Genomic DNA, 55239 nt, shown 5'->3' with positions numbered 1-55239 from the left:
TCGTGGAGGCCCGCCGCATCCGCCTGGTCGAGGTCGACGCCCCCGCGCTGCCGCCGGGCCTGCGGTCGGCCATGGACCGGGCCTGGGACGCGGCCGTCGCGGCGGCACCGGCGCTCTTCGACGGGCCGGTGGCGGGATGCGTCGGGCTGGACCGCGACGGCCCGGACTCCCTCGTCCTGTCCTGGGCGAGGACGACGTACCGGCGGCACGTCCTGCGCCGGTTCCCGGGGGCGACCGGATGGCTTCCCTCGCTGTTCGTCGCCGTGATGCAGCCCGACGAGGACGGCCGCCTGCTGATCGGCCGGATGGCGCCGTGGACCGCCACCCTCAGCCGCCGGCAGCTGCCCGGCGGATCCGCCGAACCCCCCGAGGACCACGAGACGCTGGACCTGGCCGCGCTGCGCCGGCACGCCGCCCGCGAACTGGCCGAGGAGACCGGCACCGTCGTCCCGCCCGGCGACCTGACGCTCTGGGTCGTCACCCGCGCCGCCAACGGCACGGTGGGCGTGCTGTTCCTCGCCCCGCCGCGGCCCGAGGCCCTGCTGCGCGAACGCTTCGCGGCCCTGGTGGCGTCCGAGACCGCGCGCGGCCTGGAGCCGGAGTTCGACCGGATCGGGTTCGTCGGGTCCCCGGCCGACGTGGCCGCCCTCGGCGACCGCGCGGTGGACTACCTGGCGCCGCTCGTACGCCGCTGGGCCGACCGCGCCGAGGAGCCGGTCGACCGTCTCAGGAGTCAGGACCCTCCGGCCTGACGGGCGGGGTGAAGCAGGCGGTGATGGTCTTGCCGTCCGGCCGCGAGTGGGTGTGCCAGTGGTCGGCCACCGCGTCCACCAGGGCCAGCCCGCGGCCGCCGGTCGCTGTCGCGTCGGCCTGGCGCGGGGTGGGCATCTCGCCGCCCGAGTCGTGGACGCTGACGTGCAGGCACCGGCTGTCCCAGGTGAGCACGAGCTCGGCGTCGCTGCGGGCGTGCACATGGGCGTTGGTGATCAGCTCCGACACCGTGAGCAGGATGTCGTCGACCGTGCCCGGGGCGTCCTCGGTCCACTCCAGGGTGTCCAGGTGCTCGCGGGTCCAGCGCCGGCCCGCCCGTACCCCGCCGGACACGGGGAAGGACCGCGCCCAGCCCACGGCTTTCATCGATGTGTCGGCCACCGCGCATCTCCCTTCGACGGTCCGTTCCTCCCGTCTACCCCGCTTTCGCCGCCGCACAAGGCCCGCGGCGGGCCCGTGATGCGCGGCGCGACCCGCAGGCGGATCGTGGGTGGGGACCGACCGACGACGCCCAGGCGGGCCGCACGGCGCGGGCGAGGTGATCCGGCCGGGCGGCACGCCGGGGCGAGGACGGGGGAGTACCGGTGAAGCAGTCCGTCCTGCACGACCGAGTCGCCGTCGTGACCGGCGCCGCCCGCGGCCTCGGGGCCGGCATGGCGAGGGAACTGTCCCGGCGCGGCGCCCGGGTCGCCCTGCTGGGCCGCGAGCAGCACGCCCTCGCCGCCGTCGCCACGTCGCTGCCCACCCAGGCGCTGTGCTGGGAGGCCGACGTCACCGACGACGCCACCATGAGCCGCGTCGCCGCCGAAGTGGCCGAGCGGATGGGGGACCCGGCGATCGTGATCGCCAACGCGGGCATCGCCGAGGGCGGTCCCTTCGTGGAGTCCGACCCCGCCGTCTGGCGCCGCGTCATCGAGGTCAACCTCATCGGCAGCGCGACCACGGCCCGCGTCTTCCTGCCCTCGCTGCTGCGCACCCGGGGCTACTTCCTCCAGGTCGCCTCCCTCGCCGCCATCGGCGCCGCGCCCATGATGAGCGCGTACTGCGCCTCCAAGGCGGGCGTGGAGTCCTTCGCCCAGTCACTGCGTTCCGAAGTCGCCCACGAGGGAGTGGCCGTCGGCATCGCCTACCTGAACTGGACGGACACGGACATGATCCGCGACGCCGACGAGCACCCGGTGCTGCGCGAACTGCGGGCCCACATGCCGCCACCGGCGCGGAAGGTGTACTCGGTCGAGTCGGTGGCCGCGCGTCTGACCGACGCCGTCGAGCGCCGCGGCCCCGCGGTCTACGCGCCGCCGTGGCTGCGGGCCGCCCAGCCGGTGCGCGCGCTGCTGCCGTCCGTCGTCCTGCGGTTCTCCCGCCGGGAACTGCCCCGGCTGGCCGAGCGGACGCCGTTCCGGGCGACCGGTCTGCTGGGGCCCGGCGGCCGGGCCGACATGCCGGACGGCGGCACCACGTCCGACGCGGGCCGCCGTCCGGCGTGAGTCCGGCCGCTCACCCGCTCACCCCGGTCATTCCCAGGGGTCGTCGTCCGGGACGATGTGCACGGCCGCCTCCTCGGCGCCCGCCGCACCCCCGTCGATGCCGACGTCCTCGGCGAAGAGGTCGGAATCCGGGTCCTCGTCCGTGCCCGTGTCCGGCGCGACGAGGCGCCCCGCCCGCCCGGCCCCGGCCTGCGGGTCGATCGGTTCGCCGTCACCCCCGGCCAGGTCGCCGATATCGTCCCCGGGGAAGGCCGTGTCGTCGGGGACCTCCTCGGCGAGACGCTCGTCGAGGCTCTCCCCCGCGCGCTGCTCGGCGGCGGTGACCCCCACCTTGTCCAGGCCCAGCGGCCGCTCGGGCGGGGAGTAGCCCTCGTCCAGGATGTCGTCGTATTCGCGTTCGTCGAGCGCGTCCTCGAGGTCGAGGGGCGCCGCGTCCTGCTGCTCCTCGTTGCCGCCGGTGGGCTGGTAGACGTCGTCCGCCATCGGGTCGTCGGTCATGACCGCCTCCTCCGCATCCGCCGATCTCCTCCGTTCCGGGGGAGTGGGGCGCCTACCCCTCGTTCCGGGCGGCACACGCCGTTCCTCCCCACGATCCCCTCCGTTCCTCCATCGCGGTGGACGGGCAGCGGGGGCAGACGCACTCCATCGTCGTGGTGGACGTCGGCCGGTGCCGGCACGGGAGACGGGGCATCCCATGGAAGCAACGGAATCGATCGTCGAACGGCTGCCCATGCGCCTGAGGGCGGGCCCCGGGCCGACGCTGCAGCTGTCCGTCGAGTGCCGGTACGGCGCCGCCGAGCCCTACGCGGTGCACATGCGCTTCGGCAGGGTGTCCGGCACGGGGGACGCGGTGTGGGTGGTCTCCCGCGAACTGCTGCTGGCGGGCCTGCGCGTGCCCTCGGGGTGCGGCGACGTCCACGTACGCCCCGGGTCCGACGGGTACACCCTGATCGGACTGGGCGGGGAGTCGGGCACGGCCGTGCTGCGGGTGGGGACGGGAGCGCTGGCCGCGTTCCTGGCGGCCGCCATCGCTCTCGTCCCCCTCGGCGCCGAGTCGGGCTGCATCGACTGGGACGCCTGCATCAGCGGACTGCTGTCGGCCTAGGCCCGTCGTCTAGCGTTCGACGCCGACCCCGACCGGGTCGCCGGACGCCTTCTTACGGGCCCGGTAGGCGGCGGCCTTCACCCTGTTGCCGCAGGTCTCCATGGCGCACCACTCGCGCCGCGACCCGCGGGAACGGTCGATGTAGACCTGGGTGCACTCGGGCCGGCCGCACTCCTTGAGCAGGGACCCCTCCGGACCGCTGAGGATGTCGATCACCTGGCGGGCCAGCGAGGAGAGGGCCTGGCGCGGGGTCGCCTCCACCCGCCGTCCCTCGCCCGTGAGCTGGGGGACCGCGGAGGGCGTACGCGCGGTGTCGTTGACGAGGGCGACCGCGGCGGCGTCGCGGTCCTGGCCCAGCAGGCCCGCGCGGACGAGGGTGTACACCGCCTCGCGCAGGTCCGTCGCGGCGTCCAGGTCGGCCTGGTCGCACCGCGTCTCGGCGTGCACCATCCCGGACTCGCTGAACCAGGCGTCGAGACTCTCGGGCGTCGTCAGCATCTCGCGGGGTTCGGGGTTGCGGCGGGCCCGCAGTGTGCCGACGAAGTCGAGTACCGGAGTCCCACACGGGAAGCGGTGTAGCATGTCACCATTCTGACAGGTGATGCTTCTCCGGGCAAGCACTGCGCGCCGACCGGCATTCTCCCGCATCGACCGCTTGACAGGGAAGCCGGGTGTGACGCAGCATCGTCACCAGTCCAACTGGTTACGTGCGGCTTGTGAGCCACCCCGGAACCGAGATCCACCGTGAAGCGGCGGAGCCCGGGGAGACGACATGGCGCCCTCGTCCGAGGATGCCGCGCCGGCCCGGAGCCCCCGCCATCGAAGGAGTCCCCATGACCATGCCCCGTACCTTCGCCGCCGTGCTCGTGGGCCTCGTCGCCGTGGCGACGATGATCGGCTGTTTCGCCCAGGTCTGGTGACCCGTCACGCCCCCGGTGCCCGGGGGCGGCGGCGTCCGTGCCGGTCCTGATCCCTACGATGGCCGAGTGACGACGCACACAGCGACACAGACCCGTGCCGGACAGGGTCCCCCCGGAAGCGGGTGGGGGGCTGCCTGGCTGCGGGGACTGAGGCCGTTCGGCTACGAGGCACGCCCCTGGACGGATCTCCGGGAGCGGCTGGTGCCGCCGTTCGGCACGGCCCGGGCCGGCTGGCTCGGGCCGCTGCTCGTCGCCGTGTTCGCCGGGCTGCTCCGCTTCTGGAAGCTCGGGCAACCGCACGACGTGGTCTTCGACGAGACGTTCTACGCCAAGGACTCCTGGTCGATGCTCCGGCTGGGGTACGAGGGCACCTGGCCCGACCGCAAGATCGCCGACCCCGACATCCTCGGCCACTCCGCGAACCTCCCGCTCACGGACCCCGGGACGTTCGTCGCGCACCCGCCGATGGGCAAGTGGATGATCGCGCTCGGCGAATGGGGCTTCGGCCTCGACCCGTTCGGCTGGCGCTTCATGTCGGCCCTGGTCGGCACGGTGTCGGTGCTGATGCTGTGCCGAATAGGCCGGCGCCTGTTCCGCTCAACGGCCCTCGGCTGCCTCGCGGGCGGGCTCATGGCGGTGGACGGCCTGCACTTCGTGATGAGCCGCGTCGCCCTGCTCGACGTGTTCGTCATGTTCTTCGTCCTGGCGGCCTTCGGGTCCCTGCTGATCGACCGCGACCGCGCGCGGGCCCGGCTGGCCGCCGCCCTCCCGGTGGGCGCGGACGGCTCCGCAGGCCCTGACGCCGCGACAGGGGACCGTACCGGCCTGGGCGTACGGCCCTGGCGGCTCGCGGCAGGCGTCTTCCTCGGCCTCGCCTCCGCCGTCAAGTGGAACGGCCTGTACTTCCTGGCCTTCTTCATGATCATGACGTTGCTCTGGGACCTCGGAGCCCGCCGCCTGGCCGGGTCCCGGCGCCCCTACGTCGCCGTGCTGCGCAAGGACTTCGTCCCCTCCGTCCTGTCCCTGCTGCCGGTCGCCGTGGTCACGTACCTGGTGACCTGGACCGGCTGGTTCATGACCGACGACGGCTACGGACGCCACTGGGCGGACGGCCGCGGCGGCACCTGGTCATGGATCCCGGCCCCGCTGCGCAGCCTGTGGCACTACGAGCACGCGGTCTACCAGTTCAACGTGGGCCTGCACACCCCGCACCCGTACCAGTCCAACCCCTGGAGCTGGCTCGTCCTCGGCCGCCCCACCTCGTTCTACTACCAGTCACCGAAACTCGGCGAGGACGGCTGCAGCGCCGCCGAGGGCTGCTCCCGGGCCATCCTCTCCCTCGGCACCCCCGCACTGTGGTGGGCGGCCTGCTTCGCCCTGGCCTACCTCCTCTTCCGCTGGGCCCTGCGCCGCGACTGGCGCGCCGGCGCCGTACTGTGCGCGGTGGCGGCCGGCTACCTGCCCTGGTTCAACTACCAGGACCGCACCATCTTCAGCTTCTACGCCGTTGCCTTCGTCCCCTACGTGTGCCTGGCCCTCGCCATGGCCCTGGGCGCCCTCATCGGCCCCCCGGGCGGGGACGAACGCCGCCGAGTCTGGGGCACGGTCGCCGCGGGCACGCTGGGCCTGCTCGTCGTGGGGAACTTCATCTACTTCTTCCCGATCTACACGGGGCAGACGATCCCGTACTCGGCCTGGCACGCCCGGATGTGGCTCGACTCCTGGATCTGATGAGACAGGGAATGCCTTGCGACTCAGAGCGGACACCGGGGAGTACCCGAACGAACTCGCCCAGGACCTGCGCCCGGTGGACGAGGGGGTCGCTTGGTTCGCGTCCCTTCCCGAGGACGAGCAGACGGGGACGCTGTGCCTGCTGGGAGGGTACTGCTTCCAGGCCCATCCCACCGCCGAGGAGGCCTTGGAGAGCATCCGGCGTTCCGGTCTCCGGCTGGCTCACACTCCTGCGGTCATGCCCGTTCGAGGACGGATCGAGGACCAGGTGGGGGGAGGATCGCCGGGGCTGACCTCGCAGCACGAGTGAATGAAGGCCTTCCGTCTGCTGATTGCCCTGCTGGCCGTCGCGGACGTCAGACGCAGGGCACGATGCCGGGTCCACGGTTGCAGCCACCCCTGGCACAACATGACCGTCTCCCGGGAGACGACCCCGTGCGGGCGCTCGATCATCGGTGCGGCGTGCGATGTCGACCCGCGGAGGACCGTGGATGACCGACCGTGCCGGCATGGATACGGCACGGTGTTCTCTTACGGCCGGGTGAAGCGCTGTACCTCTCCTGTCAGACAGATCAGCCGGTCCAGAGCCACCTCGAAGGACTCCGCAATCAGCCAGTGCTCCCACTGGGTCTGGCAGACCGTGGTGCCGGATGCTGACACGTAGATCCCGTCGACGTACATCAGCGCGACGGGGAAGAAGTCCAAGGGGCCGAAGCGGTCACCCAACTCCGTGAGCACCTCCCGATAGGCCGCCCGGACGGGGTTGAAGTCGAGCAGGTCGACGTAGAAATTGGCCCCGTCGTGGCCCACCGGTTCCACGGTGAACCCGTGGAGCGCCTCCAGGATCGAGCAGGCCAACGGATGCATCGACAGACCCCAGGCGGCGAACTCCCGCGCTTCCCCGGCCACGTCGACACGACGCTCGGGCCACCAGCCGGCATGCTCCAGCATGGCCCGGGTCGCCGTGTCCAATCGTTCCGGTTCGAAGGCTCCGCCCATAACTCTCTCCCGAGGGGCCGTCACTCTGTACCGCGGCTACCGAGTGCCCCCGCTCGCGGGATGACCGCGAGCGTATCCGGGCAGTGCCTTGAGCCCATGGGCTGCCGCAGAGGCCGTCGGCGGCACTGTTCCTCGTAGCTCAGCCGCCCGGTCCGCTCACCATGAGCGGGCGTACCGCCGGTTCGAGCAGCGACAAACTCCGCTGCTGCGCATCGAGGGCGACGCGGATGCCGACCGGCATCGGCAGATTCGGGCCGGCATGTCCGAACTCGACGTTGCCCAGGACCGGGATGTCACGGTCGCCGAGGACGTCGAGGACTATGTCGGCCAGGGTCGGGGACGCGTCGAGCGAGCCGAGCCCGTCGATTGCGTACGGGACGCCCACGACCATGCCGGAGATCCGATCGAGGATGCCGCAGTGCCGTAGTACCTGCAGATAGCTCCACACATGCGATGCCTGGCCGCCCATCTCCTCCCAGAACAGCACCGCGCCGTCGAACCATCCGAGCGGCACCGCGAAACGCGTCGCCTGCGCCAGCACGATGCGATTGATCACCCCGCCGATCAGCCGGCCTTGGGCGCGACCGGCACGCCAGCACTCCCACGACGGGGTGGCCGGCAGCGCACCGATCGGCTCCGTACAGGTCAGCAGCGTCGAGTAGAGCTTTTCCAGTTCCGCTCTGAGTGCTGCGGGCGCGCCCTGCCAGTGGCCGCCGAGTCCAGGGGTGGCCAAGTCGGCGTGGAATCCGACCAGACCCGTGCGCGCGTAGAGCACCAGATGCAGCAGCGAGATGTCGCTGTAGCCGAGGATCGGCTTGGGGTCGGCAGTGATCGCCTCGACGTCGATCAGGTCGAGGTAGCCGAGTGCCGTCTGGCCGCCGTCATGCGCGATGATGGCCCGCACCTCGGGATCACGCAGAAGAGCATTGAATTCACGGGCGATCTCCGCCGGCGCGGCCGCGCTCCACCAACGCTGCCGCCCCGCTTCGAGAAGCGGCGCCCGGCGCACGCGGAATCCCATCCGCTCGAGCACGGCCACCGCCTGTTCGAGGTCGGGCTCGTGATCTGCATGGAGCGGCCCGGACAGGGATGCGATCACGACGAGATCCCCGGGCCTCAGAGCACGAGGTCGTAGCAGGTGAGGCAGCGCATGTCCGGTCACCGACGCAGTATCCCGACACGCCTGACAACGCGCTACGCATATTCCTGTGCAGCCGGCCTGCCCGCTCAGCCCTCGGCTGGTGCCAAGGCGTGGCCCCTCAAGGCGGCCGGGGCGAAAGCCCGAGCGCGTCGAGCGATCACACGCGTGACCTGCGGATGCCCTACCAGGCGCAGAGGCCCGCCGAACTCACCGCTGCAGCGCTTGGTTTCCCATGAGTACCGGAACGTTCCAGCGCGAAAGTGGCACGGGCCGGGGACGTCCCGGCCCCCCCCACTGCCCTATGCTCCCGCGTGCTCGTATGCGAAGCAGGCCGAGGGGGCGTCATGAGTGATTTCTGGAATGCCGGTTCGGAGCCCGGGCGCGGGGACCGGGTGGGCGAGGAGTCAGCAGGGACGCCGTCGTCGGGGAACGTGAGCGGTGTGCCGGACGGACGGGGCGGGCGGTCGCGCGTGCTGGCATGCCTGGGGGTGGTGGTCGTCGTCCTGGCGGTGTCGGCCGGGGGGATCGTGTGGCTGCTTCAGGACGAACTCTTCCACCCCTTCGGGGATGTTCGGGCATGCCAGGGGAGCGATGTGCGGTTGCCCGGCGTGATCCAAGCCGGAGGTGCGTCCATACCCGTCGGCGCGTCCGACGTTCACTACCTCACCCGGAACGGCAGTGCTGAGGTCACCTTCGTGAGCAGCCAGATACCGGACTACCTCTCCCGTGCGGGCATCCTCCCGGAGGGCAAGCCCCTGTTCGACGAGCGGTACGGCACCAAAGCCGTGGCCGACGACGAGATCCCGCTCCCGGACGGACTGTGCGGCTCTGCCCTGCGGGGTCCCGTGTGGATCTACGCCTCCCCGAGCGACACCGGAACCCGCGTGACCGTCATGGTCGAGCGTTCTCCCACGGTCAACGACGACCTCCGCATCCCCGCCCGCGCCGTGGTCACCTACAGCCTCCCCTGACTCGCGCGGTGGGAAGCCCCCCCGACGCGCGGCAAACGCGCCCACGACGCCCGTTGACATGGCCGTCCTCTGTTCCGCGGAAATTCCCTCTCGGTCCCTGGCGGCGACAAAGCCCCAAAGTCATTGCTGGGTCAAGGAACGACATAAGTGAACGTGTTACGGTTATGTCCCCGGGCCCGTTGGGACCGCGCGCAGGAGCGGGTTCCTCCTGGAACGGTTGGAAGATGACCGACAACACGACACCGATGTATAGGGGCAGCGGAAACCCTGCCCTGCTTATGCGCGCACTCTGTACGCGTACCAGGACTTCATCCACCTCGGCGAATACGAAGAGAACGGCTTCGTCGAGGACTGCACGTCGACAGTGTGCGGTGAGCCGATCGCGAATATCGCTGTTGTCCACAAGAACCCGGCGGGGCGGACGCAGCATCTCGTGATGAACCACCGTCCACTGCCGTCGGTCCTGCTTTTCTCGCCTGCTGGGCGAGCACTTCGCCGCTCCGCCGGACGATACCAACCTCGACTGAAAGGGAGATCTCCATGCCCACGCCAGAATCCATGCGCGCGCTCGTCGCCGGGAAGGTCGGCGAGCCGAACGATGTCCTGCGGCTGGAATCCCGGCCCGTTCCCGTGCCCGAAGCCGGTCAGGCCTTGATCCGTGTGACGGCGACCCCGATTCACGCCAGCGATCTGCATGTGCTGCGCGGCCGCTACGGTTTCACCCCCGAATTTCCCGCCGTCGGGGGGAACATGGAATGCGTGGGCCGCGTCGAGGCCCTGGGCCCGGAAACCGAGGGGCTGAAGATCGGTGAGCGCGTGGTGACCATGGCGATCCCGCCGGTACCCGGTCCCCCCGTGGCCGGCACGTGGCAGGAATACCTGGTCGCCGATACGCGGAGGCTGTTGCCGGTTCCCGACGATCTCAGCGATTCCGAGGCCTGCCAACTCGCCGTCAACCCGCTGACCGCGCTGCTCCTGGTGACGCGTGTACTCGACGTACAGCCGGGCGAGTGGCTGTTGCAGACGGCCGCGGGCTCCACCGTCGGCAGGCTCGTCATCCAGTTGGCCAAGCATCTGGGGATCCGCACGATCAACGTCGTGCGGCGGCGTGATGCCGTTGACGAGATCAAGGCGCTGGGCGGCGACGAGGTCATCTGCACGGAGGACGAGGACCTGTTGCGGCGTGTGGCCGAGATCGCGGGACGGGACGGTGTGCGCAAGGCCGTCGACTGCGTCGCGGGCCACGTGGGCGCCCAGGTGTCCCAGTCGCTGGCTCCCGGAGGAGAGCTCGTGGTCTACGGCGCGCTCTCCACCCATCGGCAGACCGACCCCGCAGCGCTGACGATCCCGCTCTCGGCCCGCTCGGTCATCTACGAGACCAAGGTGGTCCGCGGCTTCTGGCTGAACCGCTGGTTCGGCAGTGCCTCACCGCAGGACGCGCTGCGCGCGCTGTCCGAGGTCCGCGATCTCGTCGCCGCCAGCGTGCTGAGCATCCCGGAAGGCCGGCCGTTCCCCCTCGACGACTTCTCCGAGGCCATCACGCTCGCCGAAACGCCCGCGCGTGGCGCGAAGCCGCTCTTCGTCTTCGCGGACAGCCACGACGAGCACGACGGGTAGGACGCGTACGGCGCATGCCGTCGGTGTGGACGCCCACGCACGTGGGCGTCCACACCGGCGGCTGGAGCGAAGGGCGCGGGTACGCACGGACAGGGCGTGCCCGGTTCCTCGTCGCCCACCTGGGCGCACGTCATCTGCCCCTGCCACGCCGGGTGATGCCGCAGTACGTCCGTGCCGTGACGTGTCGGTTCCGTCCGAGCCCGGCGACGATTCGCGACCTCGGGACCTGGCGACCCCACGACGCAGCCGGGGCCTGCCCGATGAATCGGGCAGGCCCCGGAAAGGCGCTGGTTTCTCAGGAGGCCGCAGACGGGTACACCCGCAGGCCGTCGATCGAGTCGCGCCCCTTGGCGGTGTCGGCGTACAGCCGCGCCTCGGTGATCAGGCCGTCCTGCACGGTGAACAGCAGACAGTGCTCGTTCTCCATGGTGCGGCCGGTCTTCGCCTTCGCTCGCGCCCTGACGGGAACGATCACGTGCGACCCGGCGTCGAGCACCGTGTGCGCGTCGTAGCTGAAGGTTTCGTAGTAGTGGTCGTAGATGTCCCGGTAAAAGGCGCGAAAGCCTTCGGGCCCACGGAATGTCCCGCCGTACGGCAGTGAGGTGGGGAAGTGGAAAAGCACCTCGGGCGACATCAGGGCCACCAGGTCCGAGGAATCGTTCTCCTCGAATCCGGAATATGCCCGCCAGCAAGCATCCACGATGACAGGATTGCCTGACATGGTTCCTCCGCCGTTCAGTCGCGGCCGGCGTCCGACGGGTCGGCGTCCACCGACGGGTCGGCACAGTACTTCGCGTATTCCGTCCCGGCGAAGTGCTCGCCCAGCTTCCGGGAGAAGTACTGGAGCATGTGCAGCGGACGGTGGTTCATCACCAGGTGCTGCGTCTTCCCCTCGTCGTTCTTGTAGACGACGGCGATATTGGCGATCGGCCTTCCGTCCACCGTGGCCGCGTAGTCCTCGACGAAGCCGTTCTCTCCGTACGGGCCGATATAGATGAAGTCCTGGAATTCGTACAGGGTGCGCGCGTAGGAAAGGATCGCGCGAACGTCCTCGGCCCCGTGGACGGTCCCCGTGAAGACTCCGGCCTCCAGCGTCACATCATCGGCGAGATTGTCCAGCCAAGGAGGGTAGTAGTCCTTGCGCTGCCGAACCGGGTCGCCGCTTCCGAGATATGTCGGTGGCGTCTTGTAAGTCATCTCCAAGCCTCCTGTGATGAACCGGATCCTGCTTCGAGCATTCCTTCTCCGAATAGAGTCCCCGGACGCGACGGCCGCCGTCCAACGAAAGTCTGAGACCGTAGCCATCTCGCGGAGAGATAGTCGGGGCTCTGTATGGGATATTGGGACCGTGGAACTGCGCCAACTCGAGCACTTCGTCACCGTCGCCGAGGAAGCGAACTTCACCCGTGCCGCCGCGCGGCTGCACGTCGTCCAGTCCGCGGTCTCCAGCACGATCAAGAACCTCGAGCGCGAACTCGGCACGCCGCTGCTGGAACGCACCTCCAAGCGCGTGCTGCTCACGGATGCCGGTGCCGCCCTGCTCCCGCGCGCCCATGCCGCGCTCAACGCCGCCCGGGAAGCCGTGGACGCGGTGGCCGAGGTGCGGGGCGGACTGCGCGGCACCCTGCGGCTGGGCACGATGACCACGGTGGGGCTCGTCGACTTCCCCGCGCTGCTCGGTGAATTCCACCGGCGTCACCCCGGTGTGCTCCTGCAGACCAGCGCCGCCGCCTCCGGCTCCCAGGGCCTGATCGACGCCCTCCTCGAACGGCGGCTGGACCTCGCCTTCGTCTCCCTGCCAGGACCGCACCCGCCGGGCATCAGGCTGACCGACCTCCTCACCTCGGTGCTCGACCTCGTCGTGCCGGCCGGCCATCCGCTCGCGCAACGCCGCACCGTGTCGATCACCGAACTGGACGGCCTGGACTTCGTCGACTTCCCCGCGAGCTACGGCATCCGGACCGTCGCCGATCTGGCCTTCGCCGCCGCCTCCGTGACCCGTCGCGTCGCCCTCGAGATCACCGACGCCCCCACCGGCGTGGCCTACGTCCGCAACGGCCTGGGCGTGGCGCTACTGCCACGGCCCGCCCTCGCCAAGGCGGAGGACGTCGCCACGCTCACCATCGACGACGCCGACCTGGACTGGCCGTTCTCCCTGGCCGCTCCGTCCGAGCGCACGCCCAGTGCTGCCGCACGCGCCCTGGTCGCGATCACGCACGAGTTCCTCATCTGGCGCGGGTGAGTACCGCCTCGGCGCTCGGACGTGCTGCCTTCCGCGGGCGCTTGGTGCCGTGCACGTCCTCACGGCGGGCCCACGCCCGCAGCTTGCTCAGGGCACGATCCTTGCGGAGACGGGTCGTCGCCATCTCGCCCGGGCTCGTCATCAACGCCGTGAGCGGGGTCCATCGCCGGCGTCCGTTGTCGGCGGTCCATCGCACGGCGGGGAAGTCCGTGATCTGCGTGATGTGCGCGCGGTCGATCACGCGTGTACGCAGGTAGCCGCGGATCACCAGCCGCGAGTGCTCATGCGTCACGCCGAGCCGATACCCCCGCACCGCGAGGACAGCGAAGCCGATCATGGCCGGACCGGTCGCGAGCCACGCCACACGGGTGTTCGCCTGCGTCGAGAACGCAAGGCACACCACCACGGGAAGCGCCCCCAGGGCGCCGTTGGCCAGCCGGTTCGGCATCGGGAGTGATGGCTTCATGGTGTTCCTCGCATGGTCGGATCTGCGGCTGGGTCGACGCCGACCTGGACCGACGCCGGATTATGCCGCAATTCCCCGTGCTTCCGCCGCACGGCCCCCGACCCGCGGCGCCTGGACCGGTTCCCACCACCGGGCTCTCATCGGGAGCGGCTCCGGACGTACAGCGGAAGCCGGCCGTCCACGATGGCGTGCCGAGACAGGCGCAAGCCGAAGTGTTCCGCGATCACCGACATGCTCAATCGTTCACTGCGAGGGTTGAGTTGAGGCCCTTCAGGGAGCAGACCCACGGCCTCGAGATACGGGACCAGGAGGTCAGGCGCCGTTCCCCACCTTCGGCCCTCCTCGCCGATGCCGAAGGAACACACGTGGACCCCGTCGCTGTAGTAGGCGAACATCGACGGCGGATGCCAAGGGGTGAGCAGGAAGTTCACGGCCTCGGCGCCGTCGCTGGAGGCGGCTCGCAGGCCCGGCTCCGTAAAACCGGCGGCGTCCCCGTACTCCACGGCGAACGACCAGTCGCCGAGCCGGCCCACCCTCGCGACCGCCAGGACGGCCGGATCGGCGAGCAGGTCCGCCGCTTCGTGGGCGGAGCCGCACGACACGTCCGGTCGCGGCCCGGCTCCGAGGCGCGACGCAAGGACGGCCGGATCGACGTGGCGGGCCAACGTCACGGAGTCGACCACGTAAGGCTCCAGCAGCCATCCGATGCTCATGGCGCGCCCTCTGCTGCCCGTCCCCCGCAGGTGTCGGCTCCGCTACCGGGGGACCTCCGTGGACAGCCGCAGGGCTCGCGCGTCGGCGGCCAGGGAGTCGAGGTCGATCTCGCCGTTGCGTCCCGTCGAGGTGACGGTGCCGATGGTGCTCCGGTCGGCCCACACGCAGTAACCGATCTTGGCGATGCCCTTGCCGGTCATGGTGACGACCACGCAGTGCATGCGGCCGTCGAAGACGTCGCTGTCGACCTTCCGCCGCGAGCTGTACGCGACCTTCACCTTGGTCTCGCCGCCGACCATCTTGCTGAGGTCGCTCTCGGACTGCCTGCGTTCCTCCTCGCCGAACGCGGTGTCGAGAACCTCGTCGGGGTCGAGGTCGATGTGGTCGCGCGCCTGGAAGCCGTAGAAGGACACGTCGCGTTGCTGCCCGGGATCGCGGTAGCTGGCCACCACCATGGTGGTCTCCGGGATCGACTCGATGAGATCCTTGAACGCGCCCGTATCGTCGTTCCAGTTGTCCTGGACCTGCACGATCTCCGGGTCGTCCTCGTCCAGTTGCTCCATGCCACGGAACTCTTCACTCGGCACCAACCGGTACGTGGGCGCGCCCGGCAAGTGGGCGGAGACGGTGCCGTGGGCCCAGGGGCCGGCGTCGGTGAAGGCGCCGACGCCGAAGCCTGCCAGCAGGCCGAGCGCGAGGAAGAGCACACGGCGGGACTTGGGCCGCTCGGGCGACATCGCGTCGGTCGGCAGCGAAGCCCAGGAAACCTGGGGGTGGGGCCCGGCGATGCCCGGCGGGGTGCCTCCCGCCGCGGGCGCAGTCTCCTGCGCCGACTCGACGGACGGCCGGGCAGCCGGTGCCGTCCCGGGATCCGTGGTCCCCGCTTGTTCGCCGCTCATGGCAGTCCCCTCCCCAGTGACCCAATCGCGTCCGAACATCAGAGCGGTCGCGGCATCGCCGCGTCAACGATCTTTTATCCGGGCCTCGGTCTTTGCTCGCACTACGCCCCGAAAGATCCCCGCGTTCCGTAGCCTCTCCCCGCGAGATCCGCTCCACGGACGAGCGACGGCCGGCCGGGCCGGGGTAAGGGAGACGGGTGGACGACCTGATCGCACTGGACGGGCACGGCCGCATGGTGCCCACCGACCGGGAGGCCCTGACCCTGGCGGTCGCTGATCTGCTGGACGGCCCCTTTGATCAACCCGCGCCGCTGCCTCGCGCAGGTGTGGGGCTCCTGGTGCTGGGCCGCCGGGCGGAAGCCCAGGCGAGCGCGGCGGCGGTCACAGCCGGACGGTGACCAGGGCGATGTCGTCGGCGCCGCCGTGGTCGAGGCCGAGGCGGTGGAGGACGGCGTCGGCGAGCGGTTCGGCGCCGAGCCGGGCTTTCGCGGTGAGGGCGTCGGTGAGGCGGGCCAGGCCGACGTCGATGTCCTCGCCGCGGCGTTCGATGAGCCCGTCGGTGTAGAGCACGAGCGCATCGCCCGGCGCGTAGGCCACGCTCGCCTGGGGCCGTGTCACGTGGGCGGGCCGTGCGCCGAGGGGTGGGTCGGTGGCCCGGTCCAGCAGCACGAAGCTCCCGTCGGCCCGCAGCAGGACCGGCGGCGGATGGCCGGCGCTGCTGTACGTGATCTCCCGGTTCTTCCGCGTGATCAGCACGTTCACGGCGGTGGTGGCCAGGGCACCCTCGACGCTGCGGGCGTACTGCCCGAGGATCTCCAGGGCCCGCGCCGGTTCGGGGACGGTGCGCATCGCCGCGCTGAGGGCGCTGCGCAGCATGCCCATGACGCTCGCCGCCTGCAGCCCGTGGCCGACGACGTCGCCGACGGCGACGGCGAAGCGGTCGTCGGGCAGGTCGACCACGTCGTACCAGTCCCCGCACACGTTCAGCGAGCCCGCCGCCGGCAGGTAGCGCACGGCGACGTCGCGGTGCTGGGCGAGGTCGGGGGAGTGGAGCATGGCGTCCTGCAGCGTCAGCGCGACCTGGCGCTCCCGGGCGTGCGCCCGCCGCAGCTCCTCGTTGAGCACCTGCAACTCGCGGGCACGCACGTACAGTTCGGCCTCCATGACCTGTTCCCGGGCGCTCAGCTGACCGCCCTCCGGCATGTGGCGGTGGCGGCGGGCCTGCACGAACGCGGTCACGTCCTCCACGCGGTGGATGATCCACGACACGGTGCCGTCGGGCGCGAGCACCGGGGTGTTGATCGGGCTCCACCAGCGTTCCTCGAACGCGCCGGGCCGGGACACCACCGGGATGTCGTACCTCTGCGGGGCCATGGTGTCGGACGTGCGGAAGGCCAGGACGCGTTCCAGTGAGGCGCTGAGGTTCCGGACCCCGTCCGCGTGGGGATCGGCGGGGTTGTCGGGGAACGCCTCGAAGATGTACCTGCCGTGCAGGTCGTCCGAGGTCCGGCCGGTCGCCTCCAGGTATGCCTGATTGACCCCGACGATCACGAGGCCGGGATCGAGGACCAGGCACGGGCTCGGTGTGGCCGCGAACAGCGCCGCGTAGTCGATGTCCGCCGCCGGCGCCGTTCCCCGGCCGTTCTCGGTGCCTGACGGGCCCACCCATCCAATTTATAAGGTGCGCCGTGCCGGCACCTGTCGCGTGGGCATCCGCCTCAGTCGCGCGGCCACACCCCCCGCTGCAACCGGCGCAGCAGAAGGCCCCCGCCGCGCGGGGCCGGCCGCGGTCCGCCCGGGCCGCCGCGTACGGCGTCGCGGATGCGGGTGAGCGCGGCGAACCGTTCCCGGCGGGCGTGCGCCGCCCGGTCCAGCTCCTCCATCAGGTGCTGTGAGCGGTGTTCGGGGGTCAGCTCGTCGAGGATCCGGTCCACCTCGGCCAAGATGGCGCCGTGCAACTGCCAGGCGTGCGGATGCTCGCGCACCCGGTCCAGCAGCAGCTGCGCGACATTGTCACGGCTCGCGCGGGCGGCGCTGAGTTCGGCCGCCAGCCGCTCCTCGGCCTCCTCGGCGTTCCGGCTCACCGGCGTGGTCACCAGGACGGCGAAGCTCACCAGGGCGCCGCCGAGGTGGGCGAAGAGCTGCTCCATGACCACCGCCACGTCGCGGGCGAACAGCGGCTCGTTCTCGCCCCGCCGTCTGGCCAGGTCCGTCAGCGAGCGGGTCAGGACACGGAGGACGACCACGCAGATCTCCAGGGTGTCCAGGCCGGTGCGCAGCACGACGCGGGACAGCAGTCCCTCCTTGACCCGCGGGTTGAGGCGCAGGCTGTCCTCGGCCCGGCGCAGCGCGACGTCGACCTCGGAGACGTCCTGGTCCAGCCGGCGTGCCTCGTGCAGCCGGGCCTCGGCGTGCTCCACGGCCGTGGGCACGTCCAGTTCCTCCGAGACGCGCAGCAGCAGGTGCCGCATGCGGCGGGCCAGGTCCTCGATGGACTCGCCCGCGGTGCCGACCCACACGGGCGGGGCGAACAGGAAGTTGAGCAGCAGGCCCACGCCCGCCCCGATCAGCGTCTCCAGCACCCGGTCCCAGGCCTGGTGCGCCAGCTGGCTCACGCCGAGGACCAGCATCGCGCTGATCGCGACCTCGTTGACGAACTCGTCGACCCGCACGAACTGGCCCACCACCAGCGCCGCGAGGACGACGAGGCCGAGGCTCCACCAGGTCAGTCCCACCAGTGCGCTGAAACCGACGGCGAGCAGCACCCCGACCACGACGGAGTTCACCCGGCGGATGCCGGTGGTGAGCGTCGAGTAGAGAGTGACCTGGACGACGAGCAGCGCGGTGAGGGGTGCGGTGAGCGGCGCCGCCTCCGTGCTGATCCGGAGCGCGATGACATAGGAGATGGTCGCCGCCACGGTGGCGCGCAGGGTCAGGGTGACGACAGGATCCCTGCCGCGCTTGAGCAGCGCGGCGACGGCTTCACGTGCAGGCATCCCCTGTCCTTGCCCGCACCGGCCCTTCGTACACCTGACAGCGGCACATGCCTGAGGAATGTGCGGGCGGTGATGCGTGGGCGACACGCACAGCGCCGGGGCGGAGGGCACCTGGCCCCCGCCCCGGCGCGGCCGGGCGGTGTCGCTCGAAGCGGCGTCAGTTCTGCGACGCAGGTCCGGACGGCATGTACTCCTGCCCGTCGTACACCGGGGGCACGGTGGGCAGACCGAGGGCGATCGGCGCGTCGGGCATTCCGGCGCCCTGCCGCATGTGGTCCGCGCCCGGCACGGGCCGGCTGGCCGTACGGAGCAGCGCCATGAGGTGGTCGGCGCGTTCGGCGGTCCGGGGGTGCGGGGAGCTGCGCAGCTGGTCGTGGTGGGCGAGCAGCAGCGCCGCCAGACCGGTGAGGTGTGCGGCGGCCAGCGCGGTCCCGTCCGCGACGGAGTAGCCGTTGCCCGGCACCGTGGTCACGATCGCCGCGCCGGGGGCGACCAGGTCGACCCCCGGCCCGATCGGCGTGAAGGGGGCGGGGAACGGGCCCGGCCACGGTGGCTGGACCGCGGCAACCGGGCTGCCGGGCGGGTAGGTGCCGGTGTGCGCGAGCGCACCGACCGCGAGCACGGTGGGCAGGGCCGCGAGCGGCGTGATCGCCGCGTTGGTGTCCCCGGCGGGCGCGATGACGGCGATGCCGGCCGCGTGGGCGTCCAGCAGCTTCCAGGCCACGAGCTGCGAGGGCTGACCGAACGACAGGTTGATCTGGGCCAGGTCGATGTCGTGCGTGACGCAGCGGTCGATCGCGTCGAGCAGGTCGCTGACCCGGCCGCCCGGGAACAGCTTGAGGGCGTGCAGCTCGGCGTCGGCCGCGATGCCCGTCATGCCGTTGCGGTTGTCGGCGGCGGCCACGACCCCGGCGCAGCGGGTGCCGTGCCCGGTCGCGTCGGACTGCCACCCGCCGTCCTCGGCGCCCGGGGTGAAGTCGGCGCCGTGCCAGACGGTGTCTTTCAGGTCGGGGTGGTGGGCGTCGACCCCGGAGTCCAGCAGGGCGATGCGGATGCCGTGCCCGCGGTACGTCGGCGGGATCTGGTGCAGGCGCATCGCCTGCGTGCCCCAGCCCACCAGCGGCTGGTCGGGGAAGCCCTCGAAGGTGTCCGCCAGTGCCACGACCTCGATCGCCAGCTCCGTGGACTGCGCGGCGTCCTCCAGCAGCTGCGGGCGTCCCGTGCGCGTCGGCCAGTAGCCGCCGGCCGGGCGGACGAACAGGGAGCGCAGCGTGGCGGGGGTGTCGGCTGGCAGCGTCAGACGCGCGCGGCCGTCGGCCCCGGTGACCGCGTACGAGGTCATGCTGATGCCCGTGGCCCACACCTCGGCGCCGCCGACGGACTGACCGTCGCTGCCGGTGACGCGCACGATCAGCTGCTGGGGCTCGTCCAGGGTGACGCCGATCGCCGGGTCGGCGGCCGGTGCCTCCAGGGCCGCGGGGGCCGGGGCGGACGGGTACGACAGGGGCTGGTCGGCCTCCACCACGATCTGCGGGTTGGCGGCCAGCGCCTGGGCCCGCTCGTGGGGCATGGCGACGACCGCGACCGCCGGGCACATCGGCAGCGGGCCGGCGATGGCGCCGAGCCCGCGGGCCCGGGACGGCCGCACCTGGCGCAGCGGCTCGACGTCCGGGTCCTCCTCCAGCAGCTCGAACAGCGCGGACGCCTCGATCGGCGGCACACCGCCGGGCAGCCAGGAGACGGGCTTCGGCGCGACGAGGTAGCGCCCCCAGCCGCTGCGGGTCTGCCGGGTGCTGTCGCGCCCGGGGGTCTGCCGGAACGGCTGTCCGGTGCCCCGGTTCTGGTCCTGGTCGTGCTCCTGCCGGGCGCTCGCCGCCCCGCTGGTCTGCGACTCCCGCGGGCCACCGGTCTCGGGCGCGGGGCCCGTTTTGCGGCCACCGTTCCTCGAGCCGCCGGACCCCTTCGCCGCGGCGCCGTTGCCGTGCTGCTCGCTCATCACTCCGCCTTCACCCTTGTCGCTCCTGCATGTCCACCCTCAACAACCGGCCGTGCGGTCCGGTGCCGGACGCGCCCGGCCGTGGTGACGGCCCCGGCCGGGCGGGACACCGAGGTGTCCCGCCCGGCCGGGAAGCCGATCAGATGCCCATGGGGGACATCTGCGCGTAGCCGTACTGCGGCTGGCCGAAGTGGTGCTGGCCGTAGCCGGCCTGGTTGCCCTGGCCGAACTGACCGAACTGGCCCCACTGCTGGCCCTGCTGGCCCTGGCAGTTCTGCGCGAGAACGGCGTGCACGACGGGGGCGACCCGACGGGCGCACTCGGTCACGACGGCGCTCCAGGCGTGCGGGGGGATCTGGCCCTGGGCCTGGATACCCATCGCGATCTGCGGGTCGATACGCATCTGCTCGACGACCGCGGACACGGCGGTGGCGGCGGAACGCAGCGCCACCTCCGTCACCAGGAGCGGCAGCTGCTGCTGACCCTGCCCGTTGCCGTACTGGCCGTACTGCTGGAACGCCCCGTGCTGCTGGCCCCAGGCCTGCTGGCCCAGACCCTGCTGGGACGCCCACGGCTGCTGCTGGCCCCAGGCCTGCTGGCCGAACTGCTGGGCGTACGGCTGCTGCTGCCCGAACTGCTGGGGGGTGTAGACCGACATCAAACTCCTCCTTGGGAGATGTGTGCGAGAGGGAAAACGCGACGGCGAAGCGGACGTGGGTCAGGGCCGATCCGCCGCCATGGGCAGCAAACCATTACGGGATGAAAACCGCTTCTTGTGACATACCGTCATATGCCTCGGGGTCCCCCGGGTGGTCCACTCCCGCCCGCCGCGTGTCATCCGTCCGGCCTACCTCGCGCGGCCGGGATCGCATCCCGGGCCAGTGGGTGACGGACGGTCACGGGTCACCCGAGGCGGGGCCCCGGGCCTGCAACGGGCCCGGGAGCCGGTCGAGTTCGGGGGTGGGCATCACCGATCCGGCGCGGCCCGGGCGGGGGGCGGGCGCCGGCGGGGACGGCCTGGTGGGGCGGCCGCGCCAGGGGCGGGGGAACGCACCGCGTTCGACTTGCGGGTCGCGTGCCGCTTGCCGCGTAGGCCGAACGGGCGACGCCGGGCGTGGCCCCCGCACGGGGGGAGGCCCCGGTGCCCTCGACTGACGTCGTGGGACCGGAGCCTCGCGGGCCGCGGCTACTGCTCCCGCGTCAGATGCTCAGTCCGCCGTCGACGGTCAGCAGCGCGCCCGTGATGAACGCGGCGTCCTCGCTCGCGAGGAAGACGACCGCCTTCGCGACGTCGTCCGTGGTGCCGAAGCGGCCGAGGGGCGTCATCGCCACCTGGTTGGCCGCGAACGGGCCGTCCGCGGGATTCATGTCCGTATCGGTCGCGCCGGGCTGCACGACATTGACGGTGATGCCGCGCGGGCCGAGGTCGCGCGCCCACCCGCGGGCGAGCTGGTCGATCGCCGCCTTGCTCGCCGCGTACTCGGCGACGCCGGGGGCGGGAATGCGGTGGGCGACGATGCTGCCCACCAGGACGACTCGCCCACCGGCGGGCAGATAACGTGCGGCGGAATGCGTCGTGGCAATGGTGCCCATGACATTGGTGGCCATCATGTGCTGGATTTCCGCGAGTTCGTCGGGCCGGCCGACTTCGCCCATGACGGCGACGCCGGCGGAGTTCACCAGTACGTCGATCCTGCCGCCCCATTGCTCGGCGGCCTGTTCGACGGCCGCCGCCGCTTCGCGGGGGACCGACTGGTCCGCCTGCAATGCGAACGCCTTCGCGCCCAGAGCGGCCATTTCGGCCACGACCTCTTCCGCCTGTTCGCGCGAGTTTCGGTAGGTGATGGCGACACTTGCCCCCTCGCGCGCCAGTCCACGGGCGATCTCGGCGCCGATGCCGCGCGATCCTCCCGTCACGAGCGCGGTGCGTCCTGTCAGAGTCTCGGGCATGGTGATGTCTCCTTGTGCTGGTCAGCCGGGTTGCACGTACGCGGCCGACGCTAAGGATTGACGCTAGTGTCAAGGTCAAGCACACGGTTGGTGTGACGCTCGGCACCGTGCGGGTTCGCGCCCATGAGGCGCAGGTAGTCGCCGATGGCCCGGCGGTTGCGGGACAGCACCTCGATGCGGCGGTCGAGGTTGTGGAGGTGCTGCCGCAGTGCGTCGATCTCTTCCTGGTCAAGAGGCTCGCAGGCGGGCGGGGAATCGCATTCCTGGCGTCCGAGCCAGGGAAGCACGGTACGGACGAGACGCGTGGGAAGTCCCGACGCGATCAGTTCCCGCACCTGTACGACCAGCCCGACCGTCGCTTTCCCGTAGATCCGGTACCCGTTCGTTCCACGGCCGGAAGTGAGCAGCCCTTGCTGCTCGTAATAGCGCAGCATGCGGGGAGTGACCCCGGCCTTTTCGGCGAGCTCGCCGATCGTCAACACGGTGGCGCCTTTCTCCATGAGCCCGGGTGTGTTCCCTCCGGCCCGTCCGGGGCCGTGGAAAAAGCTAAACCTTTCCATTAATGTGAAGGTCAAGCCGGCGGCGGCGAGGCCGTCCCACGGACCCCCAACCGCAGGAGGGCGATGTGAAGATCGGAGACCTGGCCGCGAGGACGGGTGTCGCGCCGCGACTGCTTCGCTACTACGAAGAGGTCGGCATCCTGCACCCGTTCCGGAGCAGCAACGGATACCGCACCTACGGCGAGCCGGCCGTCGACCGGGTGCTGCAGATCCGCGAGCTTCTCGAAGCCGGCCTGACGACGGAGATGATCCGCGAGGTCCTGCCGTGCCTCGACGCCACGAAGGAGGGCACGCAGGCGCCGGACTGCCTGGCGGAGAGGGACCTGGACGGGCTGCGACGCCAGCTCAGCAGCATCGAACGACGCATCGACGTGCTGCAACGCAACCGGCGGGCGATCCGGATGTACCTGCGCGCCTGGGAGGGCGCCGCCGCCGACCGGTAATCCGATTGGCCCGCACGAGGGGCCTGCGACGAGAATGCCGTGGCCGGTCATCGTCGCAAGGAGCGTACGTAATGAGCACTACCCAGCATGCCCACGCGTCCCTGGACGGCCTCGTGCTGGGCGACGCCTTCGGCGACAGCTGGTTCACGCTCTCCCACGAGCCCGTCGAGGAGCAGTGGGCCGCGCGGGAGCTCCGGCCCACGCCGTGGTTGTGGACGGACGACTCCGCGATGGCCTTCGTCCTCTTCGCGCACCTGATGACCCACGGGGAGGTCCGCCCGGACGACCTGGCCCGGGAGTTCGCCGCAGAGTACGACCGGGATCCGGCGCGCAAGTACGGTGCGTCCATGCACGGCGTGCTGCGGCGCATCGGCGAGGGCGAGGACTGGCGGGCGGTCACCACGGCGCAGTTCGGCGGCCAGGGTTCCCACGGCAACGGTGCCGCGATGCGGGTCGCACCGCTGGGCGCGTGGTTCCGGGACGACCTGGCAGCCGCCGCCCGGCAGGCCGGGCTCTCCGCGGCGACCACGCACGCCCACCCGGAGGCGGCAGCGGGCGCCGCGGCCGTGGCGGTCGCCGCCGCGCTGGCAGCCGTCGGCGCGGACCAGGACGCCCCGCCGCGGTCCGCCTTCCTGCGCGAGGTCGCCTCCCACGTGCCGGACAGCGACGTGCGCTCCGGGCTGCTGGTCGCCGCCCACTTCCCCGAGCACACCTCGGTCCGCCACGCGGCGTCCGTGCTGGGCTCCGGGACGCGGATGTCGGCCGGGGACACGGTGCCGTTCGCCCTGTGGGCCGCGGCGGGACACCTGGACGACCTGCCCGAGGCGCTGTGGCAGACCGTCGCCGGATGGGGCGACCGCGACACCACGTGCGCCATCGCCGGCGGCGTCGTCGCCTCCCGTACGGGCACGTCCGGCGTCCCGGCCGCCTGGCTCCGGGCCCGCGAACCCATCCCGGCATGGAGCCGCTGGGCCGCCCCGGCGGCGGCCGGGCACGGCGCCGAGTAGTCCGGGCGCCCACGCGGCTCACGCGGGGGCGCGGGGGCGGGCGCACAACGAGGCGGGCCGGCAGATACGGACGGGGGAGCGCGTATCTGCCGGCCCGCGGTCACGGTACCGCTCGGGGGTGGTCGCCGTACGGGCGTCGGTCAAGTGCGTCTGAATACAGGCGACTTGTCGTGCCGACGCCCGTACGGGCGAGTCCGTCAGCGCAGACCGAAGGCGCGGATCACCGACTGGGTGACGGTGTTCCCGGCCGAGTCGCGGGCGGTGGCCCGCAGGGAGACGAAGCGGGCCTGCTTCGGCGCGGACGGCGCGAAACGGCCGTCGTGGCCGCAGGTCGCCTTCTGCCATGTGTGCCCGTCGTCGTACGAGAACTCCACCGTGACGGGGGCGATCCTGCCCGCGCCCGCGGCACCCGGCAGGTGCGCGGCGGAGACGGTGACGCCGGCGTGGCGGTCGGCGCGGCCGTCCGCGTCGGTGGCGATGCCGTAGTCGAGCTGGATCAGCGGCAGGACCGCGGACTCGTCACCGGTGGGCGCGGCCGAGTTGAACCCCCACTCGGTGTGCGTCGTGCCGGAGTACGGGCTCACCGTGGCGTCCCGGCTGCCGTCCAGCACCAGGCGGTAGGGCAGCCGGCCCGCGCCCGGGGCGTCGGCCGCGACCGTGGTGTAGGAGCCGACGGCCAGGCGGGTGCTGCCCTGGTAGAGGGTGAGGGACTGCCGCATGCGGTCGTAGTCCATGGACATGCCGACGTGGTCCGCACTGCCCCACGCGGGCACGTCGAGGTTGAGCCGGCTCCCGCTGCGCGTGGGCAGCTTGTAGTTGTTGTCGAGGTACGGCCGCGCGACCGGCTTGAACCACTCCTGCGTGTGCGAGCTGCCGGGCCGGTAGGTGGTGCGCGGCTCGATCTCGTAGATCAGGCCGTCGACGTACGCCTCCTGGCCCCAGGAGTTGTCGCCGCCGGTGGAGACCCAGTCGACGCGGCGGCTGTCCATGGGTTCCCTGATCGTCAGGCCGATGCCCCAGTTCGAGTACACGGGCCAGTCGAAGCGCCACTCGCCGCCGCCCAGCGACGGGTCGGGGCTGTCGAAGGTGACGTCGACGCGGGCCAGGTTCTTCGAGCTGCCCTTGACGACCATGTCGGACGGGACACGGTTGTGCCACGTCCACATCAGGTCGTACACGTAGGGGCTGTTGGGCTGGGAGTCCACGGTGAGCACGGTCCCGCGCCCGGTGGCCTGCCGCAGCAGCCGCTCGCCCTCGTCCGTGCTGAGCAGCGCGACGTCGAGGCCGGCGGCCGTGTTCCAGTCGGGGCTGTAGCTGCGGAGCTGGCGGCCGAGCTGGTTGTTGACGACGAGCAGCAGCTTGGCGCCGGCCTTCGCGGCGGCAGCCGCCTGCTCGGCGTCGCCGACCGCGTCGTTGCGGCGCACGACCACCGCCTTGCCGCGCGCGTCGATCTTCGCCCAGTCGGCGGCCGCGCCGTCCCCCGCCGCGACGAGCGGGAGCCGGTAGTGGCCCTTGGGCAGCGGGGTGACGCCGTCCTGCCGCAGGACGTCGGTGAAGGTGCCGCTGGGGGTGGAGACGGCGAGCACCGGCTGCTCCTTGCGCCAGCGGGCGCCGAGGTAGAAGTCGCCGTGCTCGACGTCATGGGTGGTCGGCTGGGCCCAGAGGCTGTCGTAGCTGGTCTGGGTCTCCATGTAGTCGCGCCAAGTGCCGCCACCCATCGCGCGGTTGTACTCCAGGCGCTGGTAGGTCGTCTCGGTCGTCCGCGGGGTCGTCATGTCGACCCGGCGGAGCTTGCGCGCGTCCAGCGTCACGGTCGTGTCGTGGTCCATGACGACCTCGGGGTCGCCCAGCAGCGCCATGCCCAGCGAGTGCGGGCCGTGCACGCCCTCCACGTCCTTGAAGGACAGCACCGAGTACACGTCGTCGGGCAGGAACGTCTCCAGCACGCCGGACTCGTCGACGACCCAGAAGTCGGGACCGAACTCCCCGGACCTGAGCAGTTCGACCACGCCCGACATGGGGTTGCCGTGGGCGTCCTTGAGCAGCACGGTCAGCTTGTGCGCCACGTCGCCGAGGGACACCGCGGTGTGCGCGGCGACGGCCCCGGACGCGTCGGTCGCGAGGACCTGGCCCGACCAGCGGTTGCTGCCCGTGGCCTTGGACGCGTCGATGGTGAGCGTGACCTCGGTGGTGCCGTGCGCCGGGACGACGACCTGGGAGGCCGAGAGCCGGAACAGGCCCGCGGGGGCGTTCGGCGCCTGCACCGACAGGCCGAGGGTGACGGCGGAGTCACCGGTGTTGGTGTACGTCACCGGGCGCTGCACGGCGCCGGTTCCGCCCTGCGCCACCTGCCCGGCGAACGCGGTCGCCGAGGCGAAGACGCCCGCGCGCAGCGCCGCGGGCACGTCCACCCGGCCGCTGCCGGCCTGGAAGGCGTCGTACTGCGGGGTCTGCCGGGAGCTGCTGACCAGGAGGTCCTTGAGCTGGGTGCCGGTGAGGCCGGGCCGCGCGGCGGCGAGCAGGGCCGCGGCCCCGGCGACGTGCGGCGTCGCCATCGAGGTACCGCTCAGCGTCTGGTAGCTGCCCTCGCCCTCGGGGGCGTACTGCGAGCGCGCGGCGAGCACGTCCACGCCGGGGGCGGTGATCTCCGGCTTGAGGCCGCCGTCACCGACCCGCGGGCCCTGGCTGGAGAAGAACGCGACGTTGTCGGCCGAGTCGACGGCGCCCACGGTCAGCGCGGAGTCCGCGGCGCCGGGCGAGCTGATCGTGTTGGGCGCACCGGCGTTGCCGGCGGCGATGACGAAGAGCGCGCCGGTCTGGGCGCTGAGGCGGTTCACCGCCTCGCTCATGGGGTCCGTGCCGTCCGAGGGGGTGTTGCCGCCCAGGCTCATGCTGATGACGTCGGCGTGCTGGTCGACCGCGGCCCACTCCATGCCGGCCAGCACCCAGGAGTCCTGGCCTCCGCCCGCGTTGGACAGCACCTTGCCGATGTGGAGTTCGGCCCCGGGAGCGACGCCTCGCTCCTTGCCGTCGGAGGCCGCTCCGGTGCCGGCGATGGTGGACGCGACGTGGGTGCCGTGACCGTTGCGGTCGGTGACGTCCTCGTCGGGGACGAAGCTCGCGGTGGCGGCTATGCGTCCGCCGAAGTCGGGGTGCTCGGCGTCGATGCCGGTGTCCAGGACGGCGACGTCCACGCCCTGCCCGGTGTTCCCGTCCGCCCAGGCGGTGGGCGCGCCGATCTGGGCGGTGGTGTCGGCGAGGTCCGGCTTCACCACGCCGTCGAGCCAGATGCGGGCGATGCCGGCGCCGAAGGCCGGGACACCACTCTTGGCCGCCGCCCGCGCACCGTTGGCCGGCGCCGCGGTGACGGCCTGCCAGAAGTCGGCCGAGCGGTCGCGGTCCTCGGTGAGTGCGGCGCCCTGCACACTGCTCAGGTCCCTGACCCGGGCCGCGCCGGCCGGCGCGGTGGCCCGCAGTCCCGCGGCGGACGTGGTGTACGAGACGATCAGCGGCAGCCGGTCGCGGTGGGCGTCGTCGTAGCCGTCGGCGACCAGGTCGCTGACGTTGAACAGGCGCCGGTCGAGCGTGCCCGCCGCCACGTAGGGCAGCGCGGCGGAGGGGAAGACGTACAGGTCCCCGCCGGACTCCATGACGCGCGCCTCGGCAGGGCCGCCCGTCGCGGAGCGCACGTCGACGGTGCCGCCCTTGCCGCTGCCGGTGGACTGACGGGTCGTGACCACGTCACCCGTGACGAGCGTGACGGTGTGGGTGCCGGGCGGCACGTTGTTCTGTGCCGGGGTGGTGGCGGAGGAGGGGGTTTCGGGGGAGTCAGAGGACGCGGTGGCGGGATGTGCCAGCGAGAGAACGGCGGCGCCGGCGACGGCGAGCACGCTCCAGCGTCTCGGTGATGATCTCAAGGGACGTTCCTTGCGGTTCTTCCAGGGGGCCGGTAGCCCCGCCGGCTTGTCGAGACCACCCGGGTGGGGAGGCACCGCATCCTGCCGCGGAATCCCCGCTGGGGGAGCGGTCCTTGCGGGGTGATCTTTCCCACGCGCACAACGGCGTCGAACGGGTTTACGGCCGACGAACCCCCGTGGAAATGGGGGGACGTGGGCCGGGAGTGCCGCGTGGGGCGCGGAGGGACCGCCGCCGGCGGGGGCGGGACGGCCGGATCGGCACGTCCCGCGGACACCTCAACCCCCGCCGCTCGCCACTGCGTTCCAGGAGCGGCGGCGGTCCTCGCCGACGTGCTCCCGCGCCGTCTCCGCGGAAACCCGGTGGCCGGGTGGGGCGGCCCCGTGGCCCCGTGTCCCTATGGGGAGTTCGCACACGTCGTTCCGCGGCTACGGCTTCTGGGACCGGGACGCCCAGATCGAAGTGTGGCTGTACCTGCCGGCGCAGGAGGCCGGGGAGGAGCCCGGGCGCCCCGCCTGGCTGGAGGAGGCCCGCCGTGACTGGCTGCTGCAGGCCACCGTCGGGTTCGTCGGCTGCGTCTCGGCGTCCCTCGATGAGCACCTGGGCACCGGCGCGGGCCGCGTACCCGTCGCGCTCGCCCTGTCACGGCGGGCCCGGGACCGGCCGCTGGGCTGGGCACCCGCGATCCCCAGGGACGTCGCGAACTCGTTCCGCACCGGCGGCGGGGGTTCCGTGTTCACGACCGACCTGTCCATCGAGCCGATGATGGCCCGCGCCGACGTGTTCATCGCCCTCCTGCGCGGCGAACTGCGCTCCGACCCGATGTCGACGTGGGCGCTCTGACCCGGCGCGGCCCGTCGTCACGGTGTCACGGTGTCACGCGTGGTCGCGGTCGAGCAGCTCGCGGAGCGCCTTCACGACCTCCCCCGGGGCCTCCTCGGCCATGAAGTGGCCGCAGTCGACGGCCAGATGACGCAGATCGGGCGCCCAGGCACCCCACAGGGCGGCGGCGTCGAACCCCAGGACCGCGCCCCAGTCCTGCTGGAGCACGGTCACCGGCATCTCCAGCCGGCGGCCGGCCTCGCGGTCGGCCCGGTCGTGCGCGACGTCGATCCCGGCCGAGGCGCGGTAGTCCGCGACGATGGAGGGGACGGCCGAGCGCGACGCGCTGAGGTAGGCGGCGCGGACCTCCTCGGGGATCGCGTGCGGGTCACGGGCCCACAGGTCGAGGAAGTGCCCGAAGAACGCGTCCGGAGCGGCCCCGATCATGCGCTCGGGCAGTCCGGGCGGCTGGGCCATGAGGTAGAGGTGGAAACCGACGGCCGCGCTCGTGCCGCGCATCACGTCCCACATGTCGAGGGTGGGCAGCACATCCAGCGAGGCGAGGTGGGTGACGGCCTCCGGGTGGTCGAGACCCGCGCGGAACGCGACGAGCGCCCCGCGGTCGTGCCCGGCGAGGGCGAAGCGCTCGTGCCCCAGGGCGCGGGCGACGGCGACGACGTCGGCGGCCATCGTGCGCTTGGAGTACGCCGTGCCCGCCGCGTTCTCCGCGGGCTTGCCGCTGGCGCCGTAGCCGCGCAGGTCCGGGCAGACGACCGTGTGATCGGCGGCGAGGTCGACGGCCACATGCCGCCACATCAGGTGGGTCTGCGGGAAGCCGTGCAGCAGCACGACCGGCGTGCCCGACCCGCCGACGGCGACGTTGAGCGCGACATCGTCGGCGGCGGGGACGGTCCGGTAGTCGAAGCCGGGGATGACCGGTGTCATGGGAAGTTCCTTCGGGCCGGTGGGGGTGGTGACGACCACGAGCCTGCCGGGCGTGGATCAGCACCTGGTCAGCACCGGTGGCACCCGTCAGCACCGGCCGGCACCAGTGGCACGAAGCCGGGCCCTGGGCGCCGCCCGTCCGGCGCGTACCGTGGCGGCAGGACGTTCGGAGAGGTGGCGATGGAACGGGTCGCGTTCGGCGTGCTGGGACCTGTGGTCGCCGAGAGCGGCGCCGGCCCCCTCGCCCTGAAGGGGCCGCGGCACCGGGCCGTGCTGGCACGCCTGGTCGTCGCCCGCCGGCGAGTCGTCCCGGTCGCGCGTCTCGTCGAGGACCTGTGGGCGGATCCGCCGCCCGGTGCCGTGGGAGCCGTCCAGACGTTCGTCGGTGCCCTGCGCCGCGCCCTGGAGCCGGACCGCCCGCGGCGCGCCCCATCCCGCCTGCTGGTCACCGAAGGGCCGGGGTACGCACTGCGCCCGGAGCCCGGGGCCGTGGACGCCTGGCGTTTCGAAGCGGACCTCGCCGCGGCGGCCGAGTGGCCCGCGGAGCGGGCACTGCCCCGGCTGGAGGACGCCCTCGGGCTGTGGCGGGGCCCCGCCTACGCCGAGTTCGCCGATGAGGACTGGGCCCGGGCGGAGCGCGCCCGCCTCGGCGAACTGCGGCTGCAGGCGGAGGAGCGGCGTGCCGGTGTGCTGCTGACCCTCGGCCGGGCCGCGGAGGCCGTGCCCGGGCTGGAGGTGCTGCTGTCCGGCCACCCCTTGCGCGAGGAGGCACGGCGGCTGCTGGCGCTCGCCCTGTACCGGCAGGGCCGGCAGGGCGACGCCCTGGCGGCCCTGCGCGAGGCCCGCTCCGTTCTCGCCGACCGCCTGGGCGTCGACCCCGGCCCGGCGCTGCGGCGCCTGGAGGCGGACGTCCTCGCGCAAGCGCCCGGCCTCGACCTGCCCGCCGAGCCCGCCGCCACGGCGGCCCGGCTGTGGACGCGGGCTACGGCCGCCTACGACCGCACCGTCGCCGGCGGCGCCCGGGCCCGGCTGGAGGCGACCGTGGGCCTGATCAGGAACCTCGCGGTCACCGGGGGCGGCGGACTGGAGGAGGCCCAGCGGCACCGCCTGGAGGCGGTCACGGCGGCCGAGGAGTTCGGCGACCCCGAACTGACCGCACGCGTCATCGGCGCGTACGACGTCCCCGCGATCTGGACCCGCAGCGACGACCCCACGCGCGCCCGGCGTATCGTCGCCGCCGCCGAGCGGGCCCTCGCGGCCCTGCCGGCCTCCGGCGGCTCCCAGGACGCGGCGCGTTGCCGCCTGCTGGCCACGATCGCCCTGGAGACGCGCGGCATCCGCACACCGCGCGGCCCGGAGGCCGCCCGGGATGCCGAGGCCATCGCACGCCGCCTGGACGATCCCGCGCTCCTGGCGTTCGCGCTCGACGCCGTCTTCATGCAGTCCTGCACCCGCGCCGGCCTGGCACCGCGCCGCGACGCGATCGGCGCCGAACTCGTCGAACTCGCCGCCCGGCACGGGCTGGTGACCTACGAAGTGCTCGGCCACCTGATCCGCGTCCAGGCCCGCTCGGCCCTCGCCGACTTCGCGGCGGCCGACCGGCACGCCGCCGCCACGGACGCGCTCGCCGAACGCCACGAACTGCCGCTGGCCGGTGTGTTCACCCAGTGGTACCGAGCGATGCGACTCGCCGCCCATGGTCGCCCCGGCCAGGCCGCGACCGCGTACCGTGCGGCCGCGGCGCGCCTGCACGGCGCGGGCATGCCGGGCCTCGAACGCGGTCTGCTCCCGCTCGCGCTCCTGTCCCTCCGGCTGACCTCCGAGGAGCCGCTGTCCACCGCTCCGGTCGCCATCGACCGCGGCCTCGACTGGGGCCCGTTCCGCCCCTGGACCGAGCCCTTCGCCCTGCTCGCGGACGGCCGCCCCGCGGAGGCCCGCGCCGCTCTCCGCGCCCTCCCCGAACCGCCGCCCGACCTGCTCTACGAGGCGTGTTGCGTCCTGGAGGCCCACGTCGCGCTCCGTCTCGGCGACCGCGCCGCTCTCCGGCGCGCCCACGACCGCCTGCTCCCCGCCGCCGGCGAACTGGCCGCCGGCGGCGGCCTCTTCACCCTCGGCCCGGTCTCCGACCACCTCGGAGGCATGGCCGACGCACTGCGTACGCCGGGCGGGATGTGACGCCCGGACCTCGAGCCGCCCATGAGCAGGTTCCGGGCCCGCCGTGCGACGGGCCTGATCGGGGAGTCAGCCCAGTCCGCAGCGATCGAGTGCGGCACGAACCCGGTGGAGCCCCTCCACCCTCCAGCTGTCCCGGTCGGGCATGTGGTCGTCCCGGCGCCAGCGCCAGGCCGAGAACATCGCCCAGTTGAGGGCGCGGCATCGGTCGATCAGACCGTGGTCGGCCCCCGCGTAGTGCGTTCCCACTTCTTCGGGCGCATGGGCGAGATCGAACTCGACCGGCCCGCGGCAGCACGTGGCGAGGTCGACGAAGAGCGGCCCCCTCGTCGTGTTGAGGACGTTGCCCGGATGGGCCTCGCCGTGCAGCAGCTGGTCGCGGGCATCCTCGACGCCGATCGCGACGCCCAGTCCACTGAGGGTGCCGCTGAGGAGTTGCCGGTCGGAATCGGGCAACTCGGGGGACTTTTCCCGGTCGTTCACTTCTCTGAGCGCCGCGGCCACCCGATCGGTGACATGCGGTGCCTGCAGAGCGATCCGGCGCAGGGCGGCATGGTGCCGCAGGAGGACGTCCGCGTAGTCGGCCGGCGCGATCGGAGATTCCACGGGTTCGTAGTAGGTCCAGAGCGAGATGGCGAAGCCGTCGCGCACATGGACCCGGGGGTCGACCCGAGGGTCGAGCCCGGCGACCGGAGCGTCGACGTCGGCGAGACGCCCAGCAACCGCCACTTCGAACTCGGAATCGGCCAGATGCCCCGACGGTGCGACCCGGGCCAGAACATCGCAAGGGGCCAGACGCAGCGCGACACGGTCCGAGTTGTGGACGACGACCGCATCATCGACCCGAAGGCCCGACTCCGAAGCGGTCGCCCTTCCCGCCTCGACGGCGCGGCGGAGTTCCGATGGCTCCATTTCGGTGGCTCCTCCTGCTCGTAGCGGCGGCGCGCCGGATGGCCGGTGAGGTCGGCGACCTCACCCGTCTCGGGCACATGGTGAGCAGCCTGACACGATCGGTGCCATCGGCGCGCGGCCCTTTCGCACGGCCGCTGTCGATCACCCGGAGTCCGGACGCGAGAACCGGGCCGGTCTAGCCGATCTTGAGTTCGCGCAGGTTGGTCTTGGCCAGTTCCACGATCTCGTCGGCGCGGCCGGACAGGATGGTGCGGGTCGCGAAGAGCGTGAACCCCTTGAGTTGTTCGAGGGTGATCTTCGGCGGCATGGACAGCTCGTGGCGGGCCGTGCGCGCGTCGATCACGGCGGGGCCGTCGTGGGCGAAGGCCGCCGTCAGGGCGTCGCCGAGCTGGTCGGCGCGGTCGACGCGGGCGCCGAAGAGGCCCGCCGCGCGGGCGACGTCGGCGAGGTTGACGTGGTCGAGTCCGGTGCCGTAGTTCACAAAACCGGCGGCCTTCATCTCCAGCTCCACGAAGGCGAGGGCGCTGTTGTTGAAGACGACGGCCTTCACCGGCAGGTTCAGCTGGCGCAGGGTGATCAGCTCGCCGAGGAGCATCGTCAGACCGCCGTCGCCGCAGAAGGCGACGACCTGCCGGCCCGGATGGGACGCCTGGATGCCGATGGCGTGCGGGAGGGCGTTGGCCATCGAGCCGTGGTTGAACGAGCCGACGAGCCGGCGCTGCCCGTTCATCGTCAGGTAGCGGGCCGCCCAGACCGTGGGGGTGCCGACGTCCGCGGTGAAGACCGCGTCGGGGTCCGCGATCCGGTCGATGGCGGCCGCGACGTGCTGCGGGTGCATGGGCCCGTCGGATGTGCCGCCCTCGGCGAGGTGGCCGAGGTGGGCGCGTACGCCACGGTAGTGGCCGGTCATCCGGTCGGCGAAGGAACGGTCGCCCCGGGGCCGGAGCAGCGGCAGCAGGGCCGCGGCGGTGTCCTTGACGGTGCCGACGAGGGGCACGTCCACCTCGGTGCGCCGCCCGATGTGCTCGCCGCGCACGTCGACCTGGACGACCGGCACGTCGGCGCCCGGGTAGAACTGCCGGTACGGGAAGTCGGTGCCGAGCATGAGCAGTGCGTCGCAGTGCTCCATCGCGCGGTAGCCGGAGCTGTAGCCGATGAGGCCGGTCAGCCCGACGTTGTAGGGGTTGTCGTACTCCAGGTACTCCTTGCCGCGCAGCGAGTGCACCATGGGCGCCTTGAGGGCGTCGGCCAGCGCGACCGCCTCGTCGTGGGCGTCGCGGCAGCCCGCGCCGCCCAGGATCGCCGGGCGTTCGGCCGCGTTGAGCACCTCGGCGGCGCGTGCCAGGGCCGCGTCGTCCGGCCGTACGTGCGAGTGCGTGCCGGTCACGGGGCGCGGGGCGCCGGGCTCGGAGGCGGCGGCGAGGAAGAGCTCACCGGAGACGACCAGCACCGCGACGCCTTCGCGCTCCAGCGCCGTGCGCATCGCGATGCGCAGCAGCCGCGGCACCTGCTCGGGCGTCGACGCCATCTCGCAGTAGACGCTGCACTCGCGGAACAGGTCCTGCGGGTGGGTCTCCTGGAAGTACTCGCCGCCGATCTCGACGCGCGGGATCTGCGCGGCGATCGCCAGCACCGGGACGCGGCTGCGCTGCGCGTCGAACAGTCCGTTGATCAGGTGCAGATTGCCCGGGCCGCAGCTACCGGCCGCGACCGCGAGCAGGCCGGTGACGCCCGCCTCGCCGGCGGCGGCGAAGGCGGCGGCCTCCTCGTGGCGCACGTGGGCCCAGTCGACGGAGTTGTTGCGGCGCAGGGCGTCGGTGAAGCCGTTGAGGGAGTCCCCCGGCAGGCCGTAGACGCGCCGCACCCCGGAGGCCGCCAGGGTGGCGACCATGACGTCCGCGACGGTGGTACCCATGCCGGTCCTCCAAGGGGGTGGGTCGGCGGACGTCGGAATCGCCCGCGGGATACCGGGTCATTCTGTGTCATATCGGATGATGTGAAGGCGTCCGACACGGCGTGGCGTCGCCCGGGGCCCCACATGATTCAGCCCGCGAGCCGGCACGCCAGGTACCGCGCCGTCCGGCTCCCGGGCGTCCGTGCCACCTCCGCCGGCCGTCCCGCCGCGACGACGCGGCCGCCCGCGTCACCGCCACCGGGGCCCAGGTCGACCACCCAGTCGGCGCCGGCGACCACGCCCATCTCGTGCTCGACCACGAACACGGAGTGGCCCGCGTCGACGAGCCCGTGCAACTGTCCCATCAGCAGCTCCACATCGGCCGGGTGCAGCCCCGTCGTGGGTTCGTCCAGCAAGTACACCGTGTGGCCGCGGCGGCCGCGCTGCAGCTCCGAGGCGAGCTTGATGCGCTGCGCCTCGCCGCCCGACAGCTCGGTCGCGGGCTGCCCCAGCCGCAGGTAGCCCAGGCCGACCTCACGCAGGGTGCGCAGGCTGCGTGCCACCGCGGGGACGTCGGCGAAGAAACCCGCCGCCGCGTCGACGGTCATGCCCAGGACCTCCGCGACGTTCCGCTCCCGGTAACGGACGCCCAGCGTCTCCTCGTTGTAGCGGTCGCCGTGGCAGACCGGACAGGGCGCGTACGTGCCCGGGAGGAAGAGCAGTTCCACGGCGACGAAGCCCTCGCCCTGACAGGTCTCGCAGCGGCCGCCGGTGACGTTGAACGAGAAGCGGCCCGCCTTCCAGCCGCGCCGCCGCGCGTCCTCGGTGGCGGCGAAGAGCTTGCGCACGGCGTCGAACAGCCCCGTGTAGGTGGCGAGGTTGGAGCGCGGGGTGCGGCCGATCGGCTTCTGGTCGACGAGCACCAGGCGGTCGACGGCCTCCACCCCGTGGGCCGCGACACCGGTCAGGGGATCGGCGGGGCCGCCCTCCGCGGCGTCGCTCGCGTCTCCGGCGTCGTTCCCGGCGTCGGCCGCGCTGCCGCCGCCCGGCCCCAGGTGCTCGGTGAGGACCGCGCCGAGCACACCGACCAGCGTGGACTTCCCCGAGCCGGACACCCCCGTGACGGCGGTGAACACCCCAAGGGGCAGCTCGACGTCCAGGCCGCGCAGATTGTGCCGGGTGACACCCTCCAGGCGCAGCCAGGCCGCCGGCTCGCGCGGCGTGCGCCCGGCCGCGGGGTCGGGCCCGGACGCGAACAGGAAGCGGCGGGTGGCGGATTCCTCGACGGACGCCAGCGCGTCCACGGGGCCGCTGTGCAGGACCCGGCCGCCGTGCTCGCCGGCCCGCGGCCCGACGTCGACGACCCAGTCCGCGCGGCGCACCACGTCCATGTCGTGCTCGACGACGTACACGGTGTTCCCTGCCTCGCGCAGCCGCACCAGCACCGTCAGCAGCGCCTCGGTGTCGACCGGGTGCAGCCCGGCCGACGGCTCGTCCAGGACGTACACGACCCCGAACAGGCCCGACCTCAACTGCGTTGCCAGCCGCAGCCGTTGCAGTTCACCGGGGGACAGCGTCGGGGTCGTGCGGTCCAGGCTCAGGTAGCCGAGCCCCAGTTCCGTGATCACCTCCACGCGCGCCACGAGGTCGGCGGACAGCGTCGTCGCGATCTGCCGCTCGGGCCCTTCGGGGAGGTCGTCCACCCGGCCCAGCGCCGCGGGTCGCAGCGCCTCCGCGAGGGCCGTCAGCGGCAGGGCGTTGAGGTCGGCGATGGATCGCCCGGCGAAGGTGACGGCCAGCGACTCGGGGCGCAGCCGGCTGCCGCCGCAGGACGGGCAGACCGAGCTCTCCAGGAAGCGTTCCGCGCGGGCCCGCAGCGCCTGGCTCTTGGAGTCGGCGAACGTGTGCATCACGTACCGCCGGGCGCTTTGGAAGGTGCCCTGGTACGGGCGCTGGATACGGCCCGCCTCCCGCACCGGATGCACCGTCACCACGGGCTGCTCGTCGGTGAACAGGATCCAGTCCCGGTCCGCGCGCGGCAGGTCGCGCCACGGCCGGTCGACGTCGTGGCCGAGGGTGCGTGTCACGTCCAGCAGGTTCTTGCCGTGCCAGGCGCCCGGCCAGGCGGCGATCGCGCCCTCCCGGATGCTGAGCGACGGGTCCGGCACCATCAGTTCCTCGGTGGCCCGGTGCACCCGGCCCAGGCCGTGGCAGACCGGGCAGGCACCCACCGCGGTGTTGGGGGAGAAGGCGTCGGAGTCCGCCCTCGGCGCGCCCTCGGGGTAGCGGCCGGCGCGGGAGAAGAGCATCCGCAGCGTGTTCGACAGCGTGGTCACGGTGCCGACGTAGGAGCGCGAGGTCGCGGAGCCGCGCCGCTGCTCCAGCGCGACGGCCGGCGGCAGGCCCAGGATCTCGTCGACCGCCGGGGCGCCCACCTGGTGGATCAGCCGCCGGGCGTACGGGGCGACCGACTCGAAGTAGCGGCGCTGCGCCTCCGCGTAGATCGTGCCGAAGGCCAGCGAGGACTTGCCCGAGCCGGAGACGCCGGTGAAGACGGCCAGGACGTCGCGCGGGATGTCCACGTCGACGTTCCGCAGATTGTGCTCACGGGCGCCGCGCACACGGATGTACGGGTCGTGGGCCGTGCTGTTCATGCCCCTCCGGGGATCCTCGTCCGGCTGCTCGCGCCCCCTCAGTGTGCGCCCGCCGCCGTGCACCCGCAGACCCGGTACCGGCCGGGCCACGCGCGGTCGCGCGGGGCCGGATCCTCACGTCATATGGAAGGAGCCGACGTTTCGGCCGCGATGCCGGGGTACGCGTCGTGCAGGAGGCGTTGGTGCGGCGCCGCCCGCGGGAGTCCGTCAGTGAGCGAGGGAGTGGTGGTATGACCAGCCGGCAGTCCGGGGGAACGGTCTTCGAGCGGGACCGGGACCTTTCCTCCCCGGTGGCGGCGGAGGCGGGGTGGGACGCGACGGACGTACGCGCGGTCGACACGATCCGCGTGCTCGCCGCGGACGCCGTGCAGAAGGTGGGCAACGGCCACCCCGGCACGGCCATGAGCCTGGCCCCGCTGGCCTATCTGCTCTTCCAGCGGGTCATGCGGCACGACCCGGCCGACGACCAGTGGCTCGGCCGGGACCGCTTCGTGCTGTCCTGCGGGCACTCCAGCCTGACCCTCTACATCCAGCTGTACCTGTCCGGCTACGGACTGGAGCTCTCCGACCTGGAGGCCTACCGGACCTGGGGCTCGGCGACCCCCGGCCACCCGGAGCACCGGCACACCCGGGGCGTGGAGATCACCACGGGCCCCCTGGGCCAGGGCCTGGCCAGTGCCGTCGGCATGGCCATGGGCGCCCGCCGCGAGCGCGGACTGCTGGACCCCGACGCGGCCCCCGGCACCAGCCCGTTCGACCACCACGTCTACGTGATCGCCTCGGACGGCGACATCATGGAGGGCGTCACCTCCGAGGCCAGCTCGCTCGCCGGCCACCAGCGCCTGGGCAACCTCGTGGTCTTCTACGACTCCAACCGGATCTCCATCGAGGACGACACCAACGTCTCCTTCAGCGAGGACGTCGCCGCCCGCTACGCCGCGTACGGATGGCACGTGCAGACCGTCGACTGGATCCGCACCGGCGCGTACGTCGAGGACGTCGACGCGCTGCTCACGGCCGTCGGCGCGGCGCAGCAGGAGACCGACCGCCCGTCACTGATCGTGCTGCGCACCGTCATCGGCTGGCCGGCGCCCACCAAGCAGGGCACGGGCAAGGCGCACGGCTCGGCCCTGGGCGACGAGGAGGTCGCGGCCACCAAGCGGGTCCTGGGCTTCGACCCCGGACGGGACTTCGTGGTCGAGGACGCCGTCCTCGAACGCGCCCGGGCGGTCCGCGAGCGAGGCCGCGCGGAGCACGAGCGCTGGCAGGAGGGGTTCGACGCCTGGCGCGCGGCCCACCCGGACAACGACCGCCTGCTCAACCGGCTGCGGGACCAGGAGTTCCCGAAGGGATGGGCCGACGCCATCCCGGAGTTCCCGGCCGACGAGAAGGGCATGGCCACCCGCAAGGCGTCCGGGAAGGTGCTGACCGCGCTCGCCGGGGTGCTCCCCGAGCTGTGGGGCGGCTCGGCCGACCTCGCCGGGAGCAACAACACCACGATGGAGGGCGAGCCGTCGTTCCTGCCGCCCGAGCACCAGACCGACATGTGGAAGGGCGGCCCCTACGGCCGCACCCTGCACTTCGGCATCCGCGAGCACGCGATGGGCTCGATCCTCAACGGCATCGCCCTGCAGAGCCTCACCCGCCCCTACGGCGGCACCTTCCTGACCTTCAGCGACTACATGCGCCCGGCCGTGCGCCTGGCCGCCCTGATGAAGCTGCCCACGATCTACGTGTGGACCCACGACTCCATCGGCCTGGGCGAGGACGGTCCCACGCACCAGCCCGTCGAGCACCTGGCGGCGCTGCGCGCCATCCCCGGCCTCGACGTGGTGCGTCCCGCCGACGCCAACGAGACCGCCGTGTGCTGGCACACCGTCCTGGAGCACAAGGACCGGCCCGCCGCCCTCATCCTGACCCGGCAGAACCTCCCCGTCCTGGACCGCGGCCCCGGCGGGGGATTCGCCCCCGCCCGCAGCGCCGCCAGGGGCGGCTACGTGCTGGCCGACCGGGGACCCGGGTCCGAACCGGACGTCATCCTGGTGGCCACCGGCTCGGAGGTGCAGATCGCCCTGGCCGCGTGCGACCTGCTCGCCGCCGAGGGCCGCACCGTGCGGGTGGTGTCGATGCCGTGCCGGGAGTGGTTCGCCGCCCAGGAACCGGCGTACCAGGACGAGGTCCTGCCGCCGGCCGTGCGGGCGCGGGTGAGCGTCGAGGCCGCGGTCGGCCAGGGCTGGCGCGAGGTCGTCGGCGACGCGGGACGGATCGTGAGCCTGGAGCACTTCGGTGCGTCGGCCGACTACGAGCGGATCTACCGGGAGTTCGGGATCACGCCCGAGGCCGTCGCGGAGGCCGCGCGGCAGAGCGCCGACGACACCCGGCGTCCCCCGCGGCCCGGCGGCGGCCGGCACACCTCCGCCCCGGCCGGGGGCGGAACCGCCGACCGCGGCTGACCTGCCCGGGAACAGGCCCCTGCCGGAGCTCGCCCAGCCGGCGCCGTCATGCGGTCCGAGAACCGCACACCGGCCGGGCGGGCTCTGCCAGTTTACGTCCGCGCTGGTCAGGACGGCGTGTCGGGCCCGCCGCAGCTCCTCAGCGCCGAGCGGCCGCCGCGCAGTCGATGCAGTGCCGGACGAGAGGCAGGGCCAGAACGCGTTCCCGGTCGATCGGCCGCCCGCAGGACAGGCACGTCCCGTAGTCGTCGCCGTCGAGCCGGCTCAGTGCCTCGTCGGCCAGCCGCAGTTCCTCGCGGGCGTGCTCCGCGCGGTCGGCGATCGACTGGGACCGCGCCGTGCGCTCCGCCTCGTCGGCCGCGTCGAGGACGCAGTCGTCGGCCAGCCCCGCGTGGTCGCGCGCGGTGCCGGCGAGTGCCTCCCGGGCGGCGCCGGCCGTGGCGGTGAGCACCGCGCGCGCGTGCCGGCGGTCCTCGGCCGTCACGGCCCGGGGGCCGGGGGAGCGTCGTGCTTCTGGAGAGGCCATGGATGTCTCCGTCCTCGTCTTGTCGGTGTCCCCGCTTGGTGTCCCCGCGGCCGGGCGGGCGGCCTCAGGGCAGGTAGGACAGCAGGGTGCGGGCGGCCGGGCTGACCCGGTCCTCCTTCGGCAGGGCGGCCGAGACCTCCCACTGGTGGTCCTCGGCGCCCACCAGGTCGACGGTGCACAGGCCCGCCGCGTGGTCCTTGCGGGCGATCGGCAGCGGCACGACGGCGATGCCCAGCCCGTGGTGCACCAGGTCGATCAGGCTGTGCACGTCGTTGACCTCCAGGGCGACCCGGCGGTGCACCAGGTTGGCCGCGAACGCCCGGTCGCTCAGGCCGCGCGCGCCCCAGTCGGGGTGGAAGTCCACGAACACCTCGCCGCCCAGTTCGTCCCAGTCCACCTTCCCCGCTCCGGCCAGCGGATGGTCCGGGTGGCACAGCACCACCATCGGCGCGCGCGTCAGCGGCTGGAAGCGGACGCCCTCCGGGGCCTCCCCGCACAGCGCGGTGAACGCCACGTCGAGCCGGCCCGTCGTGATGTCCTGGACCAGCGCCGCCGACCCGGCCTGCCGCAGCCGGATCTCCACACCGGGGTGCCGGGAGCGGAAGCGGGCCAGCAGGGCGGGCAGGTCCACCCCCGCCACGCACTGCTCGGTCCCGATCGTGAGGACGCCCCGCATCAGGCCCTGCACCGCGTCCACCGCCTCCTTGGCGGCGCGCACGCTGGACAGCGCCCGGGAGGCCTCGGCGAGCAGCGCCTCGCCCGCGGCGGTCAGCTCCACACTGCGGGTGCTGCGCACGAACAGCGGCGCGCCCAGTTCCTGCTCCAGGGCGCGCACGGAGGCGGACAGCCCCGACTGGGAGATCATCAGCCGTTCGGCGGCGCGGGTGAAGTGGTGTTCCTCCGCGACCGCGACGAAGTGCTCCAAATGCCGTAGCTCCATGATTCAGAAGCGTAACTCCTGAATGTGTTCGCTTTCTCCTGTTGGACGTGTGGGCCGGGATGCGGTCAGGCTGTGTGACGTGCCGGCCCGGCCGCGGACACCACCGGTCGTGCCGGCACGCCAGCCGGGCACACCGGCTGCGACGCACGTCGGGAAAGGTCACGGACACATGCAGACTCGCCGCATCGGTGACATCGAGGTCAGCGCGATCGGCCTGGGCGGGATGCCCATGTCGATCGAGGGGCGGCCGGACGAGGCACGGTCCCTCGACACCATCCACGCGGCGCTCGACGCCGGCGTGACGCTCATCGACACCGCGGACGCGTACCACCTGCACGCCGACGAGGTCGGCCACAACGAGTCGCTCATCGCCAAGGCCCTCGCCTCGCACGGGCGCGGCTCCGAGGTGCTGGTCGCGACCAAGGGCGGTCACCTGCGCCCCGGTGACGGCAGGTGGACGCTGGACGGCTCGCCCGCGCACATCAAGCAGGCCTGCGAGGACTCGCTGCGCCGGCTGGGGGTGGAGGCGATCGGGCTGTACCAGTTCCACCGCCCCGACCCGAAGGTGCCCTACGCCGACTCGGTCGGCGCGGTGCGCGACCTGCTCGACGAGGGCAAGATCCGCATGGCCGGCATCTCCAACGCGAACCCGGAGCAGATCCGGCTGGCGAACGAGATCCTCGGTGGCCGCCTGGTCTCGGTGCAGAACCAGTTCTCGCCGGCTTTCCGCTCCAGCGAGCCGGAGCTGCGCCTGTGCGACGAGCTCGGCATCGCGTTCCTGCCGTGGAGCCCGCTCGGCGGCATCGCGCAGGCCCGTGAACTGGGCTCCGCCTACGCCCGGTTCGCCGATGTCGCCGAGGCGCACGGCGTCAGCCCGCAGCGGGTGTGCCTGGCCTGGATGCTCGCCAAGTCCCCGGTCGTCGTCCCGATCCCGGGATCCAGCCGGCCGGAGACCATCCGTGACTCGGTGGCCGCCACCGACCTCGCGCTGACCGCAGAGGAGTTCGCCGCGCTCGACGCGGCGTGACCCTGCGCCGGAGAGGGGCCGGGGGCGGGACGGCGGTCGGCGCGAGCGCCGTCCCGTCCCCGGCGTTCGTCATCAGGCGTTGGGGTCGAACGGGATCCCGGCCGGCAGGGCCTTGGCCAGGTGCGCGTTGAAGTTGCCGTCCTTCAGGCCGAAGACGGCGCTGCCGAAGTCGTACGCGCTGAGCTTGTCGCGCAGACCCGCGGGGTAGCCGTTCCAGCCGACGAGGGTCGGGTACTGCCAGGTGTGGTAGTGGTTCTCCGGCGGCTCGTCGTTGGTGTTGGCGAGCCGGAAGCAGTGGGTGCCGACGCCGTCCTTGTGGTAGACGACCTTGGGGTGGGTACCGTCCCAGCGGACCTGGTCGGCGCTGTAGACATTGAAGTTGCCGTGCGCGGAAGTGGCCACGTACTTCGCCTGGTTGTCCTGCACCCAGACGACGACGTGCTCCCAGTCGTTGCGGTGGCCGCCGAGGCTGATGCCGGGGATGGCCTGGTCCTTCTCGAAGTAGAGACCGTAAATGATCGCGCACCAGCCGTTGTTGCACTTGTAGCGCGAGTAGCCGTTGGTGTTGTCGAGGTCCGAGGCGTCGCGGCAGTTGCCGTTGAGGGCGCCGGTCGGGTTCAGGCCCGGGTTGATCGTGCCGTCGCGGCCGATGGCGGGCGAGGAGTAGCAGCCGTCGGTGTCGTAGTCGAAGGCGGGCTCGAAGCCCTGCTCGAAGCTGTCCGCGTTGGCGGGGAGGGCGGGCGGCGGGGCGGCGAAAGCCACGCCCGGCAGGGCGAGTACCAGAGCGGCGGCGCCGCCGAAGACGACGGAGACCCTGCGGATCCGGGGGCTGTTCTTCACTGCGTCCTCCTGATCGGCCGCGGCGGGGGGAGCGCGGCCCAGTTGACATGCCCGGATCAGCTTTGTCGAACCGTGTTGACGCATCGAGCGTTGCCAGGTGTCACCGTGATGAAGGGTCAGCCAATACCCGTGGGGTGGGAGCGGCTGTCGTGAAGTACGCGGTGTGCGCTGCCCTGCCGGTGCTCCTGGTGACAGGGTGCGGGGGCAATCGGGTCCCAAGCGGCGGACGCACCGTCCTCCGGAGCGTCGCGGTCGGGGAGTGGCGAGCCGGACAGCGAGGCGTCCAAGGCCCCGGAGCAGGACGGCGATCCGGTCGACGGCACGGACCTGCAGCCGCGCGTTCCGCCGCGGACGTCGACGACGCGGCACGGCGCGGCTGCCCGGAGCTCCGCGAGTAGCCGGTGGCCGCGACGGGTTACGGCACCTTCGAGGAGGCGGGGGGCCGGCGCCCGGCGCGGATGACCGCGGGGCCCTCCGCCCGGAGGGCCCCGCGGTCAGTTCCCGACGGGTGCGACAGCGCGGTTGGTTACAGCAGGCCGAGCGCCCGGTCGGCCGCCTTGCGGAGGACGGCGGCGCTGAGGATCAGTCCCTCGCGCTCCTGCTCGTCCATGGCGGGCTCGAATGCCTCGCGCACCCCCTCGGCGCCGAGCACCGCCGCGAGCGAGAGCGTCGTCCCGTACGCGGGGGAGTGCGCGGCGACGGGAAGCGCCGCGCCCTCGTCGCGCAGCACCGCCTCGACCAGGCGGGCGGAGACCGCGCCGATGCCGTACTGGCTGGCGCCCGTGCCCTCGATGATGGTGATGTTCGCGTACCGGATGGCGTCCTCGATCCGCGGGCGTGCCTCATCGACCGAGGAGCCGGACCGCCGCAGCATCTCCGCCACGGGGATCCCGCCGGCCGTGGCCGAGGACCACAGCAGCACCTCCGAGGTGCCGTGCTCGCCGACGACCATCGCCTGCACGTCGGCCGGTTTCACCCGCAGATGGTCGGCCAGGTGGACGCGGAAGCGGAGGCTGTCGATGAGCGTGCCGGTGGAGAAGACCCGGTCGTGCCCGGCGAGCCGCCGCGTCACCTCGGCGAGGGGTTCGGGCGGGTCGGTGACGACCATGAGGACCGCCTCCGGCGCCACGGCCACGACGCGGGGCACGACGTCGGCGAACACCTTGGTGTTGGTGTCCAGCAGCCGCAGCCGTCCTTCGGGGTCCGCGCGATCGGTGGCGCCGCCGGTGCGCTCGTTGACGCCCGCGGTGATCGCCACGAGGGCGGCGCCCGACAGATCCGCCCAGCCGCCCGCACGCACCCGCACGGTGGGGGAGAGCGGGGCGGCGTAGCGCAGGTCGGCGGCGACGCCCTCGGCCCGTCCGGTGTCACGGTCGACCAGGACGATCTCGCGGCACATGCCGCCCCGCTCGACCAGGCAGAGCGCGGTGGCGGCTCCGACCGAGCCCGCTCCGACGATGCCGACCTTCATGGGGACCAGTCCTCGCCTGTGGGGTGCAATGGATCCACGTCCAGGATCATCGCGGCGACCGGCCCGCGCATCCGGTGGCGGGGGCCGGTCGCCGCGGCGTCGCGATCACGCACGGCGCCGCCGCCCGGCGCGTCGGCCGGGCGGCGGTGCCGTGGTCGTCGGGCAGGTCAGCCGCGCGCGTCGAGGACGACGCGGAAGCGGGCGCGGCCGGACATCATGTGCGCGAAGGCCTTCGGGGCCTCCGACAGGGGCATGACCTCGTTCATCGAACGGATCTCCTGGCGCAGGGCGAAGCGCAGGTTGTCCTCGTTCTCGATCGACGAGCCGGTCAGGCTGCCGGCGACGGTGCGGGTGCCGAAGATCATCGCGACCGGGTCGACCGGGACGGGCTCGCCGCCCGCGCCCACGATGATCAGGCGGCCGCGCGGCGCCAGCCCGCCGACCAGCGGGCCCATGGCGGCGCTGTTGGCCGCCGTGGCGATGATCGCCGCGGCTCCGCCGAGCTCCTGCAGGGCCTGGGCCGGGTCCGTGGCGACGCTGTCGATGTAGTGCTCCGCGCCCAGCGCCGCCGCGAGCGGGGCCTTCTCCGCGCCGCGGGCGATGGCGGCGACGCGGTAGCCGAGGCTGCGCGCGTACTGCACGCCGAGGTGGCCGAGGCCGCCGATGCCCTGCACCGCGACCAGTTCCCCGGGCCGGGCGCCGATCTGCTGCAGCGCCTTGAAGACGGTCAGGCCGGCGCAGAGCAGCGGGGCGGCGTCGAGGGAGGACAGGCCGTCCGGGATGCGCACGAGACCGCTCGCCCGGGCGTACGCGACCTCGGCGTAGCCGCCGTCCGTCGTGGTGCCGGTGGTCGGCTGGGCGGCGCAGTTGACGAAGTCGCCCCGGCGGCAGGAGTCGCACGTGTGGCAGGGGCCGCTGAGGAAGCCGACGCCGACCCGGTCACCGACCTGCCAGGAGGTGACGCCGGCACCGACGGCGTCGATCACGCCGACGATCTCGTGGCCCGGGACGATCGGCACGGAGGGATCCGGCCGTATCGCCCCGACGACGGCGAGGTTGTCGGAGTGGCAGACGCCGCAGGCCTCCACGCGCAGGCGCACCTGCCCGGGAAGCGGTTCGGTCAACTCCCGCTCGACGAGGGCGAAGTCGCCGGATCCGGACACCTGGACGGCTCGATACACGGACATGTTCTTCCTTACGGGTGCGAGGGTGAGGAGCACCTCAGGTAAGCGGCTTTGTGTGACTGACGCTTACGACGCTAACACCGCAAAGATGTGGATGTAAAGGTCTATATGATGTAGACCATGTTCCCGTGGGGAGGGTGGGCCGGGCAGAGGAGGCCGCGGCGCGGCGTGCCCTACGGCGCGCGTGAGGGAGTCCCGGCGCCCCGCGGGGGCCGGACCGGGGAGCGGTCAGTGACCGGCGTCGTCCGCCGCGGGGGAGGCGCCGGCGCGGGCCCGGTACGCGGCGACATTGGCGCGGTTGCCGCACACCTCGTACGAGTGCCAGCGCCGCGTGCGGCTCCGGCTGGTGTCGTAGAACACCTCGCGGCAGATCTCGTTGGCGCACAGGCGCAGCCGCGACCAGGTGCCGGCGCCGACGAGCTCGGCGACGGCCAGGGTGATCCGGCCGACCACGGGATCGCCTGAGGTCTGCCGCATGGAGACGGTGCCGGGAGTGGAGAAGTCCTGCTGGAAGGCGACCGAGGAGACGCGCCCCGAGAAGGCCGCCCAGTCGCCCGCCGAGTCGTCGGGATCGTGCTGCTCGGCCAGGGCGACCAGGTCGTCGCGCACGGCGCGGACCAGTTCCACGCGCTGCGGTGAGGGTGCGTCGTCGTCCTGCCCGAAGGGGCGCAGCACGGCCGTGGCCGATCCGGGGGTGTCGAGCTTGTCGGCCATGCCCGCGTAGGGGCGCGAGTTCAGCAGGTCGACCAGGGCGGCGGCGGTCTCGGGCACGGAGTCTTCCCGAGTGGTGGCACGCGGCGTCCTGGTGGGCATGCGCTCACTGTACACCGACATGGTCATTTCAGGCGATGCCCTTACGGGGTCGGTGCGTGACGGCGCGCGACCCCGTCACCGTGGGGTCGCGCGCCGGACTGCGGCCGCGGGGTCAGTGCATCGCCTGCAGTTCCCGCGGCTCCGTGGTCTCGGACTGGTTGTTGGTGAAGGTGTTGCCGGTGCCCGTGGTGTCGCGGTTGGCCAGGTCGGCCGGCTGGTTGCCGCGCACGATGTTGTCGTGGACGGCGTTGCCGGAGTTGGCCTTGCCCACCACGCTCTTGAAGAGCACGATGCCGCCGGACATGGGCGACTTGCCGGTGTTGCCGCGCACGTCGTTGTCCGTCACGACGGTCTTCTCCACGCCGGTGAGCACGATGCCGGCGCCCTGGATGAAGGGGAGACGGGCGTTCGCCGCGCAGTACTTGTTGTTCTTGGTGACCGTGTTGTGGCTGACCGTGAGAGCGCCGCCGCGGGGAACCCCCTCGTCGCCCACCACGAAGATGCCGCCGCAGTTGGCGCCGATCGTGTTGTGCTCGACCGAGACGTTGCGGACCCGGCGCAGCGTGACGCCGATCCGGTTCCCGTTCAGGGTGTTGTCCTTGACGATCGCGCCCTGGGTGTCGAGGGCGCCGCCCTCGGTGTTCATCGAGTTGGCGAGGAAGATCCCGGACTCGCCGTTGTTCGTGGCGGTGTTGCCGGTGAACTGCCCGCGAACGGACTTCTCGAGCAGGATGCCCTGCTGCTTGTTGTCCCGGGACGTCACCTTCACCACCTGCAGGCCGTCGGCCTGGGTGGCGTGGATGCCGTTCGTCTTGAACCCGGTCACCGTCAGCGACTCCAGCCGCACGTCGGTGGCCTTGTTCTTCGTCGTTCCCGTGATGCACAGGCCCTCGCCCGCCTTGGCGCAGGCGTTCTCCTTGCCGGTCTTGCTCGGCATGATCACGGTGGCGGTGCCCGCGCCGCGCAGCGTCAGCCGGGGCGTGGAGATCTGCACGCTCCCGTTGTACGTGCCGGCCTCGATGTCGATGACATCGCCGGGCGCCGCCTGATCCACGGCCGCCTGGATCGATTCCCCCGGATGGACGGTGTGGGCACTCACCTTGTGCACGTCGCTGACGTTGCTGCTGCCGCTCCCGCAGCCGACCGCGCCCGCCGCGAGCGTTGCCGCGGTCGCCGTGACCACAACGGCTCGGCGAGACCGAGGATGCTTCATGACGCGTACCTGCTTTCCGCTGACCTGGGTGAGCCGTCGAAAACAGACGCTATGGAGGGTTATGGAGCCTCGCCACTGGAGAGGGTCCGGGCAGTACAGGTCGCCCGACGGGGCCGCCTCCGATCCCGGGGCGGTTCACGGCGGGGACGGGCGGTATCGCGCACGGCACCGAGTGCCCGGCCGTCGCTCCGTCAAGAGGGTCCAGGTCGGGCCGAGTTGTTCTGTCCGAGGATCCCGCGCCGGGCCGGCTCCGTCCGCGCGATCCGGGGTCGTTGTCAGTGGCCCGTCCTAGTGTGAGGGGCGACACAGGCCCGCGACGAGAAACCGAGGTCCCCTCATGACGACCCTGCCCGATCGGCCGAACAGCGCGCTCCTCGTCATCGACGTCCAGAACGGGGTGGTGGACGGCGCCCACCGGCGCGACGAGGTGATCGCCAACATCAACACCCTGGTCGGCGCGGCGCGCTCGCAGGACGTGCCCGTGATCTGGGTGCAGCACTCGGACGACGGCCTCAAGCGGGACAGCGAGGCGTGGCAGTACGTGCCGGAGCTCGTCCGCGCGGACGCCGAGCCCCTCGTCCACAAGAGGTACGGCGACTCCTTCGAGGACACGGAGCTGGAGGAGCTGCTCGCCGAGCGCGGGGTCGGCCGGCTCGTCGTCACCGGCGCCCAGACCGACGCGTGCATCCGCTCGACCCTCCACGGCGGCCTCGTCCGCGGGTACGACGTGACGCTGGTCGGCGACGCCCACACCACGGAGGACCTCACCGCGTACGGGGCGCCCACGCCGGAGCAGGTCGTGGCGCACACCAACCTGTACTGGAAGTGGCAGAGCGCCCCGGGCCGCCAGGGCGGGACCGTCGACACGGCGGACGTCACCTTCGCGGCGGCCGACGAGGGCTGAGCGGGACGGGGGCGGGGCAGAGGCGGCGCGGTTTCCCCACGCACGGATGCGCGCGGGGAAACCGCGGTGCCTCTGGCGCCCCTCTCGCGTGACGACCTGACGGTGCGTCATTTACTCTCAGGACTGTTCCCGTTACGGGGGCGGAAACGGCATTTCGTGCGCCGCCCGAGTGCCTCCGGCGCGCGGTCTCAATTCGGCCGAAACCAAATGGCCGATTCGGTACGTCTGTAGGTTCACCTGCGCGGGGCATCGTGCCGAGCGGGGACGAACAACGGAATCTTGGGGGGACCGAATCGATGTTGAACACCCATACCCGGACCCGTGGCCGAACGTGGACCGGATCGCTGAGCGGCAGGCGTCGCGCACTGCTGGGGGCGCCCGTCGCGGCGCTGCTGGTGCTGGCGCTCCAGGGATGCCAGGACCTGGCGACGGACGCCGGCGACAAGCCGAGCGCGCCCGCCGCGAGCACTCCCGCGGGGGGCGGGGCGGCCCCGGGCACCTCGCAGCCGGACGACGGGCAGGCGTCCGCGACTCCGTCTCCCTCGCCCACCGCGGCGTCGGACGACCCCTGTTCCCTGGTGACCCAGCTGGAGGCCGACCAGCTCGCCGGCATGTCGCTGGGCCACGGAAGGGCCATCGGGGACACCTGCACCTACACCGCGCCGCCCGACGGCCCGACCGGGCAGGTCGAGGTGTACTCGGGCGAGTCCGGCAAGAACTACTACGACGCCGAGCACCAGATCCACGGGGACGGCGCCATGAAGCCGCTCAAGGACGTCGGTGACGAGGCGTACCTGGCGGACGGCGAGGTCTTCCTGCGCGTGGGCGAGCAGTGGGTCTCGATCCGGCTGGTCCGCCTGGAGGACGAGCGGGAGCACGCCCAGCCGCTGACGGATCTGGCGCGCAAGGTGGCCGACCGCCTCTGACCGGTCCGTTCCTCACATGCCGTCGCCCGGGGTGCCGGACAGGTCCGGCATCCCGGTCGCCAGGCGCAGCCGGGTGAACTCCCTGGCGAGGGCGGCCGGCGGGTAATGGGCGTTCAGCCCACTGGGGTTGGGCAGTACCCAGATCCGGGTCCCGCCGATCGTCGCGTCCTGGGGGCCGACCACGGCGTCGGGTACGCCGAACGCCGCCCGGTAGCCGGTGACGCCCAGCAGCGCCAGCCACACCGGGCGGCGGGCACGCACCCGGCGGCGCAGCGTCCGTCCGCCCGCCTCCAGCTCGGCCTTGGACAGCTCCGCCGCCCGGACGGTCGGCCGGCGCACGATGCACGTGAGGCCGATGCCGTACCGCAGCAGTTCGGTGTCCTCCTGGCCGGTGAGCTGCCTCGGGGTGAAGCCGGCCCGGTGCAGCGCCGGCCACAGCCGGCTGCCCGGGGTGGCGAAATGGTGCCCCGCCCGGGCCGAGGACAGACCGGGATTGATGCCCACGAGCAGCAGCGGCAGGTCGTCGGCGATCAGGTCCGAGAGCCGGCCCGTGCGGGCCGGGGCCTTGGGTGTCACCGTCGGCGCGGGTGCGTCCGCCATCGGTCCTCCTTGTGCTCGTGCTCGGGGCCGGGACGGACGGGTACGGCCCCGCCCCCGAGGGGGGAGGGGCCGTACCGCGTGCCGCCGTGCCGGGGGTCAGTCCTTGGCGCGGGCCGGCAGCTTCCAGCCGGGACGCGGGAAGTGGCAGGTGTACCCCTCGGGGTAGCGCTCCAGGTAGTCCTGGTGCTCGGGCTCCGCCTCCCAGAACGGGCCCACGGGCTCGACCTCGGTGACGACCTTGCCCGGCCACAGCCCGGACGCCTCGACGTCCGCGATGGTGTCCTCGGCGACCCGCTTCTGCTCGTCGTCGACGTAATAGATCGCCGACCGGTAGCTCACACCGATGTCGTTGCCCTGGCGGTTCTTCGTCGTCGGGTCGTGGATCTGGAAGAAGAACTCCAGGAGTGCCCGGTAGTCGGTCTCCGCGGGGTCGTAGGTGATCTCGATGGCCTCCGCGTGCGTCCCGTGGTTGCGGTAGGTGGCGTTGGGCACGTCGCCGCCGGTGTACCCGACCCGCGTCGAGGTCACGCCGGGCAGCTTCCGGATCAGGTCCTGCATGCCCCAGAAACAGCCGCCCGCCAGGATGGCCTTGTGGTTCGTCGGCGCGGTCATGGTCGGTCCTTCCCTATCGTCGTGTCCGTTTCCCGCTATGAGGGCAACGGTGCGCGGCCGCCGGGGATTCCCGTCGAGCCGGTGCGCGCTCTTTTCGCCACCGGCCGCAGGTCACGGGTCCCGGCTCGCCGGCCGTCTCCCAGTATTCGCCCTCGCGGGTCGCACCGGCGAGGGCGGGGGTCCCGGTCCCCGGACCACCGGACGCGGCGGGGGCGTGCACAGCGGAACGAGCGGTCACGCCGCCGCGTCGCGGCCGGCGAACACCTCCACCAGGCCCTGGGGCGCGGCCGGACCGAAGCAGAGCTCCAGGCCCTCGGCCGAGGCCGTCGCGGCGGTCTCGCTGCGCGGGAAAAGGGCCTGCTCGTACGCGTGGAGCGCGCCCTCGACGTCGCCGGGACGGGCGGCGACGGCCTCGCCGAGTTCCGCCCCGTCGAGCATGGCGAGGTTGGCCCCCTCACCGGCGAACGGCGACATCAGATGGGCGGCGTCGCCGAGGAGCGTGACGCCCGGGACGCGGTCCCAGCGGTGGCGGGTGGGCAGGGCGTGGACGGCCCGCGGCACCAGCGCGCCGTCGGCGTCGGTGACCAGGGACCGCAGCGCCGGGTCCCAGTCCGCGAAGTGCCCCGCCACCTCGTCCTTCGCGGTGGCGGCGTTCGCGAAGTCCACGCCGTCCGACCAGTCCGCGGGCACCCGCAGGGCGACGTACACGTGCAGGCTTCCGTCGGGCTCGCGGTGGGCGAGCAGGCCCTTGCCGTCCCCGAGGGCGAAGAACATGCCACCGCCGACGAGGGCCGCGCCGGCGGGGTGCCGGGTGTCGGCGTCCAGCAGATCGGCCTCCACGAAGGAGACGCCGGTGTAGGCGGGGACGGCGTCCGAGACCAGCGGCCGGATCCGCGACCAGGCGCCGTCGGCGCCGATCAGCACGTCGGTGCTGAAGACCGAGCCGTCCGCGCGGCGGAGCTCGTGCCGGCCGCCGCCGAGCGGGCGGGCCGCCGTCACCTTCGCCCCCCAGTGGACCGTGCCCTCGGGGAGGGAGGCCACGAGCAGGTCGCGCAGCATGCCGCGCTCGACCTCCGGACGGCCGCCACGACCGTTGTCCGTCTCCTCCCAGTGCACGGTGGCGTGCCGGTCCAGGACGCGCACGGCCTGGCCGCCGGGGTGGACCAGTGCGCGGAAGTCCTCGTACAGGCCCGCCGCGCGCAGGGCCCGCTGACCGCTCTCCTCGTGGATGTCGAGCATGCCGCCCTGGGTCCGGGCCCGAGGGGAGACCTCTGCCTCGTGCACCGTGGCGGCGATGCCGTGCACGTGGAGGACGCGGGCCAGGGTGAGGCCGCCGAGGCCGCCGCCGACGATGGTGATCACGGGGTGGGTCATGGTGTTTCCGCTCCTTCTTGCGTGCCGCCGGGGGCGGGGGTGTGGAGGATGCCGGTGAGGAGGACGGCGACGCCCCAGCCGAAGCGCTCCTCAGGGGTGCCGGACAGCAGGGCGCCGGCGTGTGCGGCGATGTGCGGGCGGTCGTCCGGGTCGGCGGCGTGCAGCGCCTGGGTGAGGGCGTCCCAGTCGTTGCCCGCGCTGTCGGACGCCTGCTGCGTCGCGTGCTCCGCCGCGGTCGAGGTGGCGTACTGCAGCAGCACGTCCACCCCCCAGGCCGCCTGCCGCGGCGGGACGCCGCCCTCGGCGAGCAGCGCCAGCAGCGTCTCGATCAGGGTCAGGTAGTTCTCGCCGCTGGGGCGGGCCGACAGGGCGGCGCGGGCCAGGCTGGGATGGGTGAAGAGCACGCCGGTGCAGGAGGCGAGGACGGCCTCCAGGCGTGCCCGCCAGGGGCCCCGCGCGGGGGGCTGCTCGACCGTTCCGAGCAGCCGGTCCAGGATCGCCGCGTGCAGGGCGTCGGCATTGCCGAAGTAGACGTAGAGCGACGCGGCGCCGGTGTCCAGCTCCTGGGCCAGCCGCCGCATGGTGACCTTCCCCAGCCCTTCGTCCTTCATCACGCGGACCGCGGCGGTCACGATCCCCTCGCGGGTCAGGGGCGGCTTCGCGGGCCGGTCGCGCCGGCTGCGGGGGGTGTCCGGGTTCGCTGTCATGCCGACGACACTAACGAACGTGTTCGTGGCGAACAAGTACGCGACGAACGCGTTCGTCCGACCTCCGCGCCCGCGAACTCCCCCGCGGTGGGGCGTGTTACGGTCGAGGCTCGCGGTGCAGCACCCGCCGACGCTCCGCGTCCACCCCCTCCCCGGTTCCCCGAAGCAGACCCCGGCGTGGTGCTCCTTGACGTGTGAGGTGCCCGCGGGGCGGAAGCCGTGCCACGTTCCGCCCTGGAGTACAGGAAGGTGCGGCATGAGGCGTGACCTCTCCCCGGTGGCGGAACCCGGCGGCGACGTGGCCCTGACCCGAGCCGCGCAGGCCGGTGACGTCGTGGCCATGGGGCTGCTGCTGGAGACCCATCAGCCCGGTATGCGCGCGGTCGCGCTCAGCATCCTGGGCCCGGGGCCCGACGCCGACGACGCCGTCCAGAACGCCGCGCTGACCGCCCTGCGCCGCATCGGCGACGTGCGCGACCCGGCGGCCGTGGGCGCGTGGCTGCGGATGATCGTGCGCAACGCCTGCCGCAGCTTCCTGCGGACCTCCTCGCACACCGTGCCCCTGGACGACCTCACCCGTATCGCCGCGGGCCCCGGTCCCGAGGAGATCCTGGAGGGCCACGCGCTGCGCGACTGGATCTGGGAGGCGATGGAGGAACTGTCCCCGACCCTGCGGGTACCGCTGGTCCTGCGGCACTTCAGCTCCCGGGTCACCTCGTACGAGGAGATCGCCCGGGCCTGCGCGGTGCCCGTCGGGACGATCCGCAGCCGGCTCAGCCAGGGGCGGGCCAAACTCGCCGAGGCGCTGGCCGCGACGGCGGCCGGCGCCCACAGCGACGCCGCGCGGCGCACGTCGGCCAGTTGGGAAGAGGCCCACGACACGCTGGCGGCCGCCGAGCGCGGCGACTTCGGCAAGGTGCTCGCCGAGCGGTGGAGTCCCGGCGCCGCGCTGATGCAGGGCGACATACGGCTGGGGGGCACGGACACCCTCCTCCTCGGGATGGAGGCCGACCTGACCGCCGGTGTCCGGCAGCGGCCCGTCCACGTGGCCGCGGGCAAGGCGCTCACCGTCTGGGAGATGGACCTGATCAATCCCCCGGACAACCCCGACCACTGCCCGCCCGCGGTCGCCTGGATCATGACCCTCGCCGCCGGCCGGGTGGAGCGGCTGCGCCTCTACCACCAGGCGCGTGTGCCGCGGTCCGCCATGGTGTGACCGAGGTCACCCCGCCGCGACCGAACTCCTCGCCCCCGCCCGCGTCCTGTCGGTGTCAGCCTCCCCCTCACCGATGGGAACCGCGATGAACGCACCCGCCACCGGCCCGCTGGCCACCGGCACTCACACGATCACCGTGAACGGTGTCGACCAGCGTTACCACGTACACGGCGCCGGCCCGGTGTGCGTGGCCCACTCCGGCGGCCCCGGCATCTCCTGGGAGTACCTGCGGATGCCCGAGCTGGAGCGGCACCTGACGATGGTCTACGTCGAACCGGTCGGCACCGGGGGCTCGGGCCGTCTGCCCACCCACCCGCACGGCTACACGCGCGAGCTCTACAGCCGGCACGTCGACCTGGTCGTCGACCACCTCGGGGTGCCCACGGTGCACCTGCTGGGCCACTCCCATGGCGGCTTCGTCGTCCAGTACCACGCCCTGCACCGGCCCGACCGGATCGCCGGGATCGTCCTGTACGACAGCGCCCCCGTCACCGGCCCGGAGCACGGTGCCGAGGCGATGCGCAAGGTCGAGGAGTTCGCCGCCCGGCACGCGGGCCATCCCGGTCTGCCGGGGGTCATCCAGGCCTTCCGGTCGGTGCCTTCCATCGCGGACGACGAGGCCATGGTGGCCGCGATCCGCGGGATCCTGCCGGCGTACTTCGCCGACTACTGGGGCAGGGAGAGCGAGTTCGCCCCGCTGCAGGAATCGGTCACGGGGTGGTACATCTCGGGCCTGGACGCCGATCACTCGCCGGACCTGATCGACGACCGCGGCACGCTGGGCTCGCTGACGGTGCCGGCGCTGGTCGTCGTCGGGCGCCATGACGTGATCTGCGGCGTGCGGTGGGCCGAGGAACTGCAGAAGCTGATCCCGGATGCCGAACTGCTGATCCTGGAGGACAGCGGCCACTTCGGGCACCTGGAGCAGCCCTGGGAGTTCGCGGGCGCCGTCGCCGCCTTCGTCACGGGCGACTGACCCACTACGCGACGGGCGGCGGGGGGGGGGCCCCCCGGGCGCCCCCCCCCCCCCCCCCCGGGGGGGCGGCGCCCCCCCCCCCCCCCCCGGCCCCCCCGGGGGGTGTCGTTGGGCGGGGGGTGTGATTC

51 protein-coding genes and 1 pseudogene (1 of these 52 cut by a window edge) are annotated in these 55239 nt (G+C 72.7%); 20 read left to right on the top strand and 32 right to left on the bottom strand.

The annotated features are described in order from the left end of the window. A protein-coding gene (locus ACFYXS_RS27330; protein WP_389252768.1) for an NUDIX hydrolase crosses the window boundary here: on the top strand, window positions 1–752 show its 3' portion. It extends 40 nt beyond the left edge of the window; 752 of the gene's 792 nt are visible here — the last part of the coding sequence; the start codon falls outside the window, past its left edge; the stop codon is at window positions 750–752. Here the strand turns inward: ACFYXS_RS27330 and ACFYXS_RS27325 are convergent. Continuing rightward, window positions 727–1152 (bottom strand): ATP-binding protein, encoded by a 426-nt coding sequence (locus ACFYXS_RS27325; protein ID WP_389252766.1) that lies wholly within the window; start codon window positions 1150–1152, stop codon window positions 727–729. The genes ACFYXS_RS27330 and ACFYXS_RS27325 overlap by 26 nt on opposite strands. A gap of 203 nt (window positions 1153–1355) precedes the next feature. Here ACFYXS_RS27325 and ACFYXS_RS27320 point away from each other — a divergent pair, with 203 nt between their 5' ends. Continuing rightward, window positions 1356–2258, top strand: coding sequence for an SDR family oxidoreductase (locus ACFYXS_RS27320; protein WP_389252764.1), 903 nt, complete (start codon window positions 1356–1358; stop codon window positions 2256–2258). Between the two features lie 27 nt (window positions 2259–2285). Here ACFYXS_RS27320 and ACFYXS_RS27315 read toward each other — a convergent pair whose 3' ends face one another. Further along, window positions 2286–2756, bottom strand: coding sequence for a DUF5709 domain-containing protein (locus ACFYXS_RS27315; protein WP_389252762.1), 471 nt, complete (start codon window positions 2754–2756; stop codon window positions 2286–2288). A 196-nt stretch (window positions 2757–2952) separates the two neighbouring features. Here ACFYXS_RS27315 and ACFYXS_RS27310 point away from each other — a divergent pair, with 196 nt between their 5' ends. Next, window positions 2953–3363 (top strand): SsgA family sporulation/cell division regulator, encoded by a 411-nt coding sequence (locus tag ACFYXS_RS27310; protein WP_389252760.1) that lies wholly within the window; start codon window positions 2953–2955, stop codon window positions 3361–3363. A 9-nt stretch (window positions 3364–3372) separates the two neighbouring features. On the opposite strand, the gene ACFYXS_RS27305 is transcribed toward ACFYXS_RS27310, so the two are convergent. Then, on the bottom strand, window positions 3373–3945 hold the full coding sequence (locus ACFYXS_RS27305) for a CGNR zinc finger domain-containing protein (protein WP_389252758.1): 573 nt from the start codon (window positions 3943–3945) through the stop codon (window positions 3373–3375). Between the two features lie 209 nt (window positions 3946–4154). Between ACFYXS_RS27305 and ACFYXS_RS27300 the strand changes: the two genes are divergently transcribed. The 3 genes and pseudogenes from ACFYXS_RS27300 to ACFYXS_RS27290 all read left to right on the top strand — a co-directional run. After that, window positions 4155–4283 (top strand): hypothetical protein, encoded by a 129-nt coding sequence (locus ACFYXS_RS27300; protein WP_389252756.1) that lies wholly within the window; start codon window positions 4155–4157, stop codon window positions 4281–4283. Between the two features lie 66 nt (window positions 4284–4349). Continuing rightward, the gene (locus ACFYXS_RS27295) at window positions 4350–6014 is read left to right on the top strand and encodes a dolichyl-phosphate-mannose--protein mannosyltransferase (protein WP_389252754.1); all 1665 of its coding nucleotides are present in this window, start codon (window positions 4350–4352) and stop codon (window positions 6012–6014) included. A gap of 16 nt (window positions 6015–6030) precedes the next feature. Then, window positions 6031–6411: pseudogene (locus ACFYXS_RS27290) on the top strand (DUF5958 family protein); the annotation flags it as partial. A 134-nt stretch (window positions 6412–6545) separates the two neighbouring features. Here ACFYXS_RS27290 and ACFYXS_RS27285 read toward each other — a convergent pair. Continuing rightward, window positions 6546–7013, bottom strand: coding sequence for an SUKH-3 domain-containing protein (locus ACFYXS_RS27285; protein WP_389252752.1), 468 nt, complete (start codon window positions 7011–7013; stop codon window positions 6546–6548). Between the two features lie 139 nt (window positions 7014–7152). Continuing rightward, a complete protein-coding gene (locus tag ACFYXS_RS27280; RefSeq protein ID WP_389252750.1) occupies window positions 7153–8175 on the bottom strand; it encodes an LD-carboxypeptidase in 1023 nt (340 codons plus the stop codon). 674 nt (window positions 8176–8849) lie between these two features. On the opposite strand from ACFYXS_RS27280, the gene ACFYXS_RS27275 reads away from it, so the two are divergent. Together ACFYXS_RS27275 and ACFYXS_RS27270 are read left to right on the top strand one after the other, a co-directional pair. After that, window positions 8850–9125, top strand: coding sequence for a hypothetical protein (locus tag ACFYXS_RS27275; RefSeq protein ID WP_389252748.1), 276 nt, complete (start codon window positions 8850–8852; stop codon window positions 9123–9125). A 540-nt stretch (window positions 9126–9665) separates the two neighbouring features. Continuing rightward, on the top strand, window positions 9666–10742 hold the full coding sequence (locus ACFYXS_RS27270; protein WP_389252746.1) for a zinc-dependent alcohol dehydrogenase family protein: 1077 nt from the start codon (window positions 9666–9668) through the stop codon (window positions 10740–10742). 295 nt (window positions 10743–11037) lie between these two features. On the opposite strand, the gene ACFYXS_RS27265 is transcribed toward ACFYXS_RS27270, so the two are convergent. Both ACFYXS_RS27265 and ACFYXS_RS27260 read right to left on the bottom strand, forming a co-directional pair. After that, window positions 11038–11463: a nuclear transport factor 2 family protein gene (locus tag ACFYXS_RS27265; protein WP_389252743.1), complete on the bottom strand. Its 426-nt coding sequence runs from the start codon at window positions 11461–11463 to the stop codon at window positions 11038–11040. Window positions 11464–11477: 14 nt separating this feature from the next. Next, window positions 11478–11939: a hypothetical protein gene (locus ACFYXS_RS27260; RefSeq protein WP_389252741.1), complete on the bottom strand. Its 462-nt coding sequence runs from the start codon at window positions 11937–11939 to the stop codon at window positions 11478–11480. 151 nt (window positions 11940–12090) lie between these two features. Between ACFYXS_RS27260 and ACFYXS_RS27255 the strand changes: the two genes are divergently transcribed. Further along, window positions 12091–12984, top strand: coding sequence for a LysR family transcriptional regulator (locus ACFYXS_RS27255; RefSeq protein ID WP_389252739.1), 894 nt, complete (start codon window positions 12091–12093; stop codon window positions 12982–12984). Here ACFYXS_RS27255 and ACFYXS_RS27250 read toward each other — a convergent pair. The 3 genes from ACFYXS_RS27250 to ACFYXS_RS27240 form a co-directional block, all read right to left on the bottom strand. Further along, window positions 12968–13450, bottom strand: a complete 483-nt coding sequence (locus tag ACFYXS_RS27250) for a hypothetical protein (protein WP_389252737.1) — start codon at window positions 13448–13450, stop codon at window positions 12968–12970. The genes ACFYXS_RS27255 and ACFYXS_RS27250 overlap by 17 nt on opposite strands. Window positions 13451–13587: 137 nt before the next feature. After that, window positions 13588–14163 (bottom strand): DUF6461 domain-containing protein, encoded by a 576-nt coding sequence (locus ACFYXS_RS27245; RefSeq protein WP_389252735.1) that lies wholly within the window; start codon window positions 14161–14163, stop codon window positions 13588–13590. 42 nt (window positions 14164–14205) lie between these two features. Further along, window positions 14206–15063 (bottom strand): hypothetical protein, encoded by an 858-nt coding sequence (locus tag ACFYXS_RS27240; RefSeq protein ID WP_389252733.1) that lies wholly within the window; start codon window positions 15061–15063, stop codon window positions 14206–14208. A 197-nt stretch (window positions 15064–15260) separates the two neighbouring features. Between ACFYXS_RS27240 and ACFYXS_RS27235 the strand changes: the two genes are divergently transcribed. Continuing rightward, window positions 15261–15461 (top strand): hypothetical protein, encoded by a 201-nt coding sequence (locus ACFYXS_RS27235; protein ID WP_389252731.1) that lies wholly within the window; start codon window positions 15261–15263, stop codon window positions 15459–15461. On the opposite strand, the gene ACFYXS_RS27230 is transcribed toward ACFYXS_RS27235, so the two are convergent. The 6 genes from ACFYXS_RS27230 to ACFYXS_RS27205 all read right to left on the bottom strand — a co-directional run bounded on the left by ACFYXS_RS27230 (window position 15445) and on the right by ACFYXS_RS27205 (window position 22505). Further along, the gene (locus ACFYXS_RS27230) at window positions 15445–16728 is read right to left on the bottom strand and encodes a SpoIIE family protein phosphatase (RefSeq protein ID WP_389252729.1); all 1284 of its coding nucleotides are present in this window, start codon (window positions 16726–16728) and stop codon (window positions 15445–15447) included. The genes ACFYXS_RS27235 and ACFYXS_RS27230 overlap by 17 nt on opposite strands. Window positions 16729–16781: 53 nt before the next feature. Beyond that, window positions 16782–18059 (bottom strand): aromatic acid exporter family protein, encoded by a 1278-nt coding sequence (locus tag ACFYXS_RS27225; RefSeq protein WP_389252726.1) that lies wholly within the window; start codon window positions 18057–18059, stop codon window positions 16782–16784. 157 nt (window positions 18060–18216) lie between these two features. Further along, a complete protein-coding gene (locus ACFYXS_RS27220) occupies window positions 18217–20055 on the bottom strand; it encodes a S8 family serine peptidase (protein ID WP_389252724.1) in 1839 nt (612 codons plus the stop codon). Window positions 20056–20194: 139 nt separating this feature from the next. Further along, window positions 20195–20713 carry a hypothetical protein gene (locus ACFYXS_RS27215; RefSeq protein ID WP_389252722.1) on the bottom strand — a complete coding sequence of 173 codons (519 nt, stop codon included), beginning with the start codon at window positions 20711–20713 and terminating at the stop codon, window positions 20195–20197. Window positions 20714–21255: 542 nt separating this feature from the next. Next, window positions 21256–22005, bottom strand: coding sequence for an SDR family NAD(P)-dependent oxidoreductase (locus ACFYXS_RS27210; protein WP_389252720.1), 750 nt, complete (start codon window positions 22003–22005; stop codon window positions 21256–21258). Window positions 22006–22055: 50 nt separating this feature from the next. Then, complete coding sequence (locus ACFYXS_RS27205; protein WP_389252718.1) at window positions 22056–22505, bottom strand: MerR family DNA-binding transcriptional regulator; 450 nt, start codon at window positions 22503–22505, stop codon at window positions 22056–22058. Between the two features lie 125 nt (window positions 22506–22630). On the opposite strand from ACFYXS_RS27205, the gene ACFYXS_RS27200 reads away from it, so the two are divergent. Both ACFYXS_RS27200 and ACFYXS_RS27195 read left to right on the top strand, forming a co-directional pair. Then, a complete protein-coding gene (locus tag ACFYXS_RS27200; RefSeq protein WP_389252716.1) occupies window positions 22631–23008 on the top strand; it encodes a MerR family transcriptional regulator in 378 nt (125 codons plus the stop codon). Between the two features lie 71 nt (window positions 23009–23079). Beyond that, entirely contained in the window at window positions 23080–24015 is a 936-nt protein-coding gene (locus tag ACFYXS_RS27195) for an ADP-ribosylglycohydrolase family protein (protein ID WP_389252714.1), read from the top strand. Between the two features lie 197 nt (window positions 24016–24212). Here the strand turns inward: ACFYXS_RS27195 and ACFYXS_RS27190 are convergent, their stop codons facing one another. Next, window positions 24213–27932: a S8 family serine peptidase gene (locus tag ACFYXS_RS27190; RefSeq protein WP_389252712.1), complete on the bottom strand. Its 3720-nt coding sequence runs from the start codon at window positions 27930–27932 to the stop codon at window positions 24213–24215. A 397-nt stretch (window positions 27933–28329) separates the two neighbouring features. On the opposite strand from ACFYXS_RS27190, the gene ACFYXS_RS27185 reads away from it, so the two are divergent. Continuing rightward, a complete protein-coding gene (locus ACFYXS_RS27185) occupies window positions 28330–28773 on the top strand; it encodes a hypothetical protein (protein WP_389252710.1) in 444 nt (147 codons plus the stop codon). Window positions 28774–28806: 33 nt separating this feature from the next. Here ACFYXS_RS27185 and ACFYXS_RS27180 read toward each other — a convergent pair whose 3' ends face one another. Then, entirely contained in the window at window positions 28807–29697 is an 891-nt protein-coding gene (locus tag ACFYXS_RS27180) for an alpha/beta fold hydrolase (RefSeq protein ID WP_389252708.1), read from the bottom strand. Between the two features lie 180 nt (window positions 29698–29877). Between ACFYXS_RS27180 and ACFYXS_RS27175 the strand changes: the two genes are divergently transcribed. Next, window positions 29878–31872, top strand: a complete 1995-nt coding sequence (locus tag ACFYXS_RS27175) for a BTAD domain-containing putative transcriptional regulator (RefSeq protein ID WP_389252706.1) — start codon at window positions 29878–29880, stop codon at window positions 31870–31872. Between the two features lie 66 nt (window positions 31873–31938). Here the strand turns inward: ACFYXS_RS27175 and ACFYXS_RS27170 are convergent, their stop codons facing one another. From ACFYXS_RS27170 to ACFYXS_RS27160, 3 genes are all read right to left on the bottom strand, one after another. Next, a complete protein-coding gene (locus ACFYXS_RS27170) occupies window positions 31939–32781 on the bottom strand; it encodes a phosphotransferase (protein ID WP_389252704.1) in 843 nt (280 codons plus the stop codon). Window positions 32782–32956: 175 nt separating this feature from the next. Continuing rightward, window positions 32957–34696: a ubiquinone-dependent pyruvate dehydrogenase gene (poxB, locus tag ACFYXS_RS27165; RefSeq protein ID WP_389252702.1), complete on the bottom strand. Its 1740-nt coding sequence runs from the start codon at window positions 34694–34696 to the stop codon at window positions 32957–32959. A gap of 128 nt (window positions 34697–34824) precedes the next feature. Next, a complete protein-coding gene (locus tag ACFYXS_RS27160; protein ID WP_389252700.1) occupies window positions 34825–37329 on the bottom strand; it encodes an ABC transporter in 2505 nt (834 codons plus the stop codon). 230 nt (window positions 37330–37559) lie between these two features. Here ACFYXS_RS27160 and tkt point away from each other — a divergent pair, with 230 nt between their 5' ends. Next, window positions 37560–39782 carry a transketolase gene (gene tkt / locus ACFYXS_RS27155; RefSeq protein WP_389252698.1) on the top strand — a complete coding sequence of 741 codons (2223 nt, stop codon included), beginning with the start codon at window positions 37560–37562 and terminating at the stop codon, window positions 39780–39782. Window positions 39783–39921: 139 nt separating this feature from the next. On the opposite strand, the gene ACFYXS_RS27150 is transcribed toward tkt, so the two are convergent. Continuing rightward, complete coding sequence (locus ACFYXS_RS27150) at window positions 39922–40308, bottom strand: TraR/DksA family transcriptional regulator (protein ID WP_389252696.1); 387 nt, start codon at window positions 40306–40308, stop codon at window positions 39922–39924. A 64-nt stretch (window positions 40309–40372) separates the two neighbouring features. Beyond that, window positions 40373–41248, bottom strand: a complete 876-nt coding sequence (locus ACFYXS_RS27145) for a LysR family transcriptional regulator (protein WP_389252694.1) — start codon at window positions 41246–41248, stop codon at window positions 40373–40375. 169 nt (window positions 41249–41417) lie between these two features. Here ACFYXS_RS27145 and ACFYXS_RS27140 point away from each other — a divergent pair, with 169 nt between their 5' ends. Next, a complete protein-coding gene (locus ACFYXS_RS27140) occupies window positions 41418–42275 on the top strand; it encodes an aldo/keto reductase (RefSeq protein WP_389252692.1) in 858 nt (285 codons plus the stop codon). A gap of 72 nt (window positions 42276–42347) precedes the next feature. Here ACFYXS_RS27140 and ACFYXS_RS27135 read toward each other — a convergent pair whose 3' ends face one another. The 5 genes from ACFYXS_RS27135 to ACFYXS_RS27115 form a co-directional block, all read right to left on the bottom strand. After that, a complete protein-coding gene (locus ACFYXS_RS27135; RefSeq protein WP_389252690.1) occupies window positions 42348–43115 on the bottom strand; it encodes an NPP1 family protein in 768 nt (255 codons plus the stop codon). A gap of 526 nt (window positions 43116–43641) precedes the next feature. Beyond that, on the bottom strand, window positions 43642–44586 hold the full coding sequence (locus tag ACFYXS_RS27130) for a hypothetical protein (RefSeq protein ID WP_389252688.1): 945 nt from the start codon (window positions 44584–44586) through the stop codon (window positions 43642–43644). Window positions 44587–44753: 167 nt separating this feature from the next. Beyond that, window positions 44754–45773 (bottom strand): alcohol dehydrogenase catalytic domain-containing protein, encoded by a 1020-nt coding sequence (locus tag ACFYXS_RS27125; RefSeq protein ID WP_389252686.1) that lies wholly within the window; start codon window positions 45771–45773, stop codon window positions 44754–44756. Window positions 45774–45998: 225 nt separating this feature from the next. Continuing rightward, window positions 45999–46583 carry a CGNR zinc finger domain-containing protein gene (locus ACFYXS_RS27120; protein WP_389252684.1) on the bottom strand — a complete coding sequence of 195 codons (585 nt, stop codon included), beginning with the start codon at window positions 46581–46583 and terminating at the stop codon, window positions 45999–46001. Between the two features lie 112 nt (window positions 46584–46695). Further along, entirely contained in the window at window positions 46696–47796 is a 1101-nt protein-coding gene (locus ACFYXS_RS27115) for a nitrous oxide reductase family maturation protein NosD (protein WP_389252682.1), read from the bottom strand. Between the two features lie 337 nt (window positions 47797–48133). Here ACFYXS_RS27115 and ACFYXS_RS27110 point away from each other — a divergent pair, with 337 nt between their 5' ends. Together ACFYXS_RS27110 and ACFYXS_RS27105 are read left to right on the top strand one after the other, a co-directional pair. Further along, on the top strand, window positions 48134–48700 hold the full coding sequence (locus tag ACFYXS_RS27110; protein ID WP_389252680.1) for a cysteine hydrolase family protein: 567 nt from the start codon (window positions 48134–48136) through the stop codon (window positions 48698–48700). 296 nt (window positions 48701–48996) lie between these two features. Beyond that, entirely contained in the window at window positions 48997–49626 is a 630-nt protein-coding gene (locus ACFYXS_RS27105; RefSeq protein WP_389252678.1) for a hypothetical protein, read from the top strand. A 12-nt stretch (window positions 49627–49638) separates the two neighbouring features. Here the strand turns inward: ACFYXS_RS27105 and mug are convergent, their stop codons facing one another. The 4 genes from mug to ACFYXS_RS27085 all read right to left on the bottom strand — a co-directional run bounded on the left by mug (window position 49639) and on the right by ACFYXS_RS27085 (window position 52919). Next, window positions 49639–50226, bottom strand: a complete 588-nt coding sequence (gene mug, locus ACFYXS_RS27100; protein ID WP_389252676.1) for a G/U mismatch-specific DNA glycosylase — start codon at window positions 50224–50226, stop codon at window positions 49639–49641. Window positions 50227–50322: 96 nt separating this feature from the next. Continuing rightward, the gene (gene msrA, locus ACFYXS_RS27095; protein WP_389252674.1) at window positions 50323–50838 is read right to left on the bottom strand and encodes a peptide-methionine (S)-S-oxide reductase MsrA; all 516 of its coding nucleotides are present in this window, start codon (window positions 50836–50838) and stop codon (window positions 50323–50325) included. A gap of 234 nt (window positions 50839–51072) precedes the next feature. Beyond that, window positions 51073–52212: an FAD-dependent oxidoreductase gene (locus ACFYXS_RS27090; protein WP_389252672.1), complete on the bottom strand. Its 1140-nt coding sequence runs from the start codon at window positions 52210–52212 to the stop codon at window positions 51073–51075. Beyond that, on the bottom strand, window positions 52209–52919 hold the full coding sequence (locus ACFYXS_RS27085; protein ID WP_389252670.1) for a TetR/AcrR family transcriptional regulator: 711 nt from the start codon (window positions 52917–52919) through the stop codon (window positions 52209–52211). Before ACFYXS_RS27085 ends, ACFYXS_RS27090 begins: the two co-directional genes overlap by 4 nt. 256 nt (window positions 52920–53175) lie before the next feature. Between ACFYXS_RS27085 and ACFYXS_RS27080 the strand changes: the two genes are divergently transcribed. Then, on the top strand, window positions 53176–54135 hold the full coding sequence (locus tag ACFYXS_RS27080) for an RNA polymerase sigma factor (protein WP_389252668.1): 960 nt from the start codon (window positions 53176–53178) through the stop codon (window positions 54133–54135). An 85-nt stretch (window positions 54136–54220) separates the two neighbouring features. Then, window positions 54221–55111 (top strand): alpha/beta fold hydrolase, encoded by an 891-nt coding sequence (locus ACFYXS_RS27075; RefSeq protein WP_389252666.1) that lies wholly within the window; start codon window positions 54221–54223, stop codon window positions 55109–55111. Window positions 55112–55239 lie beyond the last annotated feature (128 nt).

The organism is Streptomyces sp. NPDC002574, assembly GCF_042889545.1.
Classification (GTDB): Bacteria; Actinomycetota; Actinomycetes; order Streptomycetales; family Streptomycetaceae; genus Actinacidiphila.
Note: the sequence above shows the minus strand (reverse complement) of the source record. Positions and strands in the feature narration are given on the sequence as shown.

What these genes read in the sequence shown, in the direction of transcription:
- ACFYXS_RS27315 (WP_389252762.1), bottom strand. Translation starts at nt 2,756, where the DNA reads ATGACCGACGACCCGATGGCGGACGACGTCTACCAGCCCACCGGCGGC.
- ACFYXS_RS27310 (WP_389252760.1), top strand. Translation starts at nt 2,953, where the DNA reads ATGGAAGCAACGGAATCGATCGTCGAACGGCTGCCCATGCGCCTGAGG.
- ACFYXS_RS27305 (WP_389252758.1), bottom strand. Translation starts at nt 3,945, where the DNA reads ATGCTACACCGCTTCCCGTGTGGGACTCCGGTACTCGACTTCGTCGGC.
- ACFYXS_RS27300 (WP_389252756.1), top strand. Translation starts at nt 4,155, where the DNA reads ATGCCGCGCCGGCCCGGAGCCCCCGCCATCGAAGGAGTCCCCATGACC.
- ACFYXS_RS27285 (WP_389252752.1), bottom strand. Translation starts at nt 7,013, where the DNA reads ATGGGCGGAGCCTTCGAACCGGAACGATTGGACACGGCGACCCGGGCC.
- ACFYXS_RS27270 (WP_389252746.1), top strand. Translation starts at nt 9,666, where the DNA reads ATGCCCACGCCAGAATCCATGCGCGCGCTCGTCGCCGGGAAGGTCGGC.
- ACFYXS_RS27265 (WP_389252743.1), bottom strand. Translation starts at nt 11,463, where the DNA reads ATGTCAGGCAATCCTGTCATCGTGGATGCTTGCTGGCGGGCATATTCC.
- ACFYXS_RS27260 (WP_389252741.1), bottom strand. Translation starts at nt 11,939, where the DNA reads ATGACTTACAAGACGCCACCGACATATCTCGGAAGCGGCGACCCGGTT.
- ACFYXS_RS27250 (WP_389252737.1), bottom strand. Translation starts at nt 13,450, where the DNA reads ATGAAGCCATCACTCCCGATGCCGAACCGGCTGGCCAACGGCGCCCTG.
- ACFYXS_RS27245 (WP_389252735.1), bottom strand. Translation starts at nt 14,163, where the DNA reads ATGAGCATCGGATGGCTGCTGGAGCCTTACGTGGTCGACTCCGTGACG.
- ACFYXS_RS27240 (WP_389252733.1), bottom strand. Translation starts at nt 15,063, where the DNA reads ATGAGCGGCGAACAAGCGGGGACCACGGATCCCGGGACGGCACCGGCT.
- ACFYXS_RS27225 (WP_389252726.1), bottom strand. Translation starts at nt 18,059, where the DNA reads ATGCCTGCACGTGAAGCCGTCGCCGCGCTGCTCAAGCGCGGCAGGGAT.
- ACFYXS_RS27220 (WP_389252724.1), bottom strand. Translation starts at nt 20,055, where the DNA reads ATGAGCGAGCAGCACGGCAACGGCGCCGCGGCGAAGGGGTCCGGCGGC.
- ACFYXS_RS27215 (WP_389252722.1), bottom strand. Translation starts at nt 20,713, where the DNA reads ATGTCGGTCTACACCCCCCAGCAGTTCGGGCAGCAGCAGCCGTACGCC.
- ACFYXS_RS27210 (WP_389252720.1), bottom strand. Translation starts at nt 22,005, where the DNA reads ATGCCCGAGACTCTGACAGGACGCACCGCGCTCGTGACGGGAGGATCG.
- ACFYXS_RS27205 (WP_389252718.1), bottom strand. Translation starts at nt 22,505, where the DNA reads ATGGAGAAAGGCGCCACCGTGTTGACGATCGGCGAGCTCGCCGAAAAG.
- ACFYXS_RS27195 (WP_389252714.1), top strand. Translation starts at nt 23,080, where the DNA reads ATGAGCACTACCCAGCATGCCCACGCGTCCCTGGACGGCCTCGTGCTG.
- ACFYXS_RS27185 (WP_389252710.1), top strand. Translation starts at nt 28,330, where the DNA reads ATGGGGAGTTCGCACACGTCGTTCCGCGGCTACGGCTTCTGGGACCGG.
- ACFYXS_RS27180 (WP_389252708.1), bottom strand. Translation starts at nt 29,697, where the DNA reads ATGACACCGGTCATCCCCGGCTTCGACTACCGGACCGTCCCCGCCGCC.
- ACFYXS_RS27175 (WP_389252706.1), top strand. Translation starts at nt 29,878, where the DNA reads ATGGAACGGGTCGCGTTCGGCGTGCTGGGACCTGTGGTCGCCGAGAGC.
- ACFYXS_RS27170 (WP_389252704.1), bottom strand. Translation starts at nt 32,781, where the DNA reads ATGGAGCCATCGGAACTCCGCCGCGCCGTCGAGGCGGGAAGGGCGACC.
- poxB (WP_389252702.1), bottom strand. Translation starts at nt 34,696, where the DNA reads ATGGGTACCACCGTCGCGGACGTCATGGTCGCCACCCTGGCGGCCTCC.
- ACFYXS_RS27160 (WP_389252700.1), bottom strand. Translation starts at nt 37,329, where the DNA reads ATGAACAGCACGGCCCACGACCCGTACATCCGTGTGCGCGGCGCCCGT.
- tkt (WP_389252698.1), top strand. Translation starts at nt 37,560, where the DNA reads ATGACCAGCCGGCAGTCCGGGGGAACGGTCTTCGAGCGGGACCGGGAC.
- ACFYXS_RS27150 (WP_389252696.1), bottom strand. Translation starts at nt 40,308, where the DNA reads ATGGCCTCTCCAGAAGCACGACGCTCCCCCGGCCCCCGGGCCGTGACG.
- ACFYXS_RS27145 (WP_389252694.1), bottom strand. Translation starts at nt 41,248, where the DNA reads ATGGAGCTACGGCATTTGGAGCACTTCGTCGCGGTCGCGGAGGAACAC.
- ACFYXS_RS27140 (WP_389252692.1), top strand. Translation starts at nt 41,418, where the DNA reads ATGCAGACTCGCCGCATCGGTGACATCGAGGTCAGCGCGATCGGCCTG.
- ACFYXS_RS27130 (WP_389252688.1), bottom strand. Translation starts at nt 44,586, where the DNA reads ATGAAGGTCGGCATCGTCGGAGCGGGCTCGGTCGGAGCCGCCACCGCG.
- ACFYXS_RS27125 (WP_389252686.1), bottom strand. Translation starts at nt 45,773, where the DNA reads ATGTCCGTGTATCGAGCCGTCCAGGTGTCCGGATCCGGCGACTTCGCC.
- ACFYXS_RS27120 (WP_389252684.1), bottom strand. Translation starts at nt 46,583, where the DNA reads ATGCCCACCAGGACGCCGCGTGCCACCACTCGGGAAGACTCCGTGCCC.
- ACFYXS_RS27115 (WP_389252682.1), bottom strand. Translation starts at nt 47,796, where the DNA reads ATGAAGCATCCTCGGTCTCGCCGAGCCGTTGTGGTCACGGCGACCGCG.
- ACFYXS_RS27110 (WP_389252680.1), top strand. Translation starts at nt 48,134, where the DNA reads ATGACGACCCTGCCCGATCGGCCGAACAGCGCGCTCCTCGTCATCGAC.
- ACFYXS_RS27105 (WP_389252678.1), top strand. Translation starts at nt 48,997, where the DNA reads ATGTTGAACACCCATACCCGGACCCGTGGCCGAACGTGGACCGGATCG.
- mug (WP_389252676.1), bottom strand. Translation starts at nt 50,226, where the DNA reads ATGGCGGACGCACCCGCGCCGACGGTGACACCCAAGGCCCCGGCCCGC.
- msrA (WP_389252674.1), bottom strand. Translation starts at nt 50,838, where the DNA reads ATGACCGCGCCGACGAACCACAAGGCCATCCTGGCGGGCGGCTGTTTC.
- ACFYXS_RS27090 (WP_389252672.1), bottom strand. Translation starts at nt 52,212, where the DNA reads ATGACCCACCCCGTGATCACCATCGTCGGCGGCGGCCTCGGCGGCCTC.
- ACFYXS_RS27085 (WP_389252670.1), bottom strand. Translation starts at nt 52,919, where the DNA reads ATGACAGCGAACCCGGACACCCCCCGCAGCCGGCGCGACCGGCCCGCG.
- ACFYXS_RS27080 (WP_389252668.1), top strand. Translation starts at nt 53,176, where the DNA reads ATGAGGCGTGACCTCTCCCCGGTGGCGGAACCCGGCGGCGACGTGGCC.
- ACFYXS_RS27075 (WP_389252666.1), top strand. Translation starts at nt 54,221, where the DNA reads ATGAACGCACCCGCCACCGGCCCGCTGGCCACCGGCACTCACACGATC.